At 55.8% G+C, this 40,401-nt stretch carries 40 protein-coding genes and 2 pseudogenes; 7 read left to right on the plus strand and 35 right to left on the minus strand.

Annotation, left to right across the window (positions count from 1 at the left end):
• The 19 genes and pseudogenes from B2T33_RS13860 to B2T33_RS13950 form a co-directional block, all read right to left on the minus strand.
• Positions 1–302 (minus strand): annotated as a pseudogene (locus B2T33_RS13860) (polyribonucleotide nucleotidyltransferase); the annotation flags it as partial.
• Positions 303–512: 210 nt separating this feature from the next.
• Positions 513–782 carry a 30S ribosomal protein S15 gene (gene rpsO / locus B2T33_RS13865; RefSeq protein WP_008888875.1) on the minus strand — a complete coding sequence of 90 codons (270 nt, stop codon included), beginning with the start codon at positions 780–782 and terminating at the stop codon, positions 513–515.
• 17 nt (positions 783–799) lie between these two features.
• Positions 800–1,726 (minus strand): tRNA pseudouridine(55) synthase TruB, encoded by a 927-nt coding sequence (gene truB, locus B2T33_RS13870; RefSeq protein ID WP_064780279.1) that lies wholly within the window; start codon positions 1,724–1,726, stop codon positions 800–802.
• Complete coding sequence (gene rbfA / locus B2T33_RS13875; protein WP_064780278.1) at positions 1,726–2,145, minus strand: 30S ribosome-binding factor RbfA; 420 nt, start codon at positions 2,143–2,145, stop codon at positions 1,726–1,728. Before rbfA ends, truB begins: the two co-directional genes overlap by 1 nt.
• Before the next feature lie 17 nt (positions 2,146–2,162).
• A complete protein-coding gene (infB, locus tag B2T33_RS13880; protein ID WP_063086823.1) occupies positions 2,163–4,829 on the minus strand; it encodes a translation initiation factor IF-2 in 2,667 nt (888 codons plus the stop codon).
• Positions 4,830–4,909: 80 nt separating this feature from the next.
• Positions 4,910–5,500: an RNA-binding protein gene (locus tag B2T33_RS13885; RefSeq protein ID WP_008888871.1), complete on the minus strand. Its 591-nt coding sequence runs from the start codon at positions 5,498–5,500 to the stop codon at positions 4,910–4,912.
• A gap of 18 nt (positions 5,501–5,518) precedes the next feature.
• Positions 5,519–7,075, minus strand: coding sequence for a transcription termination factor NusA (nusA, locus tag B2T33_RS13890; protein WP_286792347.1), 1,557 nt, complete (start codon positions 7,073–7,075; stop codon positions 5,519–5,521).
• Positions 7,076–7,084: 9 nt separating this feature from the next.
• The gene (gene rimP / locus B2T33_RS13895) at positions 7,085–7,624 is read right to left on the minus strand and encodes a ribosome maturation factor RimP (RefSeq protein ID WP_120223817.1); all 540 of its coding nucleotides are present in this window, start codon (positions 7,622–7,624) and stop codon (positions 7,085–7,087) included.
• A gap of 471 nt (positions 7,625–8,095) precedes the next feature.
• Complete coding sequence (trmB, locus tag B2T33_RS13900) at positions 8,096–8,815, minus strand: tRNA (guanine(46)-N(7))-methyltransferase TrmB (protein WP_197146378.1); 720 nt, start codon at positions 8,813–8,815, stop codon at positions 8,096–8,098.
• Positions 8,816–8,959: 144 nt separating this feature from the next.
• Complete coding sequence (gene metK, locus B2T33_RS13905) at positions 8,960–10,132, minus strand: methionine adenosyltransferase (RefSeq protein WP_197146377.1); 1,173 nt, start codon at positions 10,130–10,132, stop codon at positions 8,960–8,962.
• Between the two features lie 305 nt (positions 10,133–10,437).
• On the minus strand, positions 10,438–10,908 hold the full coding sequence (locus B2T33_RS13910; protein ID WP_008888859.1) for a helix-turn-helix domain-containing protein: 471 nt from the start codon (positions 10,906–10,908) through the stop codon (positions 10,438–10,440).
• Positions 10,909–11,019: 111 nt separating this feature from the next.
• Positions 11,020–12,597 (minus strand): apolipoprotein N-acyltransferase, encoded by a 1,578-nt coding sequence (lnt, locus tag B2T33_RS13915; RefSeq protein WP_197146376.1) that lies wholly within the window; start codon positions 12,595–12,597, stop codon positions 11,020–11,022.
• Positions 12,590–13,531 carry a hemolysin family protein gene (locus B2T33_RS13920; protein ID WP_197147758.1) on the minus strand — a complete coding sequence of 314 codons (942 nt, stop codon included), beginning with the start codon at positions 13,529–13,531 and terminating at the stop codon, positions 12,590–12,592. The genes lnt and B2T33_RS13920 overlap by 8 nt, the downstream gene beginning before the upstream one ends.
• Positions 13,532–13,618: 87 nt before the next feature.
• The gene (gene ybeY / locus B2T33_RS13925; RefSeq protein ID WP_197146375.1) at positions 13,619–14,209 is read right to left on the minus strand and encodes an rRNA maturation RNase YbeY; all 591 of its coding nucleotides are present in this window, start codon (positions 14,207–14,209) and stop codon (positions 13,619–13,621) included.
• Complete coding sequence (locus B2T33_RS13930; RefSeq protein ID WP_197146374.1) at positions 14,193–15,296, minus strand: PhoH family protein; 1,104 nt, start codon at positions 15,294–15,296, stop codon at positions 14,193–14,195. Before B2T33_RS13930 ends, ybeY begins: the two co-directional genes overlap by 17 nt.
• Positions 15,293–16,684, minus strand: coding sequence for a tRNA (N6-isopentenyl adenosine(37)-C2)-methylthiotransferase MiaB (gene miaB, locus B2T33_RS13935; protein WP_197146373.1), 1,392 nt, complete (start codon positions 16,682–16,684; stop codon positions 15,293–15,295). The genes B2T33_RS13930 and miaB overlap by 4 nt, the downstream gene beginning before the upstream one ends.
• Positions 16,685–16,853: 169 nt before the next feature.
• Complete coding sequence (locus B2T33_RS13940) at positions 16,854–17,759, minus strand: lysophospholipid acyltransferase family protein (protein WP_197146372.1); 906 nt, start codon at positions 17,757–17,759, stop codon at positions 16,854–16,856.
• Positions 17,756–18,550 (minus strand): GNAT family N-acetyltransferase, encoded by a 795-nt coding sequence (locus B2T33_RS13945; protein WP_040822534.1) that lies wholly within the window; start codon positions 18,548–18,550, stop codon positions 17,756–17,758. The genes B2T33_RS13940 and B2T33_RS13945 overlap by 4 nt, the downstream gene beginning before the upstream one ends.
• Before the next feature lie 162 nt (positions 18,551–18,712).
• Positions 18,713–19,135 carry a Fur family transcriptional regulator gene (locus B2T33_RS13950; protein ID WP_063086109.1) on the minus strand — a complete coding sequence of 141 codons (423 nt, stop codon included), beginning with the start codon at positions 19,133–19,135 and terminating at the stop codon, positions 18,713–18,715.
• A 253-nt stretch (positions 19,136–19,388) separates the two neighbouring features.
• On the opposite strand from B2T33_RS13950, the gene B2T33_RS13955 reads away from it, so the two are divergent.
• Positions 19,389–19,637, plus strand: a complete 249-nt coding sequence (locus tag B2T33_RS13955; protein ID WP_120223826.1) for a sulfurtransferase TusA family protein — start codon at positions 19,389–19,391, stop codon at positions 19,635–19,637.
• A 166-nt stretch (positions 19,638–19,803) separates the two neighbouring features.
• Here the strand turns inward: B2T33_RS13955 and rimI are convergent, their stop codons facing one another.
• Positions 19,804–20,322 (minus strand): ribosomal protein S18-alanine N-acetyltransferase, encoded by a 519-nt coding sequence (gene rimI, locus B2T33_RS13960; protein ID WP_197146370.1) that lies wholly within the window; start codon positions 20,320–20,322, stop codon positions 19,804–19,806.
• A complete protein-coding gene (gene tsaB / locus B2T33_RS13965; protein WP_063086118.1) occupies positions 20,319–21,119 on the minus strand; it encodes a tRNA (adenosine(37)-N6)-threonylcarbamoyltransferase complex dimerization subunit type 1 TsaB in 801 nt (266 codons plus the stop codon). The genes rimI and tsaB overlap by 4 nt, the downstream gene beginning before the upstream one ends.
• A gap of 19 nt (positions 21,120–21,138) precedes the next feature.
• On the opposite strand from tsaB, the gene ddpX reads away from it, so the two are divergent.
• The gene (gene ddpX / locus B2T33_RS13970; RefSeq protein ID WP_197146369.1) at positions 21,139–21,699 is read left to right on the plus strand and encodes a D-alanyl-D-alanine dipeptidase; all 561 of its coding nucleotides are present in this window, start codon (positions 21,139–21,141) and stop codon (positions 21,697–21,699) included.
• Positions 21,700–21,762: 63 nt separating this feature from the next.
• Here the strand turns inward: ddpX and B2T33_RS13975 are convergent, their stop codons facing one another.
• From B2T33_RS13975 to B2T33_RS13990, 4 genes are all read right to left on the minus strand, one after another.
• The gene (locus B2T33_RS13975; RefSeq protein WP_064787978.1) at positions 21,763–22,842 is read right to left on the minus strand and encodes an ABC transporter ATP-binding protein; all 1,080 of its coding nucleotides are present in this window, start codon (positions 22,840–22,842) and stop codon (positions 21,763–21,765) included.
• A 5-nt stretch (positions 22,843–22,847) separates the two neighbouring features.
• Positions 22,848–23,702, minus strand: coding sequence for a carbohydrate ABC transporter permease (locus tag B2T33_RS13980; RefSeq protein WP_064780480.1), 855 nt, complete (start codon positions 23,700–23,702; stop codon positions 22,848–22,850).
• Positions 23,703–23,704: 2 nt separating this feature from the next.
• A complete protein-coding gene (locus tag B2T33_RS13985) occupies positions 23,705–24,556 on the minus strand; it encodes a carbohydrate ABC transporter permease (protein WP_040822274.1) in 852 nt (283 codons plus the stop codon).
• A gap of 189 nt (positions 24,557–24,745) precedes the next feature.
• Positions 24,746–25,990, minus strand: coding sequence for an ABC transporter substrate-binding protein (locus B2T33_RS13990; RefSeq protein ID WP_064780267.1), 1,245 nt, complete (start codon positions 25,988–25,990; stop codon positions 24,746–24,748).
• 240 nt (positions 25,991–26,230) lie between these two features.
• Here B2T33_RS13990 and B2T33_RS13995 point away from each other — a divergent pair, with 240 nt between their 5' ends.
• Positions 26,231–27,562 (plus strand): GH1 family beta-glucosidase, encoded by a 1,332-nt coding sequence (locus tag B2T33_RS13995; RefSeq protein WP_064780266.1) that lies wholly within the window; start codon positions 26,231–26,233, stop codon positions 27,560–27,562.
• Positions 27,563–27,612: 50 nt separating this feature from the next.
• Positions 27,613–28,653, plus strand: a complete 1,041-nt coding sequence (locus B2T33_RS14000; RefSeq protein WP_063086132.1) for a LacI family DNA-binding transcriptional regulator — start codon at positions 27,613–27,615, stop codon at positions 28,651–28,653.
• A gap of 36 nt (positions 28,654–28,689) precedes the next feature.
• Here the strand turns inward: B2T33_RS14000 and B2T33_RS14005 are convergent, their stop codons facing one another.
• Together B2T33_RS14005 and B2T33_RS14010 are read right to left on the minus strand one after the other, a co-directional pair.
• Positions 28,690–29,235 (minus strand): MgtC/SapB family protein, encoded by a 546-nt coding sequence (locus B2T33_RS14005; RefSeq protein ID WP_008888840.1) that lies wholly within the window; start codon positions 29,233–29,235, stop codon positions 28,690–28,692.
• A gap of 76 nt (positions 29,236–29,311) precedes the next feature.
• Positions 29,312–30,226, minus strand: a complete 915-nt coding sequence (locus B2T33_RS14010; protein WP_286792350.1) for a LysR substrate-binding domain-containing protein — start codon at positions 30,224–30,226, stop codon at positions 29,312–29,314.
• A gap of 100 nt (positions 30,227–30,326) precedes the next feature.
• Between B2T33_RS14010 and B2T33_RS14015 the strand changes: the two genes are divergently transcribed.
• Positions 30,327–31,016: a LysE family translocator gene (locus B2T33_RS14015; protein ID WP_286792351.1), complete on the plus strand. Its 690-nt coding sequence runs from the start codon at positions 30,327–30,329 to the stop codon at positions 31,014–31,016.
• Between the two features lie 21 nt (positions 31,017–31,037).
• On the opposite strand, the gene B2T33_RS14020 is transcribed toward B2T33_RS14015, so the two are convergent.
• The 7 genes from B2T33_RS14020 to B2T33_RS14050 all read right to left on the minus strand — a co-directional run bounded on the left by B2T33_RS14020 (position 31,038) and on the right by B2T33_RS14050 (position 37,423).
• Positions 31,038–31,469, minus strand: a complete 432-nt coding sequence (locus B2T33_RS14020; RefSeq protein ID WP_008888837.1) for a DsrE family protein — start codon at positions 31,467–31,469, stop codon at positions 31,038–31,040.
• A complete protein-coding gene (locus B2T33_RS14025) occupies positions 31,459–32,262 on the minus strand; it encodes a HesA/MoeB/ThiF family protein (RefSeq protein WP_286792352.1) in 804 nt (267 codons plus the stop codon). The genes B2T33_RS14020 and B2T33_RS14025 overlap by 11 nt, the downstream gene beginning before the upstream one ends.
• A gap of 226 nt (positions 32,263–32,488) precedes the next feature.
• Positions 32,489–33,439, minus strand: coding sequence for a cysteine synthase A (gene cysK, locus B2T33_RS14030; RefSeq protein WP_040822518.1), 951 nt, complete (start codon positions 33,437–33,439; stop codon positions 32,489–32,491).
• 203 nt (positions 33,440–33,642) lie between these two features.
• Positions 33,643–34,098, minus strand: coding sequence for an RrF2 family transcriptional regulator (locus tag B2T33_RS14035; RefSeq protein WP_008888834.1), 456 nt, complete (start codon positions 34,096–34,098; stop codon positions 33,643–33,645).
• A gap of 93 nt (positions 34,099–34,191) precedes the next feature.
• Positions 34,192–34,656 carry a dUTP diphosphatase gene (gene dut / locus B2T33_RS14040; RefSeq protein ID WP_286792353.1) on the minus strand — a complete coding sequence of 155 codons (465 nt, stop codon included), beginning with the start codon at positions 34,654–34,656 and terminating at the stop codon, positions 34,192–34,194.
• A 74-nt stretch (positions 34,657–34,730) separates the two neighbouring features.
• The gene (gene coaBC, locus B2T33_RS14045) at positions 34,731–35,957 is read right to left on the minus strand and encodes a bifunctional phosphopantothenoylcysteine decarboxylase/phosphopantothenate--cysteine ligase CoaBC (RefSeq protein ID WP_286792354.1); all 1,227 of its coding nucleotides are present in this window, start codon (positions 35,955–35,957) and stop codon (positions 34,731–34,733) included.
• A gap of 203 nt (positions 35,958–36,160) precedes the next feature.
• Complete coding sequence (locus B2T33_RS14050) at positions 36,161–37,423, minus strand: polysaccharide deacetylase family protein (protein WP_286792355.1); 1,263 nt, start codon at positions 37,421–37,423, stop codon at positions 36,161–36,163.
• Positions 37,424–37,676: 253 nt separating this feature from the next.
• On the opposite strand from B2T33_RS14050, the gene B2T33_RS14055 reads away from it, so the two are divergent.
• Positions 37,677–38,258, plus strand: a complete 582-nt coding sequence (locus B2T33_RS14055) for a malonic semialdehyde reductase (protein ID WP_286792356.1) — start codon at positions 37,677–37,679, stop codon at positions 38,256–38,258.
• A gap of 285 nt (positions 38,259–38,543) precedes the next feature.
• Complete coding sequence (locus B2T33_RS14060; RefSeq protein WP_286792357.1) at positions 38,544–39,953, plus strand: ATP-binding protein; 1,410 nt, start codon at positions 38,544–38,546, stop codon at positions 39,951–39,953.
• A gap of 82 nt (positions 39,954–40,035) precedes the next feature.
• Here B2T33_RS14060 and B2T33_RS14065 read toward each other — a convergent pair.
• Positions 40,036–40,401: pseudogene (locus B2T33_RS14065) on the minus strand (HslU--HslV peptidase ATPase subunit); the annotation flags it as partial.

A 40,401-nucleotide genomic window follows, 5' to 3' on the forward strand; every position in this document is an offset into this window, starting at 1 on the left:
GGACGGATCGGACGGTCGATCAGACGCGAAACAAGGGTTTCTTTCTCAGACGGGCGGCCTTCACGTTTGAAGAAGCCACCCGGGATTTTGCCAGCGGCAAATGCTTTTTCCTGGTAGTTAACCGTCAGCGGGAAAAAGTCGACATCCGGGCGCGGCTGTTTGGCGCCAACAGCAGTACACAGGACAACGGTTTCACCGTAGGTAACCTTGACGGCACCATCTGCCTGACGGGCGATTTTACCGGTTTCGAGAACCAGTTTGGCATTGCCCCACTGCATTTCCTTACGGACGACATTAAACATTATTTTCTCTTCCTCTTACAAACCTCTGGCGGACCCGAAAGTGTACACGAGTTCCGAACACATTACTCATGAGGCTTACATGACAGCGCCATGAGTAATGGGTCCGGCGTAAGCATCGGGTCGGCCCATCCGACCCTGCTTCTCGTGTTCCGATCCGCCGGAACAATAAAAAAAACGACGGCGGAGGTCACCCTCCGCCGCAGTTCGATATCAGCGGCGAATACCGAGGCGTTCAATGACGCTCTCGTAACGCGACTGGTCTTTGCGCTGCAGGTACTTCAGCAGACGACGACGCTGACCAACCATCATGAGAAGACCACGACGGCTGTGGAAGTCGTGGTTATGTTCTTTCATGTGCTCGGTGAGGTTCTTGATCCGTTCAGTCAGGATAGCAACCTGGACTTCGGGGGAACCGGTGTCACCGTCTTTCTGACCGTATTCCTTGATCAGCTCAGCTTTGCGTTCAGCAGTAATCGACATCAGGCATCCTTTCGCCTTTAGAGATTAAAAACACGCACAGGTCGAATTTCGCCACCAGTGATCTCAGCCAACGCAACAGCGCGGTCATGGAGCATGGCACAGACGATTTCGTCCTGCACGACGGGGTTTTCAAGGGCATTGCGCTTTGCCACCGGCAACAGCCCGACAGGCTGGCCAGAGGAAAGGCGTTGCGCCTCGACTTCGGTCAGGGCCAGCGCCGGGATGTCGTCCAGCGCGGTCTCAACCGGAAGCAGTTTCTTCATCACCTCGTCCGGGTCCATATCCAGCAGTTCCTGCAGGGGAATGGCGTTCCCTTCCGAAAACGGCCCCGCCGAAGTCCGGCGAAGCGCGGCGATATAGCCCACAGTGCCTAGGCGCAGCGCGATATCGCGCGCCAAAGATCGCATATACGCGCCCTTGCCTGACACAACGTCAAACACGGCGTGATCGCGATCTGGCATGTCGACCAGTCGAAGATCCTTGATCAGAATCGGACGTGGCTGCAACACCACATCTTCATCGCGGCGCGCAAGGTCATAGGCACGCTTGCCATTGACCTTGATCGCCGAAAACTTTGGCGGCACCTGCTGGATTTCACCGATGAATTCACCCAGCACAGCCTTGATTTCGTCTTCCGTCGGACGATGGTCGGAGGTTTCAATAACCTCGCCTTCGGCATCGTCCGTACTGCGCGCTTCGCCGAATTTCAACGTTACGCGATAACTTTTGCTGCCATCCATGACATATGCAACCGTTTTGGTTGCTTCGCCAAAGGCAATTGGCAGAACGCCAGACGCCAGCGGGTCAAGTGTCCCGCCATGTCCGGCCTTGTTGGCATCAAGCAGACGACGCACCTGATTGACCACGGTTGATGACGTGATCTCCAGGGGCTTGTCCACCGCCAGCCAGCCATTAATGCTTTTACCGCGACGGCGACGCGCCATCAGTCGTCCTCATCTTCCGGGTCGCCCGACCGGTCATCCACAAGATCCTGCGCAACATGCGGGTCGCGCAGCAGGGCACCAATATGGTCAGCGACATCAAAACTCTTGTCTTCGACAAATCGCAATGCAGGCACATATTTCATGTGCACCGTGTTGGCCACATGACTGCGCAGGTGACCTTTCTGACGCATCAACGCCTTCATCGACGTTTCTGCCTCTCCGCCGCCAAGCGGGGTGAAAGATACCATGGCATTGCGCATATCCGGTGAAAGATTGACACCCGTAATGGTTACCGGGCGCCGTGTCAGATCCGGATCGTAAATGTCTCCACGCTCCAATGCCTGCGACAGCGCCTGGCGGATTTCTTCCGCCACGCGGAGCTGTCGCTGACTTGGTGCTTTGGCTGGTTGCTTCGCCATTTCAGTTCCTCACCGTCTTACAGTTCGACGGCAATTTCCTCGTTCTCGAAGCACTCGATCACATCGCCCGACTGGATATCGTTATATTTGGCGAACGACATGCCGCATTCATAGCCCTCGCGGACTTCCTTGACTTCGTCCTTGAAGCGACGGAGCGTCGAAAGTTCGCCAGAGTGAATGACAACGTTGTCGCGCAGCAGGCGGACGCCTGCGCCACGTTTGACGATACCCTCGGTGACCATGCAACCGGCGATCTTGTTGCCGGAAATCGTAAAGACGTCGCGGATTTCCGCATAGCCCAGGAACTTCTCGCGAACTTCCGGAGACAGCATGCCCGACAGCATCTTTTTGATGTCATCTGCAACATCGTAAATGATCGAATAGTAACGAATATCAACGTTGTCACGGCGCGACTGTTCACGGGCCTGCTGGTTTGCACGCACGTTAAAGCCGATGATCAGTGCATTGGATGCACGCGCCAGTGTGACGTCGGATTCGTTGATACCACCAACACCGCTATGCAGAACGCGGACCGAGACTTCCTCGTTACCAAGTTTCTGCAAGGTGCCGATAAGTGCTTCGACAGAACCCTGCACGTCACCCTTGATGACGATCGGCAGTTCTTTGAGGTCACCGCTCTGCGAGAACATGTTCTCAAGCGCTGATTTCTTCATTGCAGCGGCCTGGGTTTCACGAATACGGCGCTGACGGAAGTCAGAAACTTCACGTGCCTTGGCTTCGTTTTCAACAACCACAAAGTCGTCACCGGCAGACGGTACCCCGTTCAGACCGTTCACCTCGACCGGCATACCCGGAATGGCTTCTGCGACACGGTTGCCGTGATCATCGATCAGGGCACGGACACGACCCCATTCCGGACCCGTGACAAAGATGTCACCGGTACGCAGGGTGCCACGCTGGACCAGAACGGTCGCAACCGGACCGCGACCTTTTTCCATACGGGCTTCAACAACAACACCATCGGCAACGCGTTCCGGGTTGGCTTTAAGGTCAAGAACCTCGGACTGCAGCAGAATGGCTTCTTCAAGTTCGGTCAGACCGGTGCGCTGTTTGGCCGATACTTCAACGGCCTGAACGTCACCACCCATTTCCTCGACCACAACTTCGTGCTGAAGAAGTTCGGTTTTCACCTTGCTCGGATTTGCACCCGGCTTGTCGATTTTGTTGATGGCAACAATCATCGGAACGCCAGCCGCTTTCGCGTGGCTGATTGCCTCGATGGTCTGCGGCATGACCGAGTCATCGGCTGCAACAACCAGAACCACGATATCGGTAACTTTCGCACCGCGCGAACGCATTTCGGTGAATGCGGCGTGGCCCGGAGTATCGATGAAGGTGATCTTAGCACCGGTTGCCATGGTGACCTGATATGCACCGATATGCTGGGTAATACCGCCAGCCTCGCCACCGGCAACATCGGTGGAGCGCAGCGCATCAAGCAACGAGGTTTTACCGTGGTCAACGTGGCCCATCACGGTCACGACCGGCGGACGACCAACGAGCTTCGCGTCATTGTCATCTACGCTGACCAGTGACTCTTCAACGTCGGCATCAGATACACGTTTGACGTTGTGACCGAATTCTTCGACCACGAGCTGTGCGGTATCCGGATCAAGCGACTGGTTAATCGTTGCCATGACGCCAAGACTCATCAGGGTCTTGATCACGTCTGCGGCACGTTCAGCCATACGGTTGGCCAGTTCCTGGACAGTAATAACGTCCGGGATTACCACATCACGCACGACTTTTTCCTTCGGTTTTTGCGGGCCCTGGGCACGCGCTTTGGCTTTGGCCTGCTGGCGTTTGATCGATGCCATGGAACGACGGCGACCACCTTCGTCACCGCTCATTGCATTATTGATCGAAAGTTTGCCACGACGACGGCCTTCGTCACCCTTGGTGCGCGCCGCACGGCCGGCTTCTTCTTCGGCACGTTTGCGGGCTGCCACGCGGGCATTTTCCTCGTCAATTTCCTTGCGGCTTTTGGATTTGCCATCTGCCGGCGCGGAACGACGACGTTCTTCGGGGACCAGCGGCTCTGCGGGTTCGCCCTGAATAACGGTTTCTTCGGCCTTCGGTTTGGCAGCCGGTTTCGGCTTGGAAGTCTTGCCTTTTGCCGTCGAAGCGGCAAGGCGCTGTTCGACTTCTTCCACCGAAGGAGAGTCGTTTTCAGACGCAGCAGGTGCTTCTTCCTGTTTGGCTTCGGCAGCAGCCTTGGCTTCTTCTGCCTTGCGTGCTTCTTCCTCGGCCTTGCGCGCAGCTTCTTCGCGGGCGCGGATTTCCGCATCCGCCTCATCCTGCTTGCGGCGCTCTTCAGCAGCCTTCAAAGCAGCCATACGGGCAGCGCGTTCGCTGTCGGTCAGATTGCCATGATCATCAACCGCCGGACGCGGTTTCGGCTCTTCAACCGGCTCTTTTTTTGCTTCCGGTGCCGGCTTTTCTGCTGCCGGGGACTGTTCTTCAACGAGATCCTTCTTCACCTCACGGAAGCGACCGGATTCGTTCTTTTCGAATGTACGCTTCTTGCGCACTTCGACGGTCACAGATTTTGACCGTCCATGCGAGAAGTTTTGACGAACCTGCCCTGCCTCGACCGTCTTGCTCAATTCAAGCTTCGATCTGTTGAGGCTCAGCGGTTTCTTCTCCTGATCGCGATCACTCATAATCCGTTCAACTTCCTCATTTCCTGCGGGATCGGGCACATACGCCGATCCTGTCCTGTCCGTCTGGCGCTCATCTGATCTCAGACAGCGCGAAATCCTTCAAGCCGTTTGCACGAACGCCCCAACCGATTGGCAAGGCCTCCTGGCGCAACGGCCACATGTACTGCTTTTTCGCGACCAAAGGCCGCGCCGATTTCAGCAGCATCCAGAACGGAATAAATCGGCAGATCCCGGGCCTTGGCCTCGATCTTTGATTTTCCGTCTGCGGCACCATCGCGTGCCGCCAATACTAAGGCTGCGCCCTCGGCAATCTGGGCACGGGCCTTTTCAAATCCTGCAACAGCCTGTCCTGCACGCCGCGCCAGCGACAACAGATCGATGCATTTGCGCGTCAGCAGCTCTTCGATCCGGTCTGCAAGTGCGGTGTCGACCACGACTTTTTGTCGGGCCGCCCGGGCAAAGGCGTTCTTTGCACAGGCGGTATTTACCACATCCCGCGACGGGCACAACCATAATCCCCGTCCCGGCAGCCGTTCCTCAAGGTCGGGAACAACCGAACCATCCGGCCCGATCACAACCCTGAGAAGATCTTCCTTGTGCCGGACTTCGCCGGTGACAATGCACCGGCGTTCCGGAACCTCGGCTACCTTGCCGCCTTTACGATGCGACATGGCATCCTCCGATCGGCCTTAGGCCTCTTCGCTTTCCGCGGATTCTTCGGTCTCTTCTTCAAGACCTTCGAACCAGCCAAGCTTGCGACGGGCTTCCATGATCATGTCGTTGGCCTGATCCATGGTAATGGAATCGGCATCCCCGACATATTCGATCAGCTCGTCACTGGCGAGATCCGCGAAATCTTCAAGGTTTTTGACGTCGTTTTCACCAAGGCGAACAACAACAGCCAGCGACAGACCCGGGAATTCAACCAGATCATCGGCAACCTTAAGCTCTTCGCGACGTTTCTGAAGACGCTCGGCCTCTTCGGCAAGGAAGGTGCGTGCGCGGTTGCGCAGCTCTTCGGCGATTTCTTCTTCGAAACCTTCGATCTCGGCCAGTTCTGCCAGCGGCACGTAACCGACTTCCTCGATCGAGGTGAAGCCTTCGGCGACCAGGAGATGGGCGATAACTTCGTCAACATCAAGCGCCTTGATGAACATTTCCGCACGCTTGCGTGCTTCTTCCTGACGACGTTCGCTTTCGTCTTCCTCGGTCAGAATATCGATATCCCAACCGGTCAGCTGGGACGCCAGACGCACATTCTGACCACGACGGCCAATGGCAAGACTCAGCTGATCGTCCGGAACGACGACTTCGATACGGTTGGTTTCTTCATCAATCACAACCTTGGTGACTTCGGCCGGGGCCAAAGCGTTCACAACAGAGGTTGCCGGATCTTCCGACCACTGGATGATGTCGATTTTTTCGCCCTGAAGTTCGGCAACAACGGCCTGGACGCGCGAACCGCGCATACCAACGCAGGCACCGACCGGGTCAATCGAGCTGTCCGAAGACAGAACCGAAATTTTCGCGCGCGAACCCGGGTCACGGGCAACCGATTTGATTTCGATAATGCCGTCGTAGATTTCCGGTACTTCCTGGGCAAACAGTTTTGCCATGAAGGTCGGGTGGGTACGCGACAGGAAGATCTGCGGACCACGCTGTTCACGACGGACATCAAGGATAAGGGCACGTACCCGGTCACCCTGACGAACCGTCTCACGCGGGATCAGTTCTTCGCGGCGCAGGATGGCTTCGGCACGACCGATATCAACAAGAACGTTGCCAAACTCGACACGCTTGACGACGCCGTTGATAACTTCGTCGGCACGGTCCTTGTATTCCTCGTACTGGCGTTCGCGTTCTGCGTCGCGCACTTTCTGCACGATGACCTGTTTCGCGGTCTGGGCAGCAATACGACCAAAATCAATCGGCGGCAGCGGATCAATCAGGAATTCACCAAGATTGATGTTCTCGTCACGAATACGTGCCTGTTCGAGCGACATCTGGGTGAAATCGTTTTCGATTTCATCGGTGACTTCGATGTAACGAGCGAGTTTGATTTCGCCGGTTTTGCGGTCGATATGGGCACGAATGTCATGCTCGTGACCATATCTGGAACGGCCGGCCTTCTGGATGGCCTGCTCCATAGCACCGAGAACCTCGTCACGATCAATGCCCTTTTCACGGGCAACGGCATCTGCGACCTGCAAAAGTTCCGGCCGCGGCATTCCCGAAGTTGCTTCCATATCCAACCTCTATTCTGCGTTATCGTCATTCCGGCGGTCGCCGGTGACGTGCGCGATCAATTCATCTGTCAGGACCAATTTCGCTTTTGCGATATCGGCCAACGGCAACAAGACACGTTCGCCATCTACAATCAGGGCGACCGCATTATCTTCAATCCCATCCAGCACACCGCTGAAACGGCGACGACCATCCTTGGCCATCACCAGTTCGACCTTTGCCTCAAATCCCTTCCACACGTCGAAATGCGCGGCACGGGTCAGCGGGCGGTCGATACCCGGGGAACTGACTTCAAGGTGATAGGCACCTGAAATCGGGTCCTCGACATCCATCAGGGCAGAAACCGTACGGCTGATTTGGGCGCAATCTTCAACGTTGATGCTGCCTTTCGCACCCGGGCGATCTGCCATGATCTGCAGGATGTTATGGTCCTGACCTGTCATCGAAACCCGAACCAGCTCAAAGCCCAGCGCGTTGATTGACGGCTCGATAATCTCAACGATTTTCGCCATCAACGGGTCTTTTAACTGTTGTCCAATCAGCTCAGCCATAAAGCGATGCCATACCCCAAAAAGCACAAAAGAGCGGGCGCAGGGCCCACTCTTTGTCAGAATTTACAAAAAGCTTGGCGGCCTTATACAGCCGGTTTACGCAAAAATCAAGTCAGGATACCGGCTGCCGATGCCATTCAACCTAAGGATTCCGCCCGTGACAGCAAACCGCGGACATGCATCACAGACGACATCAAAACACCCGCACCCGATAGCCCGGCGGACACTGTGCGCTGCCAACCCGGCAAACGCCTGCACAGCCTGACTTTTGTCTCGTTCGAAGGCACCGGACAAAACATGTTTGGGGCGCATAGATACCTCATACACATCCAAACCGTCGGGACGAACATGCTTTGCCTATCTTCATGAAACAGTAAAGTCAGGACGCCGTGATCACCCGGTCATGCCGGAATCGCAGCTCTGCCCTGAACCTGCCGACTCCCGTCAGACAGAATCCAAAGCAGGCAAGGATCAGGACTGACGTGGCTTACGGCGGAACCGGAGATAGTTGCACTTCTTGCCCTGACGTAGCGCCTTTTGCTCATAGCGGGTTTTGACCCAATCGCTTGGCGGCGTACGCCAATCATCCGGGCCTTCGGCCAGCCATTCGAAGTCCGGATGGTTATGCATGTGCTGCAACGTCCAGGAAATATACTGCATATCGTCACTGGCGACCCGGAACTCGGCCCCGTCTTTCAGAAGACGGGCAAGCAGCGCAAGATTCTTGGGCCCGATAAAGCGGCGCTCGGCGTGGCGCTTCTTCGGCCAGGGATCGGGAAACAGCAAAAAGGCCCGATCAAAACAGGCATCAATCAGCTTATAAAGCAGCGGGCGCGAATCATCGGCCACCACGCGCACATTGGTCAGATTACGCTCATCAAGATGGCGCAGCAGGCTACCAACCCCGTCCATAAACGGCTCAGCACCAATAATCCCCACCGTCGGATTGGCCTCGGCCTGACCTGCCAGATGCTCCCCGCCGCCAAAGCCGATTTCAAGCCACAGCTGTTCGGGCGTGCCATCGAAATAGCTGTTGGGATCGACCCCAGCTGCCTCGGGATAGGTAATCCCGATCTTTGGCAGCATGGCATCCACAAGAGCCTTGCGAGAATCCTTAAGCGGACGGCTGCCGCGTCGGCCATAGAAATTCGGTCGATCAGGGGTCGGAAGCGGACGGTCTTTGTTGCGCATGGTCGTTTCTGTCGATCAGGGTCGGAATTTGCGGGTCAGGCGAACTGAAAATCAAAACGGGCGGCCCGAAATGTCCGGGCCGCCCGCCTCTTATCACGTCATGCGATTTTGGCAAATCGCACTTTTTAACGCGCTTTCTGTCAATCAGGCACCAAATGCCGATTTCAGGTCGCTGACCAGATCGGTGCGCTCCCAGGAGAAGCCACCATCGTCGGTCGGCTGACGGCCAAAGTGACCATAAGCAGAAGACGGCGTGTAGATCGGACGGCACAGCGACAGATGCTCACGAATGCCACGCGGGCTGAGATCCATCAGCTGACGCAGAACGTCACCAAGCTTCAGTTCGTCAACATTGCCGGTGTCATGGTTGTTAACGTACAGCGCCAGCGGCTTGGAAACGCCAATCGCATAGGCAAGCTGAATGGTGCATTTCTCGGCAAGACCAGCCGCAACAACGTTTTTCGCAAGATAACGCGCAGCATAGGCAGCCGAACGGTCAACCTTGGTTGGATCCTTACCCGAAAACGCGCCGCCGCCATGCGGGGCCGCACCACCATAGGTATCGACGATGATCTTACGACCGGTAAGGCCGGCATCACCATCAGGACCACCAATCACGAAACGGCCTGTCGGGTTGATGTAGATTTCATCAGCCGGCGGCATCCAACCTTGCGGAAGGGCTGCTTCGATATAGGGCATAACCAGCTCATGAACATCGCGCTGCGAAAGGCCGTCGGCATGCTGGGTTGATACAACAACCGAAGTTGCCGCAACCGGCTTGCCTGCAGCATAGCGCAGGGTTACCTGGCTTTTGGCATCCGGGCCGAACTGCGGCACCTTGCCGGAGTGGCGGTCAGCGGCCATGGCGCGCAGGATACGATGCGAAAACTGGATCGGGGCCGGCATCAGTTCATCGGTTTCGTTACAAGCGTAACCAAACATGATGCCCTGGTCACCAGCGCCAAGGTCTTTTTCACCAGCGGAGTCAACGCCCTGCGCGATATCAGAAGACTGTTCATGCACATGGCATTCGATCTCGGCCGTCTTCCAGTGGAAGCCATCCTGCTCGTAACCGATTTCACGGATTGCCTGACGGGCCTTTTCGATCATGACCTCTTTGGTCACGCTTTCAGGACCGCGAACTTCGCCTGCCAGAACCACACGGTTGGTGGTGGCAAGGGTTTCGACGGCAACGCGCGAATCTTCATCCGCAGCAAGAAAAGCATCAACGATGGAATCGGAAATGCGGTCACAGACTTTGTCCGGATGACCTTCCGAGACGGATTCACTGGTAAATAGATAATCGGAAAGAGACATATAAGACCTTCTCCGGTAATGGGTTTCCAAAACTGGACCGGAGGGCTCCCGATACGAGGCCGTATCGATAGCGCCCACTTAGCCTTTTTTTGTGTGGTGGCAAGCGGTCCAAATCCGTCCACAATGTCAGTCCGGGTCGAACTGTCTCGTCGGTTGTGCCCGATCGCTATTTGAAGGTCAAGCATCATTGACGCAAAACCGTAATCCCGATGGCAGTGCATCCGGGGCGGTCGTGCTCAAAAGACAAAGACGTAATTCACGGTCTGTGAAATACGTCTTTTGCCCAAAACCATCGGTCAAACCGACTATTTCTGATCGGAATCAGTGCCCTGCAATGCACCCATCGATTTGACGAGTTCAAAGATTTTCTTGCGCTGGTTCGGATCGGTAATCCGGTAGTAGGCACGCACCAGTTCAAGCGTCTCGCGACGGTTCATCGGATCGTTGTCAAACGGGTCCGGACTTTCCGACATTTCCCGACGTTCATGCACCGATTTCGACGAAATCTCGTCGGGCATGTCGTCAAAGAAGAATGATACAGGCACTTCAAGAACCCGCGACAGGTCGTACAGACGCGATGCACCAACGCGGTTGGCACCACGCTCATACTTCTGTACTTGCTGGAATGTCAGGCCGATCGCTTCACCAAGCTTCTCCTGGCTCATGCCAAGAAGAGTCCTGCGCAAGCGAACACGCGCACCAACGTGAATATCGACAGGATTTGGAGCACCACTTGCGGTCCGGCCACGGCCCCGACCGCGTGTGTTCTTTACCATCTTAGTTTCATCCTTAGGCGACATTTTATGGCAGTTCCTTCTCTCACTCCGGCCTATCCGTCCTTGTTTTGAGGGACAATTTCTGGACGGTTTGGCAAAATTTTCAGCCGCCTAGAGGGATTTTGCGTTGCGTTTATATCCCATAGCGAGAACGGCAAAGAAGGTAACAATACCGTAAAATAGCAAGTCACGCCACAAATAATATACTGTTGTATGGTTTTTGTTACTCGAAAGGGGGTGCACCAAGATTCCCCTCTCTCCTAAACCCAAGTCTGTAAGCTTGCGCCCGTAGGCATCGAAGACAACCGATACCCCGGTATAGGCTGCCCTTACGAGGGGGCGACCCTCCTCGATGGTGCGAAAACGGGCTGCGGCCATATGTTGATATGGGCCTGCGCTGCGCCCAAACCACCCGTCATTGGTGACATTTAAGAGCCAGTCGGGTTGATGATCGTCATCAATCACCGCTCCCGGGAAGATAACCTCATAGCAAATCAGCGGAGAGAAACCCGGCATCCCGTTGACAGACAAGGTCTGCGGCCCCGGTCCGGCAGAGAAATCGGTCCGGCCTGCTGTCAGTTTCGGGAATGGCAGGATGGATCTGAACGGTACATATTCACCAAATGGCACCAGATGAAACTTGTCAAAGCTGGCGACAATATGACCGGTGGCATCGATTACCTGAATGGCGTTCCAGACCTTGTATTCATCCGTGTCACGCGGATAGGTCCGAGGTGCCCCGGTAATCAGGATGTCTTCAGGCCCCAACACACCGGCCATTTGCATACGGGCCTCTGTCTGGGTCTCAACAAAAAAGGTCGCGGCCGTTTCCGGCCAGATCACGATGCGTTTTTGATCCGGACGCAGGGTTTCCGGTCGGCGCGACATATCAAGCAGCAGCGAGAAATGCTGGTTTTGCAGTTCGGGCAGCCATTTTTCCCGTTGGGGGATATTGGGCTGAACAATTTGCAAAATCGGCACATCGGCTGGCAACTCTGAAAGGGCAACTTCGGTCTCTGCGGGCCCGACCATCATCAGGCGCACCGCACCGCCACCCCAAAGGGCCACCGCAATCATGATCCCGCCAAGGGCTGCTATCTTGCCGGATCTTCCGGCAACAAAGGCCGCAGGCAAGGTTGCAAAAAGGGCTGTGACAAGGGAAAGGCCATAAACCCCGACAACCGAGGCAAACTGCATGGGGGCCGCATCAATGGCCCAAACATGGCCCAAAAGGTTCCATGGAAAGCCTGTCAGGATATGACCGCGCAGATATTCCACCACCGCCCAGAAAACGGCCAGCAACACTGCATGCCGGATCACGCCACTCCCCAAACGCCAGCTCGCCCAAACGGCCAGCATCGGAAAAACCGCCAATCCGCCGCCAAGCCCCAAAAGGGCAAACGGAATCATCCAGCCATAGATTTCGGGCTGCACCAGAAAGGCGTGACTGACCCAATAAAATCCTGCGGCAAAATGGCCGGTGCCAAACCACCAGCCCGCCGAAAGCGCCCCCTTGTTGCAGCGGACACCCTCAAGGCTCCAGAGCAAAACCGCAAAGCAAATTGGTAAAACAGGGATTATAAAGAAAGGCGGCAGCGCCAAAACCGCCACCGCACCGGACAACAACCACACAAGACGCCTGCGCCAGCCCGAAAGACCGGCAAGTCGGCGCGCCATGGCCTCAATCATCCGCTTTTTCCTGATTTTCGATGGCTGCGGCGGGACCTTCATCCTCCCGGCGTATCATATGAATACGCAGGCGACGGATGCGCCTTGGATCGGCATCAAGAACTTCGAACTGAATACCGCTTGGATGTTCAATCAATTCCCCACGCGCCGGAACGCGCCCGGCCAACGAGAAGACAAGCCCACCAAGTGTATCAATGTCTTCGTCTTCATCCTCGTCAAGCAATCCGAAGGACAGCTTTTCTTCAAGGTCTTCGACCTCGAACCGGGCATCAGCGATATAACAACCATCCGAGAGGCGGATCAGTTTGGGAGTCTGGTCGATATCGTGCTCATCATCAATCTCGCCGACGATTTCTTCCACCAGATCCTCGATGGTGATCAGGCCATCAATCCCGCCGAATTCATCAACAACAAGCGCCATATGCGTACGCGACAGCCGCATTTCCGACAGAAGATCAAGAACCCGAATGGCCGGCGACACGAACAAAACCCGACGCAACAGTGACTGCAGGCTGAATTCCCGACCAGCAGCAACACAGCCAAGCACGTCCTTGATGTGCACCATGCCGGCAATGTCATCAAGGGTATCGCCATACACCGGAAGCCGCGAATGGGCCTTCTTGACCATCACTTCGACCAGTTCTTCAAGTGCGATGGTCTTGGGAACCGCCACAATATCGGCGCGCGGAATCATGACGTCTTCTGCCGTCATGTCGCGAAGTGCAATGATGTTTTCAAACAGGGAACGTTCGTGCAGCGAGACCGGCTCTTCATCCTGTTCGGTCCGCTCGGCGAGCTCTTCAAGCGTATCGCTGAGCGAAGCTTCGCCGTTGCGGGACTTACCCCGCTTGAACCCCAGGGCCGAGGCCACGTTATCCCATAAGGAGCCGTTTTCAGCGTCCTGAATTGTATCCTCGCCAGTGCGAGGGCGCATACTCTCGTGGTCGTCGTCGCGTTGACTAGAGTCGTTCATGGGTCGGTTTCGACATCCTATAATTCAAACAAACCGTGTGCAGGTCTACTAAACCGGTTCATCTTCAATCGGTTCGTAGGGATCATCAATCCCAAGTCCGGCAAGAATTTGACGTTCAAGCTCTTCCATCTCTTCGGCTTCATCATCAACCATATGATCGTAGCCGACAAGATGTAGCGTGCCATGAACGGCAAGATGAACAAGATGATTTTTCAATGGCTTTTGCTGTTCGATGGCTTCGAGCGCACATGTTTCGCGCGCAATCACGATATCACCCAGCATCAAGGGCATATCTGGCGCCATCATAAATGCATCGGCATCCTCGGCACTTTCAAGGGCGGCAAAGGACAACACATTGGTTGGTTTGTCCTTGTCGCGATAATCACGGTTGAGGATCTGAACCGATGCATCATCTGACAAACGCACCCCGATCTCGATCACCGGGGCAACCGATAAAAGCGATGCACCATCGCCTTCATCTTCGGTCCCGTCGGTCGGCACCGCGTTGTCATCCCAAAGGGCACCATCGCTAAGCGCACCATCAAGGGCCGCGATCACGGCCGCTTCGATGGCCGCGATCTCGTCCTGATGCCAGTCGCCCGCTTCGACCTCAAGGTCCAGTTCAAGCGGTGCCGTCATCACCCGTATCCTTGGCTGCGCTGTCCTTGTCACCGCGATAGCCCTTTTTCAGGCGATCACGCAGGGCATCCGCCGCGTCATAGGCCTGGACAATCTTGGTCACAAGGTGATGGCGCACCACATCGCGCTGATCGAACTTGATCGTGGCAACGCCTTTGACATCGCCAATGGTTTCAAGTGCATCTCGCAAACCTGATTTCGTGCCATCGGGCAAATCGATCTGTGTCATGTCGCCGGTCACCACCATGCGCGACCCTTCGCCCAAACGGGTCAGGAACATTTTCATCTGCATCGGGGTGGTGTTTTGCGCCTCGTCCAGAATGACAAAGGCGTGCGAAAGGGTACGACCACGCATGAAAGCCAGCGGGGCGACTTCGATCTCGCCACTTTCCATGCGCTTGATCACCACATCCCCCGGAAGCGTGTCATGCAGCGCGTCATAAAGCGGGCGAAGATACGGATCGACCTTGTCTTTCAGATCACCCGGCAAGAAGCCAAGGCGTTCACCGGCTTCGACCGCCGGTCGCGACAGAATAATACGATCCACCTGACCCAAAATAAACGCCTGCACCGCCATCGCGACCGCAAGATAGGTCTTACCGGTACCGGCCGGGCCGATGCCAAAGATCAGCTCGTTATCAAGGATCGCCTCGACATAGTCCTTCTGGCGTTTGGAGCGCGGCGAAATACGACGCTTTTTGGTCTGGATCGTCAGACGCGATCCACCAAACATATCCTTGGTCTGGCCGCTCCAGGGATCTGTGTCGTCCGGTTCGGAAAGACGCACCGCACCTTCTACCGTTTCGACATCGATATGATCGATTTCCTTATCACGCAGGCGCGCATAAAGCTGCGCAAGAACCTTTTTGGCCTGTGCAACCTTGGCCGGATCACCGGCCAGCATCACCACAAGGCCGCGGCTTGAAACCTGAACACCGGTCCGTTCAGACAAACGCGTCAGGTTTTCGGCCTGCGGGCCGTACAACACTTGCGCAATCGCGTTGTCCTGAAACTCGATCTGATCGGAATCCTTGGGGGCGTGTTTGGTTTTGGTGTTGGTCTTGCTTTTCGTGGGGGTGCCGCTCACGCAACGTTCCTTTCAGATTTCTGGTCGTTTCGGGTGGCGTCGACCAGTTCGCCGCCAAGGGAATTAGGCAGCGCTTCGGTGATTTTCAAGCGAACGATCTGTCCTAGGGCTGATTCCGGCAAACCGCTGACATGAACCGGCTGCATATAGGGGCTTTTGCCCACCAACTGGCCATCATACTTGCCCCTGCGTTCCAAAAGAACATCCATCTCCTTGCCGACACTGTTCTGGTTGAACACCAACTGCTGTTCCGCCAGCAGCGCCTGCAGGCGCATGATCCGTTCGGTTTTGACTCTTTCAGGCACCTGCAGCTCCATCGCCGATGCCGGGGTTCCCGGCCGCGGGCTGTATTTGAAGCTAAACGCCTGAATGAAAGTGATGTCGCGCACGATTTCCATCGTGTCTTCGAAATCCTTGTCGGATTCACCGGGGAAGCCGACGATAAAGTCCGAAGACAGCGCAAGATCAGGGCAGGCATCCTTAAGCCGTGCTGCGATATCACGGTAATCCGCATTGGTATGTTTGCGGTTCATCGCCTGCAAAACGCGGTCGCCCCCGGCCTGTACCGGCAAATGCAGGAACGGCATCAGCTTCTTAAGATCGCGATGCGCCGAAATCAGATCCTCATCAACATCGCGCGGATGCGACGTGGTGTAACGAATGCGATCAAGCCCGTCGATTTCAGCCAGCTCGCGCAGTAACCGGCCAAGTGTCCATTCCCCGCCATTTGGTGCTTCGCCGTGATAGGCATTCACATTCTGCCCCAAAAGGGTCAGTTCGCGCGTGCCATGGGCGACAAGTTGCTTGGCTTCGCGGATGACATCGGCACCGGGGCGCGAATATTCCGCCCCGCGGGTATAAGGCACAACACAGAACGTGCAGAACTTGTCACAGCCTTCCTGAATGGCCAGAAACGCTGAATAGCCCTGTTTTGAAACCTGTTCTGGCAGATGATCAAACTTTTCTTCGGCCGGGAAATCGGTATCGACGATGCGATTGCGGCCAACTGCGCGATTGGCGCGCGCAACCATTTCCGGCAGGCGATGGTAGGTCTGCGGACCAAACACCATATCGACCATCGGTTCGCGCTTCATCAATTCGGCCCCTTCGGCCTGCGCGACGCAGCCGGCAACCGCGACAATCATCTTGTCGCCGCCATTGGCTTCCTTGGCTTCCTTGTGCTTGCGCACGCGGCCCAAATCAGAAAATACCTTTTCGGCGGCCTTTTCGCGGATATGGCAGGTATTGAGGATAACCATATCGGCCCCCTCGGCGCTGTCGACCGGCTGGTAACCCAGCGGCGCCAGAACATCCTGCATGCGCAGGCTGTCATAGACATTCATCTGACAGCCATATGTTTTTACAAAAAGTTTCTTCGGTTCAGTCACGCCAGATCCGTTTCGCTCTCTCAAAACGCCGAAAAGCGGTGTGATCACTCACACCGCGCCTGAGTTCCGAACAATCGGTGATCGGAACTCCTCGGACATCTCGTTATCTGAAATCCCGGTCAGGTGAAACCGAATTTCACATCAACCGGGGCATTATACGGCAAAACGGTCAGGAGCCGAACTGTCGATCCGGACCAAACAGTCGAAAATCTTCCGAAATGATCGCAAGCGGCGAAAAACCGATCAGCTCGCCCGACAGATCGCTGTCAATCAACTGAACCGGCACACCCTGATGCAGGCCTCGCAACGCTGCCTGATGTCCCTGGGCAACACGGGCTTCACACATCCGGGCAAGTTCCTTGCGTGATCCGGCTGCATCTGCCAGCGTCACAGGCGGATGGACAACAATCTCAACCGTCACCTTGCCGAGCGCGAGAAACTGCCACAAATGCGGGGCCAAGTCCATATCCCCGTACCAGGAATAAAATGCCCGCAAATCGCGACCGATCGGCGCACCGTCAAGACGGGTGGCGGCAATCGAAATCGGCTGGAATTTGACCGGCGACCCATCCGGCATCACCCGCTCTGCCGCGGCAAACAGGGTCGACTTAAATGGCAACACACGGTTGCCGTCGTTGCTTGTCCCTTCCGGGAACAGGATCAGCTTGTCACCATTGCCCAGACGCTGACTTAGTTGATCGTTCTGTTCACGGGATCGCGCCGCACGGCGTTCGATAAAGGTGGTGCGTGAAAGTTTGGCAAGCAAACCAAACACCGGCCAATCGGCGACTTCGGTCTTGGCGATAAAGCTGCCACGGGTCAAAGCGCCCAGCACCGGGATATCAAGATAGGATGCGTGGTTGGCAACGATCACACCCGGCCCGTCCATCATATCAACACCCGAAACCCGGACTTCGATATGCAGGATGCGCAGGCAAAGGGCGTGATAGAAACGCGGCAATTCTTCAGCCAGCTTCAATCGTGCGGCAATTGCCACCATTTGCACCGGCAACAAAACCAGTGTCAAAAGCACATAAGCCATCAGGCGGATGGCAGCGCACACATGGCAGTTCACGATACCCTCGCGGTGCGTTCGTAATGCTTGTAATAGCGATCGGTTACCTTTTCGGTCGGCAACACGATGCAAATGTCGGTGGTGTTGAACTGATGGTCGACCACTGCCCCGTCACCGACAAAACCACCCAGACGCAGATAGCCCTTGATCAGCGGCGGCAGATCACGAAGTGCTTGGCGCTGATCAATGCCATCAATCTCGGCACGCATCATTGGCTCGTAACGATCAGCAATCGCACGCGGACGCATGTCTTCGGGGGCAAGGTGATTGTGATGCAGATAGGTCAGAACATCCTTGAAGGCATCCGGATCGGTGCCATGGAAGGATGCGCAACCAAACATCAGTTTGATGTCGTATTTGAAAACATAGGCCGCGATCCCCTGCCACAAAAGCTGCAAGGTCGGCATGGTGCGGTATTCGGCTTCGACACAGGATCGACCCAGCTCCATGATCTCGCCGGTATCTTTCACCGCATTAAGCATGCTTTCGATATGGTATTCATCAGCACTGTAAAAGCCGCCATGCTCGTTGGCTACTGACTGGCGCAGCAGGCGATAGGTGCCAACAACCGCATCTGCACCGGCACCGCGATTGTGATCAAGAACAAGCAGATGATCGCAGAGCGGATCATAGTGATCGAAGTCGCGCTTTTCGGCTGCCATTTCCTCGGTCGGTTTGGCGCCGCGTTCTTCATAGAACACTTTGTAGCGAAGCTTCTGGCTGGCGAGAATTTCGTTTTCATTCTCGGCAAGGCGAACCTCAAGCCGCTGAAGCTGTTTTTCGTCACGCATGACAACACCCTTTCGTTCAACTGCACGGATTTTGCGCAAGAACGGCGTGAAGAGCGAGTGAAGGCTTTGTGAAGAACAGGTAACAAAATTATGAAGGCCACTTGCCTGTTTCAGCAAGTGGCCTTGAAAACTGTAAGTTCAGTGCGCGATTGAACGCTGGAATTACTTGCCGTCTTTCAAAGGAACACCGTAAAGCTCAAGACGATGCCCCACCAGACGGAAGCCCAGTTCCTTGGCGATCTCTTCCTGAAGGTTTTCGATTTTTTCGTTCGAAAACTCGATCACCTCGCCCGAACGCATGTCGATCAGGTGATCGTGATGTTCTTCGGTCAGTTCCTCGTAACGCGCACGGCCATCGCCGAAATCGTGTTTCTCAAGGATGTCCGCCTCTTCGAACAGGCGCACGGTACGATATACGGTCGCAATCGAAATCTTCGGATCAATGTCGGTCGCCCGACGATAAACCAGTTCAACGTCCGGGTGGTCTTCGGACTCAGAGAGCACACGGGCAATCACCCGGCGTTGGCCCGTCATTTTCAGGCCCGCGTCGATGCATTTCTGCTCGATAGTTGATTCTGCAAGCATTGTCTTGTTTCTCGTTTCCGTTTCCGGTTCCACCTGTCCCCAGCCGAGACGTGTCTCTGGCGTCGATCTCTTGTGGCTCAATATTGAAAAATCCGCCACATATCGCAAGGTTGAATTCGCGATAAATTCCGCTTCCTGTAGATCGCCGGTACTAACACCCTGCAATCACAATCATATCGGCATTCTTCTGGCCACTTGCTACCTGCGATGAAGGGCGCTACTTCAAAGTTACGCATCAAGGCAGGAGACCAACATGGCCACCGCAACCCCCGACCATAAAATAGACATCACAGATGACGTCTGCCCGATGACATTTGTGCGCACCCGCCTCAAACTCGAAACCATGACACCTGGTCAGGTTCTGGAGGTTACCCTCGGCGCTGGTGAACCGTTGAAAAACGTTCCGCGCTCGGTAACCGAGATGGGCGACGAAGTCGTCGAACTGGCCGAAATCACTGATACACCGGGAACCTACCGACTCATAATCCGCAAGGGATCATAAAACCGCCAGTTCCGATGCAGGCTTACACTACAACAGGTTGGCGCTCAAAACCACACTCATTATGTGGGTATAATCGATTAAAATTGTTCCAGATTGCCTAACACCCTATTGGCAAACAAAAATTCCTGCCATGGATCGAAAAGGTCACCGACATCGAAAAAATTATCTAGATCAGTCGTTCGAGGACCAAGGCATCAACTTTTCGGCCATCGGGCCGGGCATAGTAGCCCTTGCGACGCCCAATTTCGGCAAAGCCGTTCTGACGATAAAGCGCAATCGCGCCATCATTATCGACTGCCACTTCCAGCAAAATACGGGTAACACCTGCCGCCACGAGGCGATCCTTGACCGCATCAAGCAATGCCCGTCCCACCCCCATGCGCCGGGCATCCGGGGCAACCGTGATGGTATTGATCTCCGCCTCATCGAGCACAGTCTGCATCAGAACAAAGCCAAGTGGCTGATCCTTTGCATTTTTGGCCTGATCACCGGGTCGATAAGCCAAAATGCCAAACGCACCGGGCACATCAAGCAACCGGATAATTGCATCCTCATTCCAGGCATCATCAAATCCCTCTGCATGTAGCGCACTTGCCACCGTCGCAAAGGCCGCCGTCAAGGGCACCAGCACAATCTGCGAGGCGTCATAACCAGAACTGCCATCGTTGGATTTGGCCGGGCTCATTTCTTTTTCTGCGGTCCCTGATCTTCGATGCGTCTTGCATCGGGCGCGCGCAGGTAAAGCGGCACCGGCGCCAGGTTTTCACCGGTTTCCCAACGCGCGGCCGCGATCCTTGCCACATTGCCCGCCCGCGGAAGGCCGGGTGCCGTGCAATCATAAAAGGCGTCCGGCGCATGGGCGGCTGCGGTCAAAAGGCGCGGGGTGGCATCCCCGGCAAGCAAGGTATCACCGGGCGGGGCCATCATCAGGGCCTGACGCGGGGCGACACATTCAGCATTGCTAAGCGGGCGTTTTTTGCCATCAAAAGCTTGGGCAAAGATCTCGTTTCGTTTGCTATCAAGGGCAACCAGAATATTGCGGCCCTGATGATCACGCTCGGTCACGCCATAGGCGACGGCTTCGAGCGAACTGACGCCAACCACCGGGATCTTGCGCGCCAGACCAAGCGCACGCGCCGTCGAAAGGCCGATCCGCATGCCGGTAAAGGCCCCCGGACCAACCGTCACCGCAATCCCGTCAAGATCGGCAAGGTCGACTTTCGCGGTCTCAAGCGTCTTGGCAATGAAACCCATCAGGTGCTCTGCCTGACCGCGTTCCATATCTTCATAAAGTTCGCCTTTGACCTCGCCATTTATCAAGACGGCCGTCGACAGCGACGTTGATGCCGTATCAATCGCCAAAATTGTCGGACCGGACTTTTCCGCCTTTGTCTTTGCGGCGTCCGATGCGCTATGGTCGGCGCCATCTGATATGCGCGACTGTCCAGTCAGCATCTTCTTTATGTAATCGGTGAACGACAAGAACAGGGAGCCTCCGGCGATGGCGCTGGTCGAAATTACGCCTTACGAATATGATGTCGAAATTGATATCGTCTATGCCACGGATCGCAATTTCACCGGGGCACCGATTTATACACGACCTGCCTGCTATCTTCACGCGGATGCCGCTGCCTGTTTGAAAAAGGCCGCCGCCATGGCGCGTCGTCAGGGGGTGAAATTGCGCATTCTTGATGCGTTTCGTCCCCAGGAAGCCCAACGGGCCCTTTGGAACCATTCACCCAACCCCGATTTCGTCGCCAATCCGGATTTCGGATCGCCACACGGTCGTGGTGTGGCCATTGATCTAACGCTGATTGATCAAAACGGCAAGGAACTGGATATGGGGGCAGGGTTTGATGAAATGCATATCCGGTCCTATCATGGCTCTGATTTGATCTCCAAAGAGGCCGAAACCAACCGCTTCCTGCTGCTCGGCATCATGGTCAGCGCAGGCTTCGAATATTACGATCACGAATGGTGGCACTATCAGTTGCCCAATGCACGGGCGCGCTATCCGCTGTTTTCCGACAGTTCGCTGCCCGAACCAATGATGGTCAAATAAACAAAATGGCGGTGCCGCAATGCACCGCCATTTTTCAAATCCAAGGCCCGCAAATGCACAAACTCAGCCGTGCAAAAGCGCCTTGCCGTTTTCCACATCAAACAACGACATCCGCGCACCATCAATCACGACCCCGATGTCTGATCCCGACTTGAAGGCCTGTTCCGGCCCGCTTCGGGCGGTCATTTCCGCACCGGCGACCGCAAGTCGAACATACTGATCGGGGCCGGTCGGCTCTGCCAATACGACGCGCGCCGAAATTCCGGCATCATCAAACATCAAATGTTCCGGACGTGCGCCCAGCGTCATCGAACGCCCGACCAGATCGCTGGCCTCGGCGGGAACATCAACCAGCGGCAATTTCCCGTTACCAGTGTCGAAAAAGACCTGATCACCATCGCGAACAAGGGTGCCGTCGACGAAATTCATCGTCGGCGCCCCGACGAAGCTTGCGACAAACCGGTTTGCCGGCCGACGATATACATTTTCCGGTGTGTCGGCCTGCTGGATGCTGCCACGATCAAGCACGACAACCTTGGTGGCCAGTGTCATTGCCTCGATCTGATCGTGGGTGACATAGACAATCGTGCGGCCAAGACGTTCATGCAGACGCTTAAGCTCGATCCTCATATCAGCGCGCAGTTTGGCATCAAGGTTCGAGAGTGGCTCGTCAAACAGGAAGACCGCGGGCTCGCGCACCAGCGCACGGCCAATGGCAACACGTTGCTGCTGCCCGCCCGAAAGCTGCGATGGCTTGCGATCCAGAAGCGGCGTGATTTGCAAAAGTTCGGCCACTTCGTTCACCCGTTCTTCGATCTCGGGCTTAGGCATGCCCGCCATCTTAAGGCCAAAGCCGATATTCTTGCGCACCGACATCGTTGGATAGAGGGCGTAGGATTGAAACACCATCGCGATATCGCGTTCGTCAGGCTCAAGTGCTGTTACATCGCGCCCGTTAATATCAATCGCGCCCCCCGTCACAGGTTCCAGACCGGCAATCATGTTCAGCAATGTTGATTTGCCGCACCCCGATGGCCCCAATAGCACCAGAAAATCCCCGTCGGCAATTTCCAGATTGATGTTTTCCATCACCGTGATCCCGGCATAGGCCTTGGTCACATTGCGCAGTTCGACGCCATTCATTCCCGTTATCCTTTCACTGCACCTGCGGCAATGCCGCGCACAAACAACCGCCCGGACAGCAGATAAACCGCCAGTGTGGGCAAGGCCGTCAGCATGGTTGCAGCCATATCAACATTGTATTCCTTCTCGCCGAACTGGGATCCGACAAGGTTGTTCAGTGCCACCGTCATCGGCTGGCCAGATCGCCCGCCAAATGTCAGCCCCAACAGGAAGTCGTTCCAGATGTAGGTGAACTGCAAAATCATCGCGACACCCAGGATCGGCAGCGACAATGGCAACATCACATGCCAGAACAATCGCCAGAACCCGGCCCCGTCAATGCGGGCCGCCTTTAAAAGATCCTGCGGAACGGTTTTGAAAAAGTTTCTGAACATCATCGTGGTAAATGCGACACCCCAGATGACATGCACCAGAATAAGACCCGGAATGGATCCGAAAATCCCCAACTCGCGGATCATGATGATCAGGGGATAAAGCGTTACTTGCGGGGGAATGAACATGCCCACCAGAAGGGCTGCAAACATCACATTCGCCCCCTTCATCTTCCACACCGCCAGCGAATAGCCCGTCACCGCCCCAAGCCCGACCGACAGGAACAAGGCGGGGATGACGATCTGTACCGAGGTCATGAACGAAGATGACAACCCACCGCATTTTTCGCCAAGTGTCTGGGTGCAGTCACCAAACCAGGCTTTGCTCCAGGCGGCAAAGCTTGGATCAGTTGGCAGGGTAAAGATGCTGCCATTCCTGATTTCATCCATTGATTTCAGCGATGTCGAAATCATGATGAAAACAGGGGCCATGATCATAACGGCCGCCAGGCAAAGCAATCCGTAAAGGGCCCATCGATTATATCGCATGATCAATGCCCCCGCCCGCCGCGCTCTTTTTTGAGCTCGAAATAGATATAAGGGGAAATCACGGCAATCACGGTGCACAGCAAGACAAACGCACCGGCCGCCCCCAGACCAAGTTCCTGACGGTTCAGGATATGATCAACAACAAACCGGGCCGGCAGATCCGATGAGAAGCCCGGTCCGCCGCCGGTAAGAGCGACCACCAGATCAAACGCCTTCATCACAATCGCGCTCATCAGAATAAAGACGGTGAAGAAAACCGTGCGCATCATCGGCGTGATGATGTGCAAATAAACCCGCCATACCGGGATGCCATCGACGCGCGATGCTTTCCAGATATTGGGATCAATATTGCGAAGACCGGCCAGAAACAGCGCCATGCACAGCCCGACCTGCTGCCAGATTCCGGCAATCGCCAGCGTATAAATCGACCTGTCGGGGCGCACGATCCAGTTGAATTCAAACCCAGTCCAGCCAAGGGCACGCACGGCCTCTTGCAGGCCGAGCCCCGGATTCATTACCCATTGCCAGATCACACCGGTGACAATGAACGACATCGAAAGCGGCAGCATGAAGAGCGTTCGAAACATCCCCTCTGCCTTGACACCGCGATCAATCAGAATCGCCAGAAAATAGCCAAAAACTACGCAGCCGCCGATAAACAGGAACCCGTGAATTGCCAGGTTTTGCATTGCCGTCCACCAGCGTTCATTGGCAAACAGCCGGACATACTGTTCAAAGCCGGTGAATTTATAGACGGGCAAAAGCCTTGACCGGGTCAGTGAAATGACGAAAGTCCAGATGATGAACCCGTAAAAGCAGACAATCGTGATTGTCATCGCCGGGATAAGCGCCATCCCCGCACTCCATTGCGGCCGCCAACACTTTTTTCCAGACTTGAGTGTGAATTTTCGATCTTCGGAACGCTGCAACACGTCCGGTGCCGGTTCGGCCATGACATTCTCGCCTATTTATGGAGGCGCCGCTGCACCCACATCCATGGTTTCAGCGGCGCTTTTCCGCAATATCCGGAACTCGCAAAATTGTTATTTTGCGTAGGAAATCGCTTGCTGGAATTGTGCCTGACCCTCTTCGGGGCTCATATCTGCACTGTTCCAGAAATTGGAGATGGTGTCATCAATCGCACCCGAAACCGCACTTGGCACACCAAACAAACCGGTGCTGACAAGGTGGGTTTTCTTGTCCTGAAGGGTTTTGATGGCGGTTTGGGCACAGACATCAAAACTGTCAGCAGGCACATCAAGACGGGCCGGGATTGATCCCTTTTTCTTGTTAAAGGCAATCTGCACGTCCGGCTCAAGCATCACCTGTGCCATCAAGGTCTGTGCAGGCGTTGCGTGTTCACCATCCATGGCCGAGAAGGCAAAGGCATCGACCGTCATGATATAGGCGGTATCAATCGCCGGGGCGAAGGCACATCCGACTGTCGTGCCGGGCTCAATCCCGGCTGCGATGATTTCACCCTTGGCCCAGTCACCCATGAACTGGAAGGCGGCCTCGCCCTTGGCGACCATGTTGGTCGCTTCGTTCCAGTTACGTCCCGGGCTTGCTTCGTCGACAAACGGTTTGAGCGCGGCAAAGGTTTCAAACACCTTGCGCATCGTGTCGGATTTCAGAAGGTCATCATCAAGCGTGCTGTAAAGCTCGGCATAAAACTCACGACCGGCGACACCCAAAAGGACGCTGTTGAACATGATGCGTTCCTGCCAGGGCTGACCGCCCAGGCCAATCGGGGTAACACCGGCGGCCTTGAGCTTTTCTGCCGCAGCAATGAAATCATCCCAGGTTTTCGGAACCTCGATCCCGGCCTCTTCAAGAACCGCAGTGTTATAGAACATCCAGTTTTCGCCATGGATGTTGATCGGTGCGGCAATGTAGTTGCCATCATATTTCGCGGCCTTAACGATCAGCGGCGGCAGCTTTTCATCCCAGTTTTCTGCCGTGGCAACGTCGCCGACATTGGCCAGAAGCCCCTGATCAGCCAGTTCACGAAGTTGCTGACCAATGGAAAACTGGAATACGGCGGCCGGGTCACCACCCAGCATACGGTTCACGGCCGCGGCACGTGCGTTGCCGCCACCGGCAATCGGGGTATCGACCCAGGTGCCGCCTTTGGCCTCGAACGCCTTGCGGATTTCGCCAAGGGCCGCCTGTTCACTTCCCGAAGTCCACCAGTGCAGGACTTCGGCAGTCTGGGCATGAAGTGCACCGGCAGATACACCGACGCTCAGAAATGCCACGCTTGCGGCAATCTTTGAAAATTTCATCATAACGGATGTTCCTCCCTAATGGACACGATCACGCCCGGTTTCTTATTAAGTGATATGACCGGAAAATCGTAACGTTACGATTTTTTTGATAAGCGCTTTATTCACCCTTGTCAATCACGAAAACCTTACCATAATAGGCCAATATAAAAGTACGGAAGCTTTTTTGCTGTGCTTTTCGAAACGTTACGATTTTGGATGCGTTCAATAAAAGACATCCAAAGCTAGGGCAAGGAAGCGAACATGACCAAATCATTTCCTGACGGTTTCCGCTGGGGAGTCTCGACATCAAGTTACCAGATTGAAGGCGGCGCAAAAGATGACGGACGCGGTGCCAGCATCTGGGACACATATTGCGCAACACCGGGCCGCGTTGCCAATGGCGATGATGGCAGTGTCGCGTGCGACCATTACCATCGCTGGGCCGAAGACCTTGATCTGATCAAAGGATTGGGCGCAACCCATTACCGGTTTTCGGTGATGTGGCCACGCGTGATGCCCGAGGGCACCGGCAAGGTCAACGAAACCGGCATTGATTTTTACAGCCGCCTGATTGACGGCATGCTTGAACGTGGGCTGGATCCTTGGCTGTGCCTTTATCACTGGGATCTGCCGCAGGCGCTTCAGGATCGTGGTGGCTGGACCAACCGTGACATCGTTGACTGGTTTGGCGACTATACCGAACTTCTGGTCACCCGACTTGGCGACCGGGTGAAATCATGGGTCACCTTCAACGAGCCGAATGTCGTTGCCTGGGTCGGCCACGAAGAAGGCCGCCATGCGCCGGGGATTACCGATCCGCGTGCCGCAATGCGCGTTGCCCACCACCTTAACCTGTGTCATGCGCGTGCAACCCGGGTGATCAAGAACCATTATCCGGATGTGCCGGTCGGTTTCGTGTTGCCGATGCACAAGGGCTATACGCTTCCGCACCGTCGTGAACAGGATGCGCATCTGATTGATCTGTTCGAAGCCAAATGGAACGGCATCTTCTTGGACCCCGTATATTACGGCCGCTATCCGGAACTGATTATCGACCGGATGGAGCCCCATATTCAGGATGGCGACCTTGAAGCCATCAAGACCAAGGTCGATTTCCAGGGGCTAAACCAGTATTTCCCAAGCTACATTCAGGCCGCCGAAGGGGCTGCATGGCCGTTCAAACATGCCCAGCCGCCAAACTATTTCCGCCGCACCGAAATGGGCTGGGCGATTGACGGGGATTGCTTCTATCAGACCATGAAGATCCTTCAGGATGATTACGGTAACCCGCCTGTTTTCATTACCGAAAACGGTGGCGCCTTTACCGATATCCCTAAGGCAAACGGCCAGATCGATGATCAGGACCGCATCGCCTATTACACCGAATATCTCGAAGCCCTGCTTCGCGCGAAGTCCGAGGGTGCCGACATTCGGGGCTACATGCCCTGGTCGCTTCTGGATAATTTCGAGTGGGCATATGGCTATGAAAAGCGTTTCGGTCTGGTGCATGTTGACTACACCACCCAGAAGCGTACCCCCAAGGCATCCTATGATTTCATGCGCAAGGTGATTTCACAGAACGCATTGCCTTAGGCCAACCGGGCGCTTAGATTGTCCGAAATTTGAATGGAACGGACCTGTATATGCCTGCTGCTCGCCCCAATTTGCGTACGATTGCCGATCGCCTTGGTCTATCGATCACGACGGTATCGCGTGCGCTTAAAGACGGGCCGGAAGTCAAACCCGACACCGTCGCCCGCGTAAAGGCAGCCGCAGCAGAAATCGGTTATCAGCCAGATGCCCGTGGTGTCATGCTTCGAACCGGCAAAACCATGCAGGTCTGTTCCATTCTTTATTCCCCCGAAGTCGGTGATTACGGCGACCCGGGATTTCTGGCACAGGTTGAAAGCCTGACCCAGGGTCTTGAAGCCGATAACTATTCCCTGTTGGTGCTGGCCCAGACGCGCGGCGAAGATCCGCTTGATCCGGTGCGCAAGGTCCATACCCAACGCCTTGCCGATGCCGTGGTATTTTCACGCACCACCTTGCAAGACAGTCGCGCGAAATACTGTCTGCAACATGACTTTCCATTTGTCAGCTTTGGCCGTACCGAACTTCTGACCCCGCACGCCTTTGTCGATCATGATGACGAGCAGGCCGCCTATGACGCGGTAAAACGGTTGCTTGATGATGGTCACCGCAATATCGGCATGATCGACCCGCCCGAAGCCCTGACCTTTTTCGGATATCGCAAACAGGGGGCCCGCCGGGCCATGGTTGATGCGGGGCTTGATCCCGATAGCCTGATCTGGATGCCGTCGGAAATTTCCGTGCGGGCTGCGCGCGAATCAACAACACGGCTTTTTGCCAATCAGCGCGATGTCACGGCTGTCGTCTGCGCAAGTCAGATGACCATGATCGGCGCGCTTGAGGCATTGATGGAACTTGGCATGGACACCATCCGCGACGGAATTGGTGTTGTCGGCTTTGGCGGCATGCCGTTTCGTATGCTTTCGAAACAAAAACTTGCCTATTACTACCAGCCGCAGCGCCATGTCGGCGAAGTTCTTGCCCGCCACCTGCATGACCTGATGAACGGCACACCGCCCGAAAACCTTCAGACGCTTCTGCCCTATCACCGCATTGACGACCTTGCCGCCTTCCGCGAGGGCGAGGATTTCTAAGCCCAAACCCGGCTAGGCGGATTACTTAACCGCCCCCTAGCTCTCCTTGGCGTCCTTGGCGGCCTCTGAATTGCCGACCCAGCGCACCAGCATGAGCTCGACCGGTTTCAGCGCGACCAGGATAATAAAGGTCAAGACGGTTGCAATAATCACGATATGCCAGGCCGCAAGCGCACAGGCGATGCCAAGCGCTGCGGTCATCCAGACGGTCGCAGCGGTGGTAAGCCCCGTGACCGACATGTTTTTTGGCTCGCGCAAAATAACACCGGCACCAATGAAACCGATCCCGGTCAGAACACCTTGCAAAATCCCCTGAACCACACGTGACAGCGCATCAGGATGATCAATCAGATCCTGAAAATGGACCGCCACGACCGACACCACCGCCGCACCAAGTGACACAAGGGCAAGGGTGCGCATGCCGGTTGGCTTGCCATTCACATCACGGTTCAACCCGATCAGCATGCCAATGACTGTTGCCGCCACCAGACGCGCAATCATATCGATCACGCCAATATCGAAGTATTTTTCCGCCGTGGCGAAATAGGGAAGGTCGGTCAGCATGCGATAAACCCTTGCCATTCAAACAATCCCCAAACGCTTCGCACGCAATCAATGTTCCGAGCGGATGCACAGCCAACCAGTTCGTTGATCACAGTCAGGCTGGTGATATGGCATGCTCCATGTCAGTTGCCTTGGCCATCAACCAGTCAAAGAACAGCGCAACCCGCGGATCACGCTTGGGCGGATCAAGCGTGATCAGGACATAATCATAGCCCGTCGGGGTCATGCCATGCGGCGCTATCAGCCTCCCGGACGCCAGATCATCAGCCACAAGCGGCAAGGGACCGATCGCCGTACCAAGCCGGTTCACGGCTGCCTGCAGGGCGAAAAAGAAATGATCGAAATACTGCTCGCTTGCCGGGGTTGCCGTACTGCCGCTTGTGCGTTTCCAGTCATCCCAGGCATCGGGGCGCGTTCGCGTATGAAGCCAGCGGGCGTTGGACAAATCCCTTGAAAGGATGGTTTCCCAGCATTCCGGATCGCAAACCGGCCCCGCATATTCCGGCCAAAGACGAGTGGTGATGTAATGCTCGGAAATGCCGTAATCCGCACGCCGGATGGCAACATCACAGCCATCCGCCAACAAATCCACCGGCCCTCCCGCCAGTCTCAGATCAATATTCAGATCCGGGTTGGCCTCGCGAAAGTCGCCAAGACGCGGCATCAACCAACGCATCGCAAGGCTGGGCTCGCACGATACGGTCAATATCGGGGATGACTTGTCATGGCGATGGATATCCTCAATCGCCTGATCAAGCCCATCAAGCGCAACCGTTGTTGCCTTCAACAACCGCTCGCCTGCGGCCGTCAGCCAGACACGCCGATTGCGCCGAACAAACAGCTTAACGCCCAGACGTTCCTCGATTTGTGCGACCGCGCGACTGATCGCACCGTGCGTCAGATTAAGCTCATCCGCCGCACGCGAAAAGCTTTGATGGTGGGCTGCGGCCTCAAAGGCGGGCAGGGCTGCCAAGGGTGGCAAACTGCGTTTTCTGTGAATATTGCTCACAATAAATACCAGTATTTTTCGATTTTCCGGCGATCTGAACAGTTTGATACTGAATTCACTCACACATCAAATGAATTCATCATTCACAAAGGATCACATCATGCCGGAATGGACAGGCGATATCTTATCGATGGAAATCATTGCCGTTGGCATCATCACCATTCTCGCAGTGATCAGCCCCGGCCCGGACTTTGCGATGGTGACCCGGATCGCCCTTGCACGCGGACGGCGGGCAGGCGTGCTCTGCGCCATCGGGATCGGCACCGGCGTTTCGGTGCATCTCGGCTATACCCTGATCGGGCTTGGTGTTGTTTTTGCCAGCAATATCTGGGTTTTGTCAGCTTTGCGCTACCTCGGGGCGGCTTATCTGATCTGGCTTGGCGTATCGGCGCTTTGGCCGGATATTCGACGCCTGCTGGGCAGGCCAGATCACAGCAAAAGTGCTTCGAACGTCAAACCTTCTGATCAGCCGGATCAAAACCAAACCCGTCGGACACAGAACAGCGGATCGGCGTTTTGGATCGGTTTTGCCTGCAATACGCTAAACCCCAAAACCATGTTGTTTATCGTATCGCTGTTCAGTCAGGTGATTTCACCAGACACCGCGGTGGCGCAGGAAGTCGCGTATGGGGTTTATATCGCGGCCTGCCACATGATCTGGTTTGCGCTTGTCGCAACAGCCCTGACCCTGCCATCGGTGCAGGCGCGCATTGCTGCGATCAAATCATGGATCGAACGTGGTGTTGGCATCTGCCTTGCCGGCCTGGGCGTCAAGCTTCTGGCAAGCTAGGGCGAACGTGAACCTCAAAGATCAGATGAACAGCATCTCGCCATTCTGCTTGGCATCGTTCAGGAACGTGACAACACCGCCGGTCTCGATTGCCAATTCTTCACGCTTTGCCTGATTTTCAAGGCCAAGGGCGCGCAGGCCCATCTCGCAGATCATGAATTTGGCGTTGAGGCTGGCACAGGCAGACAATAATTCTTCGAAGGTGCCGATGCCGCGCGTCGAATAACTGAGATCAATCGATGTCGCCGTCGCCCCGTCAACCTCGGTGCGCAGATGACGCCAACCCGACGGTGCAAACAGCGCCCGGCTGGCATCCATGGTGAAGAATAGTGTCACTTCACGGCCCGATGCCAAGGCAGCCGATGCCATTACGAGTGCGTAATGAACCTTTTCATAGGTTCCGGAAAACACCACCAGGGAAAGCTTTTTGGGCGTATCAGACTCAGTGCTCATGAATAGACAGGTCCTTGATTGTGGCGTTTTCTGAACAGGTCGGGCAGCCCGGATCGCGGGGCACCTTGATCTTGCGGAACGAGGCGGACAGCGCATCAATAATCAAAAGCTGCCCGGAAAGGCCATCGCCAATGCCCATCAGTTCTTTCAGCACCTCTGTCGCCTGAATGCCGCCGATCATGCCGACAACCGATCCCAAAACGCCGCCCTGCGCACAGGAGGGAATGGCGTCTTCGGGCGGCGGGGCATGATAAATGCAGCGATAACAGGGATGCGGCGCGCCAAGATGGGCCTTGAAGGTCGACACCTGCCCGTCAAAGCGAAGGGCGGCACCGGAAACCAGCGTCTTGCCCGCCATATAGCAGGCATCGTTGAGTAAAAAGCGCGTATCGAAATTATCCGACCCGTCGGCAATCACATCATAATCGGCAATCAGATCCATGACGTTGCTGGCATCAAGACGGGTGTTATGGGCCTGCACGGTGACTTCGGGGTTCATATCGGCCATGGTCGCCTTGGCACTATCGACCTTGGGCGTTCCGATATCCTTCATGCCATGCGCGATCTGGCGTTGCAGGTTTGAAAGTTCGACCGTGTCGGCATCGACAATGCCAATCGTCCCGACCCCGGCAGCGGCCAGATACATGGCAAGCGGCGATCCAAGCCCCCCCGCACCAACGATCAGAACCCGACCGCGCTTGAGCTTCATCTGCCCCGTGCCCCCAACCTCCTTAAGGACGATATGGCGGGCATAGCGTTGCACTTCATTTTCGCTGAAATCGAAATCACTCACGCGGGTGGGCTTCCTGTCAGAACGTCGGTCATCAGATCAGATGGTAATCCACTAGGCTTTTGCATATAGCCCATGGAACCGTGGCCTCAAGCAAAGATTTCATATTTATATCGAAACGAAATGCTTTGCTTGCGCACGCAACCAAGCCAGAGCCCAGCATTCCGCCAATGAAAAAGGCCCGGCACATCGTGCCGGACCCTTTGAAATCTTTGGTCTTTCAGGCTGCTTATTGCAGGCCTTCGAACAACGGGGTCGAAAGATACCGTTCGGCAAAGCTCGGTATGATCACAACAATGCGCTTGCCTTCGTTTTCCGGCAGCTGGCCAAGCTCGATCCCGGCCGCAACCGCTGCACCGGACGAAATGCCGGTCGGAAGGCCTTCGATGCTGGCAAGCTTGCGGGCGGTGGCAAAGGCGGTCTCGTTGCCGATGGTCATGACCTTGTCGATGACATCGATATTGAGGTTGCCCGGAATGAAGCCCGCACCAATGCCCTGAATTTTATGCGGGCCGGGTGCACCACCGGAAATAACCGGGCTGTCTTCGGGCTCAACAGCAACGATCTGAATGTTCGGGTTATGCTTTTTAAGCACTTCACCAACCCCGGTCAGGGTCCCGCCAGTACCAACACCGGCAACAAAGATATCTACCTTGCCGGCAGTATCCTTGATGATTTCCTCGGCCGTGGTGTTGCGGTGGATTTCCGGGTTGGCCGGGTTGTCAAACTGCTGAAGCATGACGGCACCGTCAATTTCCGAAACCAGTTCCTCGGCACGGGCAACCGCACCCTTCATGCCCTTGGCCGCCGGGGTCAGATCAATCTGCGCGCCCAGAAGCATCAGCATCTTGCGACGTTCCAACGACATGCTTTCAGGCATGGTCAGGATCAGCTTGTAACCCTTGGCTGCCGCCACAAAAGCCAGGGCAATACCGGTATTGCCCGATGTCGGCTCCACTAGGGTCGCGCCCGGCTTGATCTTGCCGGATTTCTCGGCATTTTCGATCATCGCCAGACCAATACGGTCCTTGACCGAGGCCAGCGGGTTAAAGAATTCAAGCTTGCCGATCAGATCGGCTTTGACACCTTCGGCCTCTGCCAGTCGCGAAAGGCGTACCAGCGGCGTTGCGCCAATGGTGTCGATGATGCTGTCGTAAATCTTGCCGCGAAACTCAGTCATGTTTTCCTCGCACGTTTCTGTATTTTTGCCATCAAGCACATCTTTGATTTGTATTTATCTCGCTATTTATCCGGGTCAAACGGATTGAAAGATTTTTTACAGATCCTGTGCCGGGCAACGTTCCATAAACTTGTAGTTTTACCTTCAATAGCAGCAGTTTCTTGTGCAATGACGATACACCAAACCGCTGCACCCCGATAAGATCAAATGATGAAATCCGGGGACTCTTCAATCCCGCTGCGCAGGCCCGCATCACGTGCCCGATTACACAGGTCTTCGACCGTGATTTTTTCAAGCTGCTTCATCATTTCGTCCTGCAATTCCCGCCACAGCGGACGGACGACTTCCTTGCCCAGTGGCGATCCTGCCGGATCCTCGATCGGATCATCGGATGTTTCCATCGACCGGATCACCGACACGATATCGGCAAGCGTGATACGACGACGTTCACGCGCCAGCCGATATCCCCCGCGTGGGCCGCGCACGCCGACCAGAATGTCGGCACGCACCAACTGCTGCAACGTCTGCTCAAGATAGCGTTTCGGAATGCCCTGACGCGCGGTGATATCCCGGCTCTGAACCGGCTCACCCGCCGCGTTATAGGCAATGTCCACGACCGCCTCGATCGCAAACAGCATCTTCTTAGAAAGCTTCAGCATCTTTTCACTCAACTCCCCTTGCGGTTCAGCCATCCCCCCAGACGGCATAACCAGATAGCGTCAAACCGGATCGACCAGCATGCTTTCCCTGGCCTATCGGGCCGGGCTGGATGTTCCGGTCGAACCGAAACCACCCGCACCACGCGCGGTTTCATCCAAGTCTTCTACGGCGTTCCACTGCACTTGCGTCACCGGTGCGACGACCAGCTGGGCAATGCGCATGCCGCGTTCGATTTCAAAGGCTTCGTCACCATGATTGATCAGGATGACTTTGATCTCGCCGCGATAATCGGCATCAATCGTGCCGGGGCTATTAAGGACCGTGACCCCGTTTTTCGCAGCCAGACCCGACCGCGGACGCACCTGTGCTTCAAACCCGGCGGGCAGGGCGATGGCGATACCGGTTTCGACCATGGCACGTTTGCCGGGTGCCAGAACCAGCGTCCCGTCAATCGCGGCCTGCAAATCAACCGCGGCTGACTGCGCGGTTGCGTATTCCGGTAACGGCAAATCCGCCCCGTGCGGAAGCTGCTTTAAATCAACGCTTAAAAGCGACATCGTCTATCCTTGTCTTGTCCCGGCAGGATCATCTGCCGGTCTAATCGTTCTGTCTGCCTTCCGGGATACGCCCGTCAGGAAAAATGTTTGATGATGCGCGCGCTCAACGCACGGGCAACCCCGATCTTGCTTTGGCGTTCCCACCGTTCATCACTGCTCTCATCGTCACCTGAAATCAGGCAAATCTCGTTATCATCACCGCCAAAGGTCCCGGTCGCGGGCGCCACATCATTGGCCAGGATCCAGTCACACCCCTTGCGTGCCCGTTTGGAGCGGGCATGGTCGGTGACATTTTCGGTCTCGGCGGCAAATCCGATCACAAGTCCCGGGCGCAGCGGCCCGGACTTGCTGATGGTTGCCAGAATGTCGGGATTTTCCGAAAGCTTCAGATCCGGGATCACCCCCGATCCATCTTTCTTAAGCTTCTGACCGGCTTCATCAGCCGTGCGCCAATCCGCGACCGCCGCGGCACAAACGGCAATATCGGCGGGAAGGGCGGCCTGCACGGCCTCCAGCATCTCGCGCGCGGTTTCGATGCGCACGACCTTCACCCCTGCGGGATCGGGCAGGGTCACCGGACCCGTCACCAGCGTCACTTCTGCCCCCGCCGCTGCAAGCGCCTCGGCAATCGCGTGGCCCTGCTTGCCTGAGGACCGGTTGGCGATATAACGCACCGGATCAATCGGCTCATGGGTCGGGCCGCTTGTGACCACTGCCTTTTTACCGGCAAGGGGTTTGGGCGCGTCTTGCTGTTCCAGGAAATCAACAACACTTGCGATAATCTCGGCCGGTTCGGCCAAACGGCCCGATCCAAATTCACCACAGGCCAGGTCACCAGATGACGGGCCGACGCGCAATACGCCACGGCTTTCAAGGGTGGCAATATTGGCTTGGGTTGCCGGATGGTTCCACATCTCGACATTCATTGCGGGGGCAATCATCACTGGCTTGTTGGTCGCAAGTAACGCGGTTGTCGCCAAATCACCGGCCTGTCCGGTGGCCATCTTGGCCAGAATATCGGCACTTGCCGGGGCGACCAGAACAAGGTCCGCTTCACGCGACAGGCGGATATGGCCCATTTCCGCTTCATCGGTCAGGGAAAACAGATCCTGATAGACCTTGTTTTCGGTCAGCGCCGCAACCGAAAGCGGTGTCACGAACTCGGCCCCGCCCTTGGTCAGGATGGCGCGGATATGGATCCCGCGATCGCGCAACCGACGGATCACCTCAAGCACCTTATAGGCGGCAATGCCCCCCGCGATGATCAGAAGGACACTCTTTCGATTTAAGTCACTTGGCACTGTGATTACCAATTAATTACGGTTAAGAAGTGTGGTTAACCTACATTGTCCCCTAATCGGGCGCAAGAACCCAATCAAGAACACGATAAAAGCCACAGGATTGTTTGAAAAACGCCATGCCCGGTATCTGGACATGGCGTTGATTTTATTTGGATTTCAGATCCCAATGCTGAAGATCGGGTTTAGCATGATCAAGCCGATGCTTATGGAACCGTATAAAGCATCCCGAACCAGCGCCAGCGTGAATCTGGTCCCATGGCGGTGCAGTTGATCCGCCAGCGCCCGCTTGAAACCGGACCATCGAGGCGAATTTCAACCCGTTCTTCGCCAAGGCGCGACATGGTAGGCTCCCCTTCGGACGGATAACAGTTCATCGACGGGGCCGGTTCTGCCAGCGTAAAGCCAAAGGCCGGCGGATTGCGGGTCAGGGTGTAATCAGCCGGTGTGACGTCGCTGACCACAAGCGGCAGGGAATTCGCCGCCAGATTAAACCGGTCCATCGCGCCGTAATGCTCGTTCAGAGCATAACGCGGCAGATACATGAAATCGGATTCGGTGTGCATCGCACCGCTTTGCTGGCCAAAGGCCGCGCGATAGCCAGCTTCCTTGACCGCGGCGATCACCTCACCATTGGCCTCCCCATAGGGATAAGCAAAGATTTCCGGCACATAGCCGAGCTCTTCCTCGAACCGGGCGGCAGAATTGGCAAGCTCTGCCTTGACGCGATCAATGTCAAAATCAGGCAAATGGGCGTGGTTCTGGCTGTGACCACCAATCGTCACACCCGCCTTGGACAATTCGCGCACCATGTCCCAGGTCATGTAGTTGGCATAGCCCGAATCAAGTTGTTCGGTGGAAACAAACACCGTGAAGGGCAGGTTGTGTTCACGAAACACCGGCCAGGCCTTTTCGTAAACTGAACGATAGGCATCATCGACCGTAATGCCGATGGTGCGGTCCGGAAGTCCCTTGCCATCGGCAAGCGCGCTCACGATCTGCGGAACGCCCATGACGGTATAGGGGCCACTGGTCAGTTCTTTGACGTGCTGGTCGAACTGTTCCATCGTGATGTTGGTCGAAGGATATTCGCCCTCGCCAAAGCGATGATACATAAACACCACGGCCGAGGTCGCGTCTCCGCTTTGCGCAACCATTTCCTGATCCGCATTTTGCGGCGCATCAGATGGGGCTGCGTCCTGTGCTGTTGCATCGGTCGTCGGGACGTCCGGGGTTTCCGGGGCTTCGGCGCCATCTGCACTCGTCATCGCAGGCTCCGCCGTCGTCGCCTCAACCGTTTCATCGGTTGCAGGTGCGCTATCCGACGCGATCTGGGCAAAGCCCGCCGTAGCACCAAAAGTAAGCCCAACCGCGAAGGAGACACCGACAATAAGGCCGTGCATCCTGCGCGGCGGTTTCACCCGCATCACTGCCGAAATTGCGCTGTGCCCTTTGGTCTCAACTGCCATATCTGTTTCCAGTATCTTGCGATCCACCTACGCCGGGGCGCAACTCATTCGCGCCCTCGGATCTCCCCCCAGTAGAAAACCCGGCTCCTGCCCCACGCATTGCGTTTTGCAGGGTCATTTTGACTTCGAAAATACCAGTGAACCGATTGTTTTTCCACAGTTCATATCAGCTCTTGCCAATTGTCCGCCACATTACAAATCTAATGGTAACCATATCGAACTTTTGGCAACCACTTCTGATTGACGAGGATGCATGCTTAATTCCGATGGACTTGACCTTCTTTTTCACAATGGTCGCACCCACAATGTCTGGCACAACAAACCGGTTGACCCGGCACTTCTCAAAAAGGCCTGGGACCTGACCGTACTGGGACCAACAAGTGCCAATTGCGAACCGATGCGCATTACCTTTGTCACTACCGATGAGGCCCGCGCACGCCTTAAACCCTGCCTGGCAGAGGGCAATATCGAAAAAACCATGACGGCACCGGTGACAGCCATCATCGCCCATGACATGGAATTTTACGAAAAGCTGCCCGACCTGTTCCCGCATACCGATGCCCGGTCGTGGTTTGCCGGCAAGGAAGAGGCCATCAAAACCACCGCATTCCGTAATGGCACGCTGCAGGCAGGCTATTTCATCCTCGCCCTTCGGGCTGTTGGCCTTGATTGTGGCGGGATGTCGGGCTTTGACAACGCCAAGGTTGATGCCGAATTCTTTGCTGGCACCTCGTATAAAAGCAACTTCCTGCTCAATATCGGCTATGGCGATGGCAGCAAGCTGTTTGAACGCCAGCCGCGTCTGAGCTTCGACCAGGGTGCTGAAATCATCTGATCAGGCTTCTGATCACACCAAACATAGACCTGACCGGCGAGCGCTAAAACACCCGCCCGCCGGTTGGCGCAAACCGATACGCTCCCCACATGACACATCTTGCCCAAAGGCGTTGGGCAGAGGACGGCATCGCCACGCGCCCGACAGATATTTTCAATCACTTCAGTGCTCAGAAAACTGTCATCAAAGTTTTATTTGATCTTTACTGGCCCATAACCATTTTAGGTCCACTTTTGATCACATGCGTGATAAACCGCCGTCACCCCGTTTAAACAGGAGCGTTAATTGGGTTTCCGCCAATTGATACTTACGGCTTTGGCCGTTGCCTTTCCGGCAGGTGTTGTCTTTGTCGTCCTTGCGGCGATGGAGCAGCTTGGCTGGGGCACAGCGATCCTGTCTGCGACCGCCGCCTGGCTCGGGGCTGCGGCGATCTTGCGCATCTATTTTGGTGATCTGCGCCGGGTGGCACGCTACGCGACCGATCTGCGCGACCGCTATAAAGGCACCCCGCCGCAACATATCAGCTTTGCCGCCGCCTCCGAGCTTTCATCGCTCTATACCCAGATTGCCGCGGCCTTTCGTGATCGCATCGCCCTGCTTGAGGCACAAACCAGCACCGATGCCGAAATCCTTGATCACCTGCCAAACCCGGTGGTGATGGTCAATCGCCATCGCGTGGTCACCGGCTTTAACCGGGCGGCCAAGGGCCTGTTTCATAACCTTGAAACCGGCCGTGATCTGACGCGTTTTATCCGCGACCCGATCCTTCTGGATGCCTTTGAAGATGTCGCAAGTGCGCGCGAAACCATGAAGCATGCGGAATTCGTGCTGGCGGCTGACGCGCACCGTCACTTTGACGTACTGACCGCGCGCCTGCCCGCTGCGGCAGGCGACCGGAATTTTGTTCTGACATTCTCCGATCTGACCGAGCTTCGCAAACTTGAACAGATGCGCGCCGACTTCGCGACCGATGCCGGGCACGAACTGCGCACCCCGCTTTCGGTGCTGCTGGGCTTTATCGAAACGCTTGAAGGCCCGGCCAAGGACGATCCCGATGCGCTCAACCAGTTCCTGCCGGTGATGCGCGATCAGGCCCAGCGCATGCAGCATCTGATCGAAGACCTGCTGTCGCTTGCCCGGATCGAGCTGAATGAACATACCCCGCCGTCCGAAGACTGCGATGTTGGCAAGATCATTGGCAAGGTCGCCAAAAGCCTTGCCCTGAAGGCCGAAGCCAAGGGCATGAACATCCGTGTCACCAGCACGCTTGATGACACCGAAATGGTTGGCGAGGAAAAGGAACTGACCCAGGTCTTTGTCAATCTGGTCGAAAACGCCATCAAATACGGCCACGCCAATACCGATGTCGAAGTTTCGATCAGTCTGGCCAAAAACCCGCCAGGTGCACTGGCACGTTTCCGCCATGACCGCATCATGGCCGTTGCCATCCGCGATCATTCCGATGGCATCGCCCGTGAACACCTGCCGCGCCTGACGGAGCGTTTCTACCGCGTTGATACTGCACGCTCCCGCGCGGTTGGCGGCACCGGCCTTGGGCTGGCCATCGTCAAACACCTCGTGCAACGCCACCGCGGCACCATGCAGATCGAAAGTGAACAGGGTGTTGGCTCGGTCTTTACGGTCTATCTCCCGGCCAAAACCGGCGACAATGTCCGGAAATTGCATTCCGCCTAAGCGTCTGGAAGACATGCAAAAACAAAAAGGCCAGCAACATCGTGCTGGCCTTTTGCATATCTGGTCTGGTCGAACATTTCGATTACAGAATAAACTTCGAAAGGTCGGTATCCTTGGCAAGGTCTTCGACCTGTTCGCGGACATAATTGGCATCGACCTTAAACGTCTCGCCGCCACGGTCGGTGGCGGTAAAGCTGATGTCATCCAGCAGCTTTTCGAGCACCGTATGCAGGCGACGCGCCCCGATATTTTCGACCGATTCGTTCACATTGGCCGAAATGCGGGCAATTTCATCGACCGCATCTTCGGTGAAGTCGAGTGTCACGTCCTCGGTCTTCATAAGCGCGATATACTGTTTGATCAGGGATGCTTCCGGCTCCATCAGGATGCGGCGGAAGTCGCCCTCGGTCAGCGCCTTAAGCTCAACGCGGATCGGCAGGCGGCCCTG

The organism is Thalassospira sp. UBA4513, from assembly GCF_002388495.1.
GTDB classification, from domain to species: Bacteria; Pseudomonadota; Alphaproteobacteria; order Rhodospirillales; family Thalassospiraceae; genus Thalassospira; species Thalassospira tepidiphila.

Coding starts and splice junctions, on each gene's coding strand:
- rimP (WP_120223817.1), bottom strand. CDS start 7,624: ATGGCTGAGCTGATTGGACAACAGTTAAAAGACCCGTTGATGGCGAAA.
- infB (WP_063086823.1), bottom strand. CDS start 4,829: ATGAGTGATCGCGATCAGGAGAAGAAACCGCTGAGCCTCAACAGATCG.
- dut (WP_286792353.1), bottom strand. CDS start 34,656: ATGTCGCTTTTAAGCGTTGATTTAAAGCAGCTTCCGCACGGGGCGGAT.
- cysK (WP_040822518.1), bottom strand. CDS start 33,439: ATGACTGAGTTTCGCGGCAAGATTTACGACAGCATCATCGACACCATT.
- B2T33_RS14055 (WP_286792356.1), top strand. CDS start 37,677: ATGCTTAATTCCGATGGACTTGACCTTCTTTTTCACAATGGTCGCACC.
- nusA (WP_286792347.1), bottom strand. CDS start 7,075: ATGGAAGCAACTTCGGGAATGCCGCGGCCGGAACTTTTGCAGGTCGCA.
- truB (WP_064780279.1), bottom strand. CDS start 1,726: ATGGCGCGTCGCCGTCGCGGTAAAAGCATTAATGGCTGGCTGGCGGTG.
- B2T33_RS14050 (WP_286792355.1), bottom strand. CDS start 37,423: ATGGCAGTTGAGACCAAAGGGCACAGCGCAATTTCGGCAGTGATGCGG.
- B2T33_RS13945 (WP_040822534.1), bottom strand. CDS start 18,550: ATGCGTGACGAAAAACAGCTTCAGCGGCTTGAGGTTCGCCTTGCCGAG.
- B2T33_RS13955 (WP_120223826.1), top strand. CDS start 19,389: ATGGCCACCGCAACCCCCGACCATAAAATAGACATCACAGATGACGTC.
- B2T33_RS13980 (WP_064780480.1), bottom strand. CDS start 23,702: ATGCGATATAATCGATGGGCCCTTTACGGATTGCTTTGCCTGGCGGCC.
- metK (WP_197146377.1), bottom strand. CDS start 10,132: ATGTCTCTTTCCGATTATCTATTTACCAGTGAATCCGTCTCGGAAGGT.
- B2T33_RS13995 (WP_064780266.1), top strand. CDS start 26,231: ATGACCAAATCATTTCCTGACGGTTTCCGCTGGGGAGTCTCGACATCA.
- rbfA (WP_064780278.1), bottom strand. CDS start 2,145: ATGGCGAAGCAACCAGCCAAAGCACCAAGTCAGCGACAGCTCCGCGTG.
- B2T33_RS13990 (WP_064780267.1), bottom strand. CDS start 25,990: ATGATGAAATTTTCAAAGATTGCCGCAAGCGTGGCATTTCTGAGCGTC.
- B2T33_RS13910 (WP_008888859.1), bottom strand. CDS start 10,908: ATGGTAAAGAACACACGCGGTCGGGGCCGTGGCCGGACCGCAAGTGGT.
- B2T33_RS14005 (WP_008888840.1), bottom strand. CDS start 29,235: ATGGCAAGGGTTTATCGCATGCTGACCGACCTTCCCTATTTCGCCACG.
- ddpX (WP_197146369.1), top strand. CDS start 21,139: ATGGCGCTGGTCGAAATTACGCCTTACGAATATGATGTCGAAATTGAT.
- B2T33_RS13950 (WP_063086109.1), bottom strand. CDS start 19,135: ATGCTTGCAGAATCAACTATCGAGCAGAAATGCATCGACGCGGGCCTG.
- B2T33_RS14035 (WP_008888834.1), bottom strand. CDS start 34,098: ATGCTGAAGCTTTCTAAGAAGATGCTGTTTGCGATCGAGGCGGTCGTG.
- B2T33_RS13975 (WP_064787978.1), bottom strand. CDS start 22,842: ATGAATGGCGTCGAACTGCGCAATGTGACCAAGGCCTATGCCGGGATC.
- ybeY (WP_197146375.1), bottom strand. CDS start 14,209: ATGACGGCACCGCTTGAACTGGACCTTGAGGTCGAAGCGGGCGACTGG.
- trmB (WP_197146378.1), bottom strand. CDS start 8,815: ATGCGCAACAAAGACCGTCCGCTTCCGACCCCTGATCGACCGAATTTC.
- rimI (WP_197146370.1), bottom strand. CDS start 20,322: ATGAGCCCGGCCAAATCCAACGATGGCAGTTCTGGTTATGACGCCTCG.
- B2T33_RS14020 (WP_008888837.1), bottom strand. CDS start 31,469: ATGAGCACTGAGTCTGATACGCCCAAAAAGCTTTCCCTGGTGGTGTTT.
- B2T33_RS13985 (WP_040822274.1), bottom strand. CDS start 24,556: ATGGCGCTTATCCCGGCGATGACAATCACGATTGTCTGCTTTTACGGG.
- rpsO (WP_008888875.1), bottom strand. CDS start 782: ATGTCGATTACTGCTGAACGCAAAGCTGAGCTGATCAAGGAATACGGT.
- B2T33_RS13920 (WP_197147758.1), bottom strand. CDS start 13,531: ATGCGCCCTCGCACTGGCGAGGATACAATTCAGGACGCTGAAAACGGC.
- lnt (WP_197146376.1), bottom strand. CDS start 12,597: ATGATTGAGGCCATGGCGCGCCGACTTGCCGGTCTTTCGGGCTGGCGC.
- B2T33_RS14000 (WP_063086132.1), top strand. CDS start 27,613: ATGCCTGCTGCTCGCCCCAATTTGCGTACGATTGCCGATCGCCTTGGT.
- B2T33_RS14015 (WP_286792351.1), top strand. CDS start 30,327: ATGCCGGAATGGACAGGCGATATCTTATCGATGGAAATCATTGCCGTT.
- B2T33_RS13885 (WP_008888871.1), bottom strand. CDS start 5,500: ATGTCGCATCGTAAAGGCGGCAAGGTAGCCGAGGTTCCGGAACGCCGG.